This window comes from Mycolicibacterium arcueilense (assembly GCF_058536225.1).
Genome location: NZ_JBZTYL010000030.1, coordinates 55,080 through 109,228 on the forward strand (window position 1 = coordinate 55,080; position 54,149 = coordinate 109,228).

The 54,149-nt window shown below is 63.1% G+C and carries 68 protein-coding genes and 1 pseudogene (2 of these 69 cut by a window edge); 21 read left to right on the plus strand and 48 right to left on the minus strand.

From position 1 onward, the window contains the following. Positions 1-410, plus strand: the 3' portion of a protein-coding gene (locus AC4LGL_RS27695) for a hypothetical protein (protein ID WP_491841534.1). It extends 310 nt beyond the left edge of the window; only the last 410 of its 720 coding nucleotides appear in the window; its start codon lies beyond the left edge, outside the window; it ends in the stop codon at positions 408-410. Positions 411-460: 50 nt separating this feature from the next. Here the strand turns inward: AC4LGL_RS27695 and AC4LGL_RS27700 are convergent, their stop codons facing one another. The 6 genes from AC4LGL_RS27700 to AC4LGL_RS27725 all read right to left on the minus strand — a co-directional run bounded on the left by AC4LGL_RS27700 (position 461) and on the right by AC4LGL_RS27725 (position 6,372). Further along, entirely contained in the window at positions 461-1,063 is a 603-nt protein-coding gene (locus tag AC4LGL_RS27700) for an exonuclease domain-containing protein (RefSeq protein WP_491841535.1), read from the minus strand. Positions 1,064-1,306: 243 nt separating this feature from the next. Then, a complete protein-coding gene (locus AC4LGL_RS27705) occupies positions 1,307-2,707 on the minus strand; it encodes a cytochrome P450 (protein WP_491841536.1) in 1,401 nt (466 codons plus the stop codon). Then, positions 2,707-3,912, minus strand: coding sequence for a DUF6545 domain-containing protein (locus AC4LGL_RS27710; RefSeq protein ID WP_491841537.1), 1,206 nt, complete (start codon positions 3,910-3,912; stop codon positions 2,707-2,709). The genes AC4LGL_RS27705 and AC4LGL_RS27710 overlap by 1 nt, the downstream gene beginning before the upstream one ends. Beyond that, positions 3,909-4,406 carry a hypothetical protein gene (locus tag AC4LGL_RS27715; RefSeq protein ID WP_491841538.1) on the minus strand — a complete coding sequence of 166 codons (498 nt, stop codon included), beginning with the start codon at positions 4,404-4,406 and terminating at the stop codon, positions 3,909-3,911. Before AC4LGL_RS27715 ends, AC4LGL_RS27710 begins: the two co-directional genes overlap by 4 nt. 139 nt (positions 4,407-4,545) lie before the next feature. Next, a complete protein-coding gene (locus tag AC4LGL_RS27720; RefSeq protein WP_491841539.1) occupies positions 4,546-5,310 on the minus strand; it encodes a methyltransferase domain-containing protein in 765 nt (254 codons plus the stop codon). A gap of 297 nt (positions 5,311-5,607) precedes the next feature. Further along, the gene (locus AC4LGL_RS27725) at positions 5,608-6,372 is read right to left on the minus strand and encodes a dienelactone hydrolase family protein (protein ID WP_491841540.1); all 765 of its coding nucleotides are present in this window, start codon (positions 6,370-6,372) and stop codon (positions 5,608-5,610) included. Between the two features lie 288 nt (positions 6,373-6,660). Between AC4LGL_RS27725 and AC4LGL_RS27730 the strand changes: the two genes are divergently transcribed. After that, complete coding sequence (locus AC4LGL_RS27730; RefSeq protein WP_491841541.1) at positions 6,661-7,314, plus strand: TetR/AcrR family transcriptional regulator; 654 nt, start codon at positions 6,661-6,663, stop codon at positions 7,312-7,314. Here the strand turns inward: AC4LGL_RS27730 and AC4LGL_RS27735 are convergent. Next, entirely contained in the window at positions 7,311-8,678 is a 1,368-nt protein-coding gene (locus AC4LGL_RS27735) for a cytochrome P450 (protein WP_491841542.1), read from the minus strand. The two genes, AC4LGL_RS27730 and AC4LGL_RS27735, sit on opposite strands and share 4 nt — an antisense overlap. A 78-nt stretch (positions 8,679-8,756) precedes the next feature. Between AC4LGL_RS27735 and AC4LGL_RS27740 the strand changes: the two genes are divergently transcribed. From AC4LGL_RS27740 to AC4LGL_RS27785, 10 genes are all read left to right on the plus strand, one after another. After that, the gene (locus tag AC4LGL_RS27740; RefSeq protein ID WP_491841543.1) at positions 8,757-10,916 is read left to right on the plus strand and encodes an Rv1355c family protein; all 2,160 of its coding nucleotides are present in this window, start codon (positions 8,757-8,759) and stop codon (positions 10,914-10,916) included. 41 nt (positions 10,917-10,957) lie between these two features. Then, positions 10,958-11,131 (plus strand): hypothetical protein, encoded by a 174-nt coding sequence (locus AC4LGL_RS27745; RefSeq protein ID WP_491841544.1) that lies wholly within the window; start codon positions 10,958-10,960, stop codon positions 11,129-11,131. A gap of 716 nt (positions 11,132-11,847) precedes the next feature. Then, entirely contained in the window at positions 11,848-12,243 is a 396-nt protein-coding gene (locus tag AC4LGL_RS27750) for a hypothetical protein (RefSeq protein ID WP_491841545.1), read from the plus strand. 34 nt (positions 12,244-12,277) lie between these two features. Beyond that, on the plus strand, positions 12,278-12,715 hold the full coding sequence (locus tag AC4LGL_RS27755; protein ID WP_491841546.1) for a hypothetical protein: 438 nt from the start codon (positions 12,278-12,280) through the stop codon (positions 12,713-12,715). Between the two features lie 35 nt (positions 12,716-12,750). Continuing rightward, positions 12,751-13,425, plus strand: coding sequence for a class I SAM-dependent methyltransferase (locus tag AC4LGL_RS27760; RefSeq protein WP_491841547.1), 675 nt, complete (start codon positions 12,751-12,753; stop codon positions 13,423-13,425). A gap of 141 nt (positions 13,426-13,566) precedes the next feature. Further along, complete coding sequence (locus AC4LGL_RS27765; protein WP_491841548.1) at positions 13,567-14,175, plus strand: Imm61 family immunity protein; 609 nt, start codon at positions 13,567-13,569, stop codon at positions 14,173-14,175. A gap of 224 nt (positions 14,176-14,399) precedes the next feature. Then, complete coding sequence (locus AC4LGL_RS27770) at positions 14,400-14,828, plus strand: HD domain-containing protein (RefSeq protein ID WP_491841549.1); 429 nt, start codon at positions 14,400-14,402, stop codon at positions 14,826-14,828. Positions 14,829-14,959: 131 nt separating this feature from the next. Beyond that, complete coding sequence (locus AC4LGL_RS27775; RefSeq protein ID WP_491841550.1) at positions 14,960-15,115, plus strand: hypothetical protein; 156 nt, start codon at positions 14,960-14,962, stop codon at positions 15,113-15,115. A 76-nt stretch (positions 15,116-15,191) separates the two neighbouring features. Beyond that, the gene (locus AC4LGL_RS27780) at positions 15,192-16,178 is read left to right on the plus strand and encodes a hypothetical protein (protein WP_491841551.1); all 987 of its coding nucleotides are present in this window, start codon (positions 15,192-15,194) and stop codon (positions 16,176-16,178) included. Between the two features lie 184 nt (positions 16,179-16,362). Further along, positions 16,363-17,076 carry a hypothetical protein gene (locus AC4LGL_RS27785; protein WP_491841552.1) on the plus strand — a complete coding sequence of 238 codons (714 nt, stop codon included), beginning with the start codon at positions 16,363-16,365 and terminating at the stop codon, positions 17,074-17,076. A gap of 154 nt (positions 17,077-17,230) precedes the next feature. Here AC4LGL_RS27785 and AC4LGL_RS27790 read toward each other — a convergent pair whose 3' ends face one another. From AC4LGL_RS27790 to AC4LGL_RS27915, 26 genes are all read right to left on the minus strand, one after another. Then, a complete protein-coding gene (locus AC4LGL_RS27790; protein WP_491841553.1) occupies positions 17,231-17,371 on the minus strand; it encodes a hypothetical protein in 141 nt (46 codons plus the stop codon). A 10-nt stretch (positions 17,372-17,381) separates the two neighbouring features. Beyond that, on the minus strand, positions 17,382-17,642 hold the full coding sequence (locus AC4LGL_RS27795; protein ID WP_491841554.1) for a hypothetical protein: 261 nt from the start codon (positions 17,640-17,642) through the stop codon (positions 17,382-17,384). Positions 17,643-17,945: 303 nt separating this feature from the next. Then, complete coding sequence (locus AC4LGL_RS27800) at positions 17,946-18,275, minus strand: hypothetical protein (protein ID WP_491841555.1); 330 nt, start codon at positions 18,273-18,275, stop codon at positions 17,946-17,948. 147 nt (positions 18,276-18,422) lie between these two features. Continuing rightward, positions 18,423-18,617 carry a hypothetical protein gene (locus tag AC4LGL_RS27805; RefSeq protein WP_491841556.1) on the minus strand — a complete coding sequence of 65 codons (195 nt, stop codon included), beginning with the start codon at positions 18,615-18,617 and terminating at the stop codon, positions 18,423-18,425. Between the two features lie 170 nt (positions 18,618-18,787). Continuing rightward, the gene (locus AC4LGL_RS27810; RefSeq protein ID WP_491841557.1) at positions 18,788-18,949 is read right to left on the minus strand and encodes a hypothetical protein; all 162 of its coding nucleotides are present in this window, start codon (positions 18,947-18,949) and stop codon (positions 18,788-18,790) included. Between the two features lie 9 nt (positions 18,950-18,958). Continuing rightward, entirely contained in the window at positions 18,959-19,300 is a 342-nt protein-coding gene (locus AC4LGL_RS27815) for a hypothetical protein (protein ID WP_491841558.1), read from the minus strand. 345 nt (positions 19,301-19,645) lie between these two features. Then, entirely contained in the window at positions 19,646-20,221 is a 576-nt protein-coding gene (locus tag AC4LGL_RS27820) for a hypothetical protein (RefSeq protein WP_491841559.1), read from the minus strand. A 210-nt stretch (positions 20,222-20,431) separates the two neighbouring features. Continuing rightward, entirely contained in the window at positions 20,432-20,842 is a 411-nt protein-coding gene (locus tag AC4LGL_RS27825; RefSeq protein ID WP_491841560.1) for a hypothetical protein, read from the minus strand. A 248-nt stretch (positions 20,843-21,090) separates the two neighbouring features. Further along, positions 21,091-21,306 carry a hypothetical protein gene (locus tag AC4LGL_RS27830; protein WP_491841561.1) on the minus strand — a complete coding sequence of 72 codons (216 nt, stop codon included), beginning with the start codon at positions 21,304-21,306 and terminating at the stop codon, positions 21,091-21,093. A gap of 54 nt (positions 21,307-21,360) precedes the next feature. After that, positions 21,361-21,525 carry a hypothetical protein gene (locus tag AC4LGL_RS27835; RefSeq protein WP_491841562.1) on the minus strand — a complete coding sequence of 55 codons (165 nt, stop codon included), beginning with the start codon at positions 21,523-21,525 and terminating at the stop codon, positions 21,361-21,363. 43 nt (positions 21,526-21,568) lie between these two features. After that, a complete protein-coding gene (locus AC4LGL_RS27840) occupies positions 21,569-22,267 on the minus strand; it encodes an HNH endonuclease family protein (protein WP_491841563.1) in 699 nt (232 codons plus the stop codon). An 87-nt stretch (positions 22,268-22,354) separates the two neighbouring features. Further along, on the minus strand, positions 22,355-22,939 hold the full coding sequence (locus AC4LGL_RS27845) for a hypothetical protein (protein WP_491841564.1): 585 nt from the start codon (positions 22,937-22,939) through the stop codon (positions 22,355-22,357). Between the two features lie 89 nt (positions 22,940-23,028). Next, positions 23,029-23,988, minus strand: coding sequence for an alpha/beta fold hydrolase (locus AC4LGL_RS27850; RefSeq protein WP_491841565.1), 960 nt, complete (start codon positions 23,986-23,988; stop codon positions 23,029-23,031). A gap of 21 nt (positions 23,989-24,009) precedes the next feature. Beyond that, positions 24,010-24,219: a hypothetical protein gene (locus tag AC4LGL_RS27855; protein ID WP_491841566.1), complete on the minus strand. Its 210-nt coding sequence runs from the start codon at positions 24,217-24,219 to the stop codon at positions 24,010-24,012. A gap of 274 nt (positions 24,220-24,493) precedes the next feature. Next, positions 24,494-25,447, minus strand: a complete 954-nt coding sequence (locus AC4LGL_RS27860; RefSeq protein ID WP_491841567.1) for an AAA family ATPase — start codon at positions 25,445-25,447, stop codon at positions 24,494-24,496. Next, on the minus strand, positions 25,444-25,728 hold the full coding sequence (locus tag AC4LGL_RS27865) for a hypothetical protein (RefSeq protein ID WP_491841568.1): 285 nt from the start codon (positions 25,726-25,728) through the stop codon (positions 25,444-25,446). Before AC4LGL_RS27865 ends, AC4LGL_RS27860 begins: the two co-directional genes overlap by 4 nt. Next, positions 25,728-26,252, minus strand: a complete 525-nt coding sequence (locus AC4LGL_RS27870) for a hypothetical protein (RefSeq protein WP_491841569.1) — start codon at positions 26,250-26,252, stop codon at positions 25,728-25,730. Before AC4LGL_RS27870 ends, AC4LGL_RS27865 begins: the two co-directional genes overlap by 1 nt. A gap of 201 nt (positions 26,253-26,453) precedes the next feature. Then, complete coding sequence (locus AC4LGL_RS27875) at positions 26,454-26,744, minus strand: hypothetical protein (protein WP_491841570.1); 291 nt, start codon at positions 26,742-26,744, stop codon at positions 26,454-26,456. Between the two features lie 42 nt (positions 26,745-26,786). Next, entirely contained in the window at positions 26,787-27,092 is a 306-nt protein-coding gene (locus AC4LGL_RS27880) for a hypothetical protein (protein WP_491841571.1), read from the minus strand. A gap of 44 nt (positions 27,093-27,136) precedes the next feature. Beyond that, entirely contained in the window at positions 27,137-28,330 is a 1,194-nt protein-coding gene (locus AC4LGL_RS27885) for a PPE domain-containing protein (protein ID WP_491841572.1), read from the minus strand. Beyond that, a complete protein-coding gene (locus AC4LGL_RS27890) occupies positions 28,327-29,373 on the minus strand; it encodes a C40 family peptidase (RefSeq protein WP_491841573.1) in 1,047 nt (348 codons plus the stop codon). Before AC4LGL_RS27890 ends, AC4LGL_RS27885 begins: the two co-directional genes overlap by 4 nt. Before the next feature lie 22 nt (positions 29,374-29,395). Beyond that, entirely contained in the window at positions 29,396-29,737 is a 342-nt protein-coding gene (locus AC4LGL_RS27895) for a hypothetical protein (protein WP_491841574.1), read from the minus strand. A gap of 48 nt (positions 29,738-29,785) precedes the next feature. After that, positions 29,786-30,673 carry a hypothetical protein gene (locus AC4LGL_RS27900; protein ID WP_491841575.1) on the minus strand — a complete coding sequence of 296 codons (888 nt, stop codon included), beginning with the start codon at positions 30,671-30,673 and terminating at the stop codon, positions 29,786-29,788. A 12-nt stretch (positions 30,674-30,685) separates the two neighbouring features. After that, a complete protein-coding gene (locus AC4LGL_RS27905) occupies positions 30,686-30,994 on the minus strand; it encodes a hypothetical protein (protein ID WP_491841576.1) in 309 nt (102 codons plus the stop codon). Positions 30,995-31,080: 86 nt separating this feature from the next. Beyond that, positions 31,081-33,468, minus strand: a complete 2,388-nt coding sequence (locus AC4LGL_RS27910; RefSeq protein ID WP_491841577.1) for a hypothetical protein — start codon at positions 33,466-33,468, stop codon at positions 31,081-31,083. Positions 33,469-33,495: 27 nt separating this feature from the next. Continuing rightward, positions 33,496-34,383 carry a chymotrypsin family serine protease gene (locus AC4LGL_RS27915; protein WP_491841578.1) on the minus strand — a complete coding sequence of 296 codons (888 nt, stop codon included), beginning with the start codon at positions 34,381-34,383 and terminating at the stop codon, positions 33,496-33,498. A gap of 314 nt (positions 34,384-34,697) precedes the next feature. Here AC4LGL_RS27915 and AC4LGL_RS27920 point away from each other — a divergent pair, with 314 nt between their 5' ends. From AC4LGL_RS27920 to AC4LGL_RS27940, 5 genes are all read left to right on the plus strand, one after another. Further along, complete coding sequence (locus tag AC4LGL_RS27920) at positions 34,698-35,042, plus strand: hypothetical protein (protein ID WP_491841579.1); 345 nt, start codon at positions 34,698-34,700, stop codon at positions 35,040-35,042. Positions 35,043-35,804: 762 nt separating this feature from the next. After that, positions 35,805-37,832, plus strand: coding sequence for an HIT family protein (locus tag AC4LGL_RS27925; protein ID WP_491841580.1), 2,028 nt, complete (start codon positions 35,805-35,807; stop codon positions 37,830-37,832). A 226-nt stretch (positions 37,833-38,058) separates the two neighbouring features. After that, entirely contained in the window at positions 38,059-38,577 is a 519-nt protein-coding gene (locus tag AC4LGL_RS27930) for a helix-turn-helix domain-containing protein (protein WP_491841581.1), read from the plus strand. Beyond that, positions 38,577-39,155: a DUF6036 family nucleotidyltransferase gene (locus AC4LGL_RS27935; RefSeq protein ID WP_491841582.1), complete on the plus strand. Its 579-nt coding sequence runs from the start codon at positions 38,577-38,579 to the stop codon at positions 39,153-39,155. The genes AC4LGL_RS27930 and AC4LGL_RS27935 overlap by 1 nt, the downstream gene beginning before the upstream one ends. Further along, entirely contained in the window at positions 39,155-39,793 is a 639-nt protein-coding gene (locus AC4LGL_RS27940) for a hypothetical protein (protein ID WP_491841583.1), read from the plus strand. Before AC4LGL_RS27935 ends, AC4LGL_RS27940 begins: the two co-directional genes overlap by 1 nt. 58 nt (positions 39,794-39,851) lie before the next feature. Here the strand turns inward: AC4LGL_RS27940 and AC4LGL_RS27945 are convergent, their stop codons facing one another. From AC4LGL_RS27945 to AC4LGL_RS27990, 10 genes are all read right to left on the minus strand, one after another. Next, positions 39,852-40,298, minus strand: a complete 447-nt coding sequence (locus AC4LGL_RS27945; protein WP_491841584.1) for a hypothetical protein — start codon at positions 40,296-40,298, stop codon at positions 39,852-39,854. A gap of 16 nt (positions 40,299-40,314) precedes the next feature. Continuing rightward, positions 40,315-40,797, minus strand: coding sequence for a histone-like nucleoid-structuring protein Lsr2 (locus AC4LGL_RS27950; RefSeq protein ID WP_491841585.1), 483 nt, complete (start codon positions 40,795-40,797; stop codon positions 40,315-40,317). 131 nt (positions 40,798-40,928) lie between these two features. After that, positions 40,929-41,321: a DUF7446 family protein gene (locus tag AC4LGL_RS27955; RefSeq protein WP_491841586.1), complete on the minus strand. Its 393-nt coding sequence runs from the start codon at positions 41,319-41,321 to the stop codon at positions 40,929-40,931. Next, positions 41,261-41,905, minus strand: coding sequence for a DUF6308 family protein (locus AC4LGL_RS27960; protein WP_491841587.1), 645 nt, complete (start codon positions 41,903-41,905; stop codon positions 41,261-41,263). Before AC4LGL_RS27960 ends, AC4LGL_RS27955 begins: the two co-directional genes overlap by 61 nt. Before the next feature lie 141 nt (positions 41,906-42,046). Then, positions 42,047-42,337 (minus strand): hypothetical protein, encoded by a 291-nt coding sequence (locus AC4LGL_RS27965; protein ID WP_491841588.1) that lies wholly within the window; start codon positions 42,335-42,337, stop codon positions 42,047-42,049. Positions 42,338-42,348: 11 nt separating this feature from the next. Beyond that, positions 42,349-42,849, minus strand: coding sequence for a hypothetical protein (locus AC4LGL_RS27970; protein WP_491841589.1), 501 nt, complete (start codon positions 42,847-42,849; stop codon positions 42,349-42,351). Positions 42,850-42,983: 134 nt separating this feature from the next. Beyond that, on the minus strand, positions 42,984-43,853 hold the full coding sequence (locus AC4LGL_RS27975) for a pentapeptide repeat-containing protein (RefSeq protein WP_491841590.1): 870 nt from the start codon (positions 43,851-43,853) through the stop codon (positions 42,984-42,986). Positions 43,854-43,901: 48 nt separating this feature from the next. After that, positions 43,902-44,333, minus strand: a complete 432-nt coding sequence (locus tag AC4LGL_RS27980; RefSeq protein WP_491841591.1) for a MerR family transcriptional regulator — start codon at positions 44,331-44,333, stop codon at positions 43,902-43,904. Positions 44,334-44,445: 112 nt separating this feature from the next. Continuing rightward, on the minus strand, positions 44,446-45,000 hold the full coding sequence (locus tag AC4LGL_RS27985; RefSeq protein ID WP_491841592.1) for a KwaA family protein: 555 nt from the start codon (positions 44,998-45,000) through the stop codon (positions 44,446-44,448). Between the two features lie 66 nt (positions 45,001-45,066). Beyond that, complete coding sequence (locus tag AC4LGL_RS27990; RefSeq protein ID WP_491841593.1) at positions 45,067-46,644, minus strand: hypothetical protein; 1,578 nt, start codon at positions 46,642-46,644, stop codon at positions 45,067-45,069. Positions 46,645-46,840: 196 nt separating this feature from the next. Here AC4LGL_RS27990 and AC4LGL_RS27995 point away from each other — a divergent pair, with 196 nt between their 5' ends. Beyond that, positions 46,841-47,587 carry a hypothetical protein gene (locus AC4LGL_RS27995; RefSeq protein ID WP_491841594.1) on the plus strand — a complete coding sequence of 249 codons (747 nt, stop codon included), beginning with the start codon at positions 46,841-46,843 and terminating at the stop codon, positions 47,585-47,587. Positions 47,588-49,204: 1,617 nt separating this feature from the next. Here the strand turns inward: AC4LGL_RS27995 and AC4LGL_RS28000 are convergent. Both AC4LGL_RS28000 and AC4LGL_RS28005 read right to left on the minus strand, forming a co-directional pair. Then, a pseudogene (locus tag AC4LGL_RS28000) lies at positions 49,205-49,375 on the minus strand (translation initiation factor IF-2 N-terminal domain-containing protein); the annotation flags it as partial. A gap of 66 nt (positions 49,376-49,441) precedes the next feature. Further along, complete coding sequence (locus AC4LGL_RS28005) at positions 49,442-49,672, minus strand: hypothetical protein (protein ID WP_491841595.1); 231 nt, start codon at positions 49,670-49,672, stop codon at positions 49,442-49,444. Between the two features lie 481 nt (positions 49,673-50,153). Between AC4LGL_RS28005 and AC4LGL_RS28010 the strand changes: the two genes are divergently transcribed. Then, a complete protein-coding gene (locus AC4LGL_RS28010; RefSeq protein ID WP_491841596.1) occupies positions 50,154-51,077 on the plus strand; it encodes a hypothetical protein in 924 nt (307 codons plus the stop codon). Here the strand turns inward: AC4LGL_RS28010 and AC4LGL_RS28015 are convergent. Further along, on the minus strand, positions 51,061-51,636 hold the full coding sequence (locus tag AC4LGL_RS28015; RefSeq protein ID WP_491841597.1) for an ASCH domain-containing protein: 576 nt from the start codon (positions 51,634-51,636) through the stop codon (positions 51,061-51,063). The genes AC4LGL_RS28010 and AC4LGL_RS28015 overlap by 17 nt on opposite strands. A 149-nt stretch (positions 51,637-51,785) precedes the next feature. Here AC4LGL_RS28015 and AC4LGL_RS28020 point away from each other — a divergent pair, with 149 nt between their 5' ends. Together AC4LGL_RS28020 and AC4LGL_RS28025 are read left to right on the plus strand one after the other, a co-directional pair. After that, positions 51,786-52,514, plus strand: a complete 729-nt coding sequence (locus AC4LGL_RS28020) for a DUF6884 domain-containing protein (RefSeq protein WP_491841598.1) — start codon at positions 51,786-51,788, stop codon at positions 52,512-52,514. Continuing rightward, positions 52,511-52,894 carry a Fis family transcriptional regulator gene (locus AC4LGL_RS28025; protein ID WP_491841599.1) on the plus strand — a complete coding sequence of 128 codons (384 nt, stop codon included), beginning with the start codon at positions 52,511-52,513 and terminating at the stop codon, positions 52,892-52,894. Before AC4LGL_RS28020 ends, AC4LGL_RS28025 begins: the two co-directional genes overlap by 4 nt. 11 nt (positions 52,895-52,905) lie before the next feature. Here the strand turns inward: AC4LGL_RS28025 and AC4LGL_RS28030 are convergent, their stop codons facing one another. Continuing rightward, positions 52,906-54,006, minus strand: coding sequence for a hypothetical protein (locus AC4LGL_RS28030; RefSeq protein ID WP_491841600.1), 1,101 nt, complete (start codon positions 54,004-54,006; stop codon positions 52,906-52,908). Between the two features lie 13 nt (positions 54,007-54,019). Beyond that, a protein-coding gene (locus AC4LGL_RS28035) for a hypothetical protein (protein ID WP_491841601.1) crosses the window boundary here: on the minus strand, positions 54,020-54,149 show its 3' portion. 50 nt of this gene lie beyond the right edge of the window; only the last 130 of its 180 coding nucleotides appear in the window; the start codon falls outside the window, past its right edge — the gene reads right to left on this strand; its stop codon occupies positions 54,020-54,022.

Here is a 54,149-nt window from a genome sequence, read left to right on the forward strand (position 1 = left end):
ATCATCGGCTCCAACAACTCGCCGTCGTCATCCCCAAGGCTGTCTCTGACACCACCGGCCGCTACCAACGCCGCATCATCCCCGTATCAGCACACGCTGCCACCCACCTGACCTGGCGCGCAGTCGGGGATCCCGAGGCGATTCACGAGCTGCTCGAAGATTTGACGTCTATCGGCAAGCACACCGCCGTGGGCGAAGGCCTGGTCCGCCGATGGGAAGTCACAGAAACTCCCGAAGTCGAAACCTGGTCGGCCGGCCACGAACACGAGCCGGGAATTCTCGGACGAACTACCCCACCGCGCTGCCTGACAAACGTCACAACCAGCACGGGCCCACATGGCACCGGTGCGCTGCGGCCACCCTACTTTCATCCGGCCAGCCGCGCCGCCGCCTACCAACCAGCGCGCTGAAACCGAATCCGTGAACATCCCCGTCCTTCAGTTATCAGCTGGACGGTGATTCAAGCAGCTTGCGGCTCAGCGAAAACGGGGACACGAAAAGCTTGCGGGTCACGCACTGGGAGGTCAACACATTGTTCTCCGGCGATTACCAGAAGCTGTGTGAACACTTGGCTGAGCACCTGCGCATCGTCGAACGCATCGTGAGGCCGGGCTTGAGCAACGCCACAGTGGCGGGCAAGTTCGCCGAGTTTGAGGCTTGCAGTCCCAAGCTCAAGGCGCCCAGCAAGATCCAATGTGCACAAGGCGTGATCGACGGGTAGATCAACACCGACGCGTCGAGATTCGGCCTCCAGGAACCAGTAGTCAAACCCCGCGTTGTGAGCGACCAACGTACGACCGCACAGCAGCCGCGCCAAATCATCGGCGATGTCACTGAAACATGGTTTGCCCGACAACATTTCGGCTGTCAATCCGTGAATGTGGGTAGGGCCAGGATCGACACCTGCGTCGAGCAAGCTCACCACCGAATCGGTCACTTCGCCGCTGTCGGTGACCGCGAGCGCGGCCACACTAATCACTCTGCAGGTTCGCGGGTCAGTCCCCGACGTCTCCACGTCAACCACCGCCCAGCTCGCTCGACCTCTTCCGTCTGCACTCGCCATACAGGAATACTGGCACACTGCACCGACACATCTCAGCCCCGAAAGCCGCCTCCGCCTGGCAAAAACAAAAGAGCCGGCCAATTGGCTCGCGGGTAACGGCCCGCATGTTGAGTCCTGGCCGACTCTCTCGTGGATCACCGTCCCCGATGACCGCCTCTAACATGCCCAGCTTAGCAGGCGCATTATCGCAGGACGCCACTAAAGATCTTCTTGGCGCCACAATGCCGGCACGTCCCGCCACGCTCAACGGCGGCGGTGCATCCTCAGGCGAAGGCCTTCGGGTTTGAGGGTCATCATTTCGCTGACCTGAAGTTGGTAGCCGGGTTCAGGCTCCAGGTCGAACTGGTGCAGGACAGCCGCCAGGGTCAGCATCATTTCGTGTAGTGCGAACTGCCGCCCGATACACGCTCGTGGCCCTGTCCCGAACGGTTTGTAGATGCGAGTCCCGAGTTTGCGGATCTCCTCTGGCAGGAATCGGTCTGGGCGGAATTGGTCGGCGTCCTCGCCCCACGCTGTCGGATCTCGGTGAGCTGCCAGGAGTACCACGAAAACCCAGTCGCCGCCGTGGAAGTGGAACTCTCCGTTGCCAATTGTTGTGTCGTGGCGAGCCTGCCGGAAGTAACCGGGAGCGACCGGCCACAGGCGCAGTGTTTCGTCGACGACTCGGCGCAGATAGCGCAGGCGAGCGATCTCGTCGTAGCCGAAATCGGGCAGGGCCCCGCGCGGCCAATGGCCGTCGATCTCGGTACGTGCGGCCGCGGCGACATCGGGATTGGTTGCCAAGTAGTGCAGGGCGAAAGCGATGGCATTGGCCGAGGTTTCGCTGCCTGCTACCAGCAGGGTCAGGACTTGGTTGGCGATGTTGTCGTCGTCCAGCATCTCGCCGGTGTAAGGGTCTGAGGTGGTCAGTAGCGCGTCGAGCATGCCGGCGCCGGAGCGCTCCGCGCCGCTGCGCCGGCGGTCTTCGACGATGGATGCCACCTGCTCGCGCAGCCAGGCCTTGTCGCGCTTGTGCTGGTCGCGTCGGTGGCCGCCGAACAGCTTCTCGTAGAAGGGGATGGCGTCGGTGCGGCGGTTGGCGTAGGTGAGTTCGCGGATGACGGCGGCGATGAAGGGATCGTCGTTGTCGGAGCTGAGTTTGTTGAAGCTGTGTCCGATTCCGGCGCGGCCGATCAGTTCGGCGGTGAGCCGGTTGGTGACCGCGGGGATCTCGATCCAGCGGCCGGCGCGGTCGTTCCAGACATCGATGAGTTCGCCGACGGTGGCTGCCATCTCGCGGTGGTAGGACTGCATGGCGGTCTTGGTGAATGCCGGCATCAGGATGTTGTGGGCCTTGGCCCAATTGGGTTCGTGACTGTGTGCGGTGAATAGTCCGTCGCCGGCCGCGGCACGCAGTTTGAGCATCGAGTAGCCGACTTGTTTTTCCCAGTGCTGTTCGTCGTTGATGTCGTTGACGAGGTCGGTGCGCGAGACGATGATGCCGCGGACGTTGAATACCTTCTGTTCGATGATGCCGCCGTGCTTAACCAGTTCGCGGGCCAAGCCTTGGCAGACCTTGTTGTGATCCACGGTGAGAAGGTCACCCACGATGGGCAGCCGCCATCGTGTGTGCGGGAATCCGCTGGGCGAACTGGCATGGGCCATTAGGGGGCCACCTTCATCGTGCGACCGCAGTCGGTGAACGTTCGGGCCGCTGGCCACCAGGTGGCCAGCCCGAGCAGGTCGGCGGCTTCCTCTTGCAAGCTGGTGCAGCGATAGGTCGTGATTTCAGCGTGGTCGTCGTCGGCGACTGGGGCGCCTGCCAGCTTAGCTTGGGCTGCTCGCGCCAAGCTCAGCGCGCGTAGCGCTTCGGGGTGCCGTGCTGGGGGCACACCATGCTGGTTCAAGAACCGCGCGGCCTCGGCGTGATCGATCGGCCGAACCCACGGTCGCAGCTGCAGCATCGCGTCGCGCAGCTGTACCACGCTCTGATGCACGTCCAGCGGCTTCTTGCCTCGATACGGCGACGGTGCGTCCAGCTGGAACTCGATTCCAGGAACGATGCGAGTCATATCTGTCAACATAGGTTGCAGTTGACGCCACGTTCGGCTCATGGAATCCAGACCCGTGCGCACATGCACAGCCAGCAGACAAGGCACCGCTGCCAAGATGTTGGCGAACACCGAGATCGCGAAGAAGATCACCGAGTGCACTGCCAAGCGGTAGTCGACGCTGTGTAGCCAGCCCAGTTCCTCGAACAGCGCCAGTACCGCGGCGCCGGGGTTGGATACCGCGATCAGCAGCCCGATCACGATGCCGCCGATGGGCACGAGGCGTTCTTTGAACGCGGCGTCGCGACGGATGGTTTCCTTGATGCACATCCACATCAGTGGTGCCGTCAGCGCGACGATGGGGATCTCGTAGAACGACCAGGCGATGACGGCGGGCCAGCCGCCGTGCACCTCCAGGTGCTCGCCGGCGTCGCGTGCCGGTGTGGCGGCGACCAGGAATACCACGCAACAGATCACCGCGGTGATCCGGTGGTTGCGGTGGCGGCGGACTGCTTCGTCTTTGGTCAGGTCTCCGCGCCACACGGTGGTGAAGCCACGAAACTCGGCGCCGACGAAGATCATGAGTGCCAGCGAAATCTGTTGCATCGTGGTCAGATCCCAGCCCAGGACCCGATTGAGATGCGTCTCGATGGCGCGGTCGCGCAGCAGGTTCGAGGCCAACGCGAATCCGAGGGTGTAGTTGAGGTACTTGTCGTATTGCGTGCTGTTGGTGCTGTAAAACGCGAACCTGGTGATGGTCACCACCGCCATGAACAGCAGCAGCGGCCATGCTGCCCAGTCAGGAAGTCCCGTAATCATCGGCGGCTAAAGAAAACGCGGCGAATCATCGAACGCTGGTGCGCCTTCTCCACGGTGGCAATCATCAGCAACGAGGCGAACATTTCGGCTTCGCGTTCCTGTTCATTGCCATAGTCTTGACGGCCGAGGACTGCGTGTACCGACTCTGGAGCGATATCGGGAAGCGCATGGTGCCAAGCCGATTCAAGCGCGTCGCGAGTTTCGCGGTGAACGCCGATGCGGTGCCCCAAGATCATGTGGCCGATTTCGTGGCAGACGATCTGGTTGATGTGGTAGTCCGAGGTGCCCCGCTCGTGCAGGATCAAATCGTCATCTTCGCGTGCTAGCCACAGGCCGTACAGACTGTCGGCCACAAACGCTGTTTCGATGGGGATCAGGGTGATGGGCCGACCTCGCATCTCCGCCACGCTCTGCACGAAGGCGTCCCGATCCCACGGAATCGGTATTGGGAGTGCGTGCACCAAATCGAACAAGTCCTGGCTAGACAACATCATGGAGTACTCCCCACCGGCCTGCCAACTGCCGCGTCGTCTGCACGGTCGACTGACCCATTCGATGCCGGATACTCCACGGCTGGTTCCACGAATGCTCTCGGGCCGCGATCGGTGATCGATGCATAGTGCCTTCCTTCAATCACAGACTCTTGATGTGGGCGGACACAATGAACAGGGACAAGGCGCCGAAAAACGGCCCCGCCATGAGGTCATCGATCCAGTTCTGGGTTCGTTCGGCGGGCAGGAGACCGTCAGTCACGGCGTGTTCGCAGACGTCACGGAAGCCGAGAATCTTGTCCGCTTCGATTGCGTCAGTCCAGAACGCCGTAATGGGATAGATCGCGTCGACGCTGAACCCTGCCTCGTCGAGCAACCTGGGCAAGGCCCTCCCGATCGTGGCATTGCGAATGACCTGCGCGACGAAATGGCGGGTGTAGGAGTCGCTCAAGGCGACGTCGGCGTGATCGATGACCAGGGTTGCCCAGTCCGGCTCGACGCAGACGACCATGCCGTCGGTGCGCAGAGTCCGAGCTGCTTCGGCAAGAACGGTGGCCGGCGAATCCACGTGTTGAAGCACACGGTCGATGTGGACGCGGTCCACACTGTCAGTGTCAATGGCGAGTTGGTGGATGTCGGACTCAATGAATGACACCGTTGGCAAGTGGCTGGTGGTCTTCACCGCATGGGTCAGCAGCTGCTGGTCCTCGTCGACGCCGATCACTTTGCCTGTGCGGCCGGCGGCTTCGGCGTATGCGGGAAGATCCACCCCGGCGCCGCATCCGAGGTCGACTACGACGGTTCCTTCCTCGATCTTGAGCAAGGATTTGGCGAAGGCCTTGTAGCCTTTGCCAGTTGCCGAGTTGGCGATGTTTCGGAGGTAGTCGCTGGGGGGCGCTACGTCCAACCATGGTCGATACGTGGGTTCACCCGTCATAGTGGCCACGGCGTGCCTTTCGTCAAAGAGGTCGAAGCGGTCTTCGATGCAGCACAAGATGATTCGCTGGAGACAAAGCGGGTTGCTCGCGAGCTCAGTTCACGACTGCGGGAAGAATCGGACGGGTCATTCGAAGAGTTCGTGCACCGTCCGCTGTGGATACTCAAGAGTTCTGAGCTGTGCCATTCGCAGCCAGGGGAATGGGGCCGGGGGTAGCCATCAGTACTTGTTGGTCGCCAACGAGCGGGAAGCCGCCGCGCTACCTGCTCAGTTGGTTGGCGCATCATTGATACCGTCCTGATCGGAAAGCCCAGATGGACCCGTCGTTTGGGTCAGATACTTTTCGAAGAAGGTGAAAGTACGCCTCCAGGCGTCTTCGGCTTCGGGCGCCGAATACGCGAAGCCAGCAAGGGTTTCGACGATCGTGAATGGGGCCGGGATGCCCGTCTTGTTCATGAAGCTGTGGCCGACGTTCGGGTATTCCTTGATGTCGTGATCGACAGACCCTTTGGCTAGTGCGGACTCCAGCGCGCTGGCCGAGCCCTGTTTGACGATGCGGTCCTTGGCGCCGTAGCTGGCGACGACAGGACATGAGCGCGCCAGCGCCTCAACGTTTTTGGGAGCCAGCCCATATTGGGCCGCGGCTACGTCGAAGAGCCCTCGTGGAGACAACTGCAGGACGAAGCCCGCGCCCATACAGAATCCCATCAGCCCGATTCGGCCAGTGCACCGCGCGTCGCTGATCAGGTAGTTGTGCGCGGCGGTGATGTCGTCGTAGGCATCGCCGGTGTCCGCGAAGTGGGAACGAATGGTGGTGATCATGCACCTGGGTTTGAAGCCTCGCCCGTACAGGGCGGGAGCCAGTGTGAGATACCCTTCGCCGGCGAGGCGATCGCTGATTCGCCGCAGATCGGCCGTCATCCCCCGAACGTCTTGGATGACCACTACCCCAGGCCAGGGACCATCACCTGCTGGCTTCGCCAGATATCCCGGCAAAGCACCTGCGGGCGTCGGATAAGTGATGTTCGGCAATGTGTCACCCCGTCTGCTCGGTGCACGCCTCGGGTATCGACTTCCGCATCGACCAATTGATGGTCGATGCGGGTCCACGGTTTCGTTCTCAGTCCGCCGTCGGCCGCGCGTACAGAATATTCACGTATGGGACTACAAGACCGCTGTATTGGACCACATCGACGTATGGTGCGGCAAGCGCCTTGTATTGCCAGGACTATAGGGAAGTCCACTACCTGCACCCCGACCAGGGCTTGTTGCCGCTATCCAACTGTATTGCCGCACTGGCGTGCTGTATTGTCGAGCGCTATGGAAGGCTCGGTGTTCCTCCTCCAGCAGCCGACCCCCGTCGAGTTGTCCAACGCAGAGCGGATACGCGACGCGTCGCTACAGCGCTTCGCTGCTCACGGCATCAGCGCAACCACCATGCGCGCGATTGCTGACGCCGCCGGGGTGTCCGTCGGCCTGGTGCAACACCACTTCGGCAACAAAGCCGGCCTGATCACCGCCGTTGACGACCACGTCCTGCGCGTGTTCGCCGAAGCCCTCGAATCCAACCCGCTACCGGTACCAGCCGAGCCGGCTGACGATTTCAAATCGCTTGGTGGCCGCTTCTCCAAGCTCATCCATGACCATCCGGACATCGTCGACTACGTAGGACGCGCCCTCAGTGAAGGCAACAACATAGGTGTCGTGATCTTCGACGGGCTGCTCAAGATCAGCGCCAGACAGCGCGACACCTTCGCCGCAGCGGGGCTCACCAGACCCGACATCGACCCGGACTGGGCCGCGCTCAACCCGCTGATACTGCGCCTGGGCGCGATCATGCTGCGCTCTCACATCGCCCGCCACATCGACGGTGCATTCACCACACCCGCCGAGCTACGTCGGTGGGACGCATCTGTTACCGCGCTGATCCGCCACGGCCAGTTCACATCCGACCCCGCAGAGCACAACAGCTAGCGACGCACGACCCGGGCCGGGATCGGCCCGCCCGGCACCATCGTGAACGGCACAGCCAACGGGAAATCATCCTCCAACGAGGTCAGCTCCACGCGACGAACAATCGAGCCCAACGCCAACGTCGCCTCCAGCATGGCGAAGTGATCACCGATGCACGACCGGGGCCCGCCACCGAACGGCACGTACTGCCAGCGATGCAGCTTCTTCATATTCTCCGGAGTGAAACGCTCAGGATCGAACCGCAACGGGTCCTCCCATAGCGTCGGGTCACGCTGGACCGACATCCGGCCGAACACCAACATGGTCCCCGCCTCAACCCGATACCCAGCGACCTCGACATCCTCGACCGCCATCCGCGTCCCGGTGGGCCCCGGCGGGCACAGCCTCAGGGCCTCCCGAAGAACCTGCACGGTGTACCCGAGCTGCTCGACGTCGCCCGGCGCCAGTAGCCGATCACCGATCTGGGCGACCTCGCCGGCCACCCGCTCCTGCACGTCCGGATGGCGCCCCAGCTGCCACAACGCATAGGTCAGCGTCGTAGCCGTCGTGTCATGGCCGGCGAACACGAAGATCACGAGCTCATCGCGAATCTCCTCATCAGTCAACGGCTGCCCGGTCTCGGGGTCACGCGCGGCGATCAACGCCTGCACCAGCGGCGCATCCAGTTCCGGATCAGCACGACACGCACGCACAATCTCGCCGGCCAACCCCCGAATCGCCGCCGCGGCCTCCTGAGACCGCCGCCGCGCCGGCGTCGGCAACCACGCCGGTGCACGCAGTGGTTTCAGAGCCCGCCGCACCGCATAACTGGTCGCGACCCGCAACGGCTCGGCCACCACATCCGCCCGCTCATCCAGATCAAGACCCAACACCGAGCGGCCCAACGCACGCATCGTCAGCTGGCGCGCCTCAGCGTCCAGGCTGATCTGCGCGCCGTCGGTCCACGAGGACACCACCATCTCTGTGGCCTCGGCCATATGGGCGCCGAAAGATTCCACCCGCTTCTTCGTGAACACCGGCTGCAGCGTGCGCCGACGCGGTAGCCATTCCTGGTGCGGCAACACGAATAAATTGCCACCAAGCAAACGCCGAAGCTCTCGCCCCACCCCGCTCGTCTTGTCGATCGAGCCGTCACGCACACCCACGATGTCGCGGATACCTTGAGGTGAGGTGGCTAAAACGATCGGCGGCATCAGCCACCGCGGACCAAGACTGAACCGGGTCACCGGCCCGCCGGCGTCCCGCAGAATGTCAGTGCCAGTGTGAAAGTTCCGCAAAGCATCACGCTTTTGCTTGTACGGCAATGGGTTAATCGGAGCCAGCGGAAGATCCGCCACAGTTTGCTTATGCGCAGTATCAGTCACGCGCACACCTCCCAGCGTCGGACATAGTCTACGACTGAGGCCCTCGGCACCCCGGTGCCGAATCAGCGAAGGAACAGCATGCAGACCGCTTACACCGCACGAGTTCTCGACCCAACCAACCCTGACGACAACGCCCTGCTCGACGAGCTCCGCGCTGACCCCGACATCGACTTCCTCGACGACCACGACGCCCAACTGGAAAGCCTGCGCGCACTTCGCCCGCCACCGGCTGACGAGCTGCTGCGCGAGCACCGACGATGGGCCTACTACCCCTGGCGGCGCGCCGTAGTCGCGGTGCTCGGCCCCCGCGGATTCCAGGCACTGCGACTGGACCGCAACCGCAACAACATCACCGCCGCAGAGCAAACCACTCTCAGCACCCTGACGATCGGGGTGGCCGGTCTCAGCGTGGGCCACGTCATCGCCCACACCCTGGCCGCCCAAGGCCTATGCGGCAAACTGCGCCTGGCCGACTTCGACCACCTCGAACTGTCCAACCTCAACCGGGTGCCGGCCACCGTCTTCGACCTCGGGATCAACAAAGCCGTCGTCGCCGCCCGCAGAATCGCCGAGCTCGACCCCTATCTGCCCGTCGAAGTACTCGACACCGGCCTCGACGCCGAAACACTCGACGACTTCGTCAAGGGCCTCGACATCGCCGTCGAAGAGTGCGACTCCCTCGACATCAAAGCCCTACTCCGCGTCGCTGCACGCGACCTGCAGATCCCCGTGCTCATGGCCACCAGCGACCGCGGCATCGTCGACGTCGAACGCTTCGACCAAGAACCCGAGCGCCCCATCCTGCACGGACTGCTCGGACAACTCGACATCGGACTTCTCCCAGGCATGACCAGCCGCGAGAAGATCCCCCACGTCCTGCGCCACCTGGAAGCCGAACGTCTGTCGCCGCGCACAGCTGCCTCCCTCATCGAGATCGACCGCTCCCTGTCCACCTGGCCGCAACTGGCTTCCGACGTCATCATCGGGGCGGCCGCAATCGCCGAAGCTGTCCGCAGAATCGGCCTCGGCGAACAACTCCGATCCGGCCGCAGCCGCATCGACGTCAGCTGGGCCCTGGGCCAGATCCACGAGCCCGACATGGCACATCGCTACGAACACGAACCGATCCCCGACGAGCCGAACACCCCACAAGCCCTCGACGGCGGCCCACTCGAACACCTCGCTACAGCCGCCATGCGCGCCCCCTCCGGCGGCAACACTCAGCCCTGGCAGATCGCTCTCACCGAAGACTCCATCACTGTCGGTATCGACCCCGACCACACCTCGACCATGGACCTCAAGTTCCGCGGCAGCGCCGTCGCCCTGGGCGCAGCACTGCTGAACATCAAGATCGCCGCCGCCGAACACCACGTACTCGGTCCTGTCACCGTCACCGCCGCCGGCAGCGCGCCACTGCAGGCCACCATGCGCATCACCGACGACGGCAACGACCCCGCACTCGCACGGCTCTACCAGCCCATGCTGGCCCGCGAATCGAACCGCCACCACGGAACGCCCAAGCCGCTCGACGACGCCACCACCACACAGCTCACCGACGCGGCCGGACAGCACGGCGCACGCCTGCACCTGCTCACCCAACGAGATGACATCGCCCAAGCAGCCAACATCCTCGCCGCGGCCGACCGCGTACGGTTCCTGACGCCACACCTGCACCAGGAGATGATTTCCGAACTGCGCTGGCCCGGCGACCCGGACCCCGATACAGGCATCGACGTACGCAGCCTCGAATTCGATCCAGGCGAAATGGCGGTCCTCGACGTCCTGCGCCGCCCCGACGTCATGGAGCAACTGGCCGAATGGGACGCCGGATCCGCACTCGGCGACGACATGCGAGACCGCGTCCTGGCCAGCTCGGCTCTGGCCGTCGTCACGGTAACCGGCGACGACCTGCGCGCCTACGCCGCTGGCGGATCGGCAGTCGAAGCCGTATGGATCGCAGCTCAGCAACAAGGATTCGGAGTCCAGCCGGTGTCCCCAGTCTTCCTCTACGCGCACACCGCCACCGAACTCGAGGAGCTCTCCACGCCCTTCGCAACCGAATTGGCCGAACTGCAAAGCGAATTCAACGCTCTAACGCAGCTGCAACCAGACGAATCCATCGCCTTGATCCTGCGGCTGGCTGTCGCGCCGCCGGCATCGCTTCCCAGCCGACGCAGCATCAATAGGGTACGGAGCGCAACGACAACAACCCACCCACTCTCAAGGGGACCTTGGTGACAAACGAACCGCTCGGCGTGCCATCTCCAACGAAACGGTTCTTGGTCCAAGTCATTGTCGACCTGGAAGTGTCCGCCGACGACGAACAAGCTGCCACCACCGCAGCGTCAGCGGCAATCCGCTCAACCACCATCAACGGCGCCCGGCGCCTCGACCACTCGATCCGAGGCGTCGAAGAGTATCGGCGGGCCAGCCTCCCGAGCGACACCACCTAGCCAAGGCGGCGGGCCGACCGCGGCGGCAACGGCGGGTACAGCACTGGCATACGGCAAAAAGTTGAGCCCCGGTCCGAATACGGAACCGGGGCTCAACTCTGGAATTCTCCGCTGTCTCCGGGTGAGGGCGAGCGCGTTCCTTGTCCCACCGCACCTGTGCGAAGTGGCCATCCGCAATGCGGTGGCAGACGCGATCGCCGCACAGTACGGACCGCAGTGGCCGTGGTCCCCTGGATTCCAACACTCACTGCCCTCCCCGCCCCGGGGATACAACTCGCGCGCCGACCTTGCCAACGCCCGACGCAAGACCGCATGAACAATGCTTCATATTTCATGTCACGCGGGGGCGCGCCTCCATGGGCAGCCGGCCAATCGGGCGTGATTGCATCGCACCAGGGCAGAGGCTCCGAATAATGGGTTGGGCGGGCCCTGCGTGAACGCGAGAAGTTGGCAAAGGCGTCTTCATGACCCCTTTAATCCATTGGGAGAGAGGCGACCTGCGCAGGGTTCCGCCCAGAACTCACGCCCGCACACGCCTCGGGACGTGTCGTTTCCGCTGGCCACAGGCTGTTTTGCGCGACACGATCCCCACGCGCATGGGCACGTAGCCGCTCGTAGCGCCGCCTCGCGAACCTGCAGAACATACTGCATTACAGGGCATGCCATATTGTATTAGCAGATGTCATCGTCGCTGATGGCTCCTAGTGTCTACACCTATGGAAGACGGAACGTCTTGCAGTGATGAAGATCAGGTCCGCGCCGCCGCACTCCACGCCGCCCGGCGAATCGCCAGCAACCGCATCACGAACCGTCTCACCGCGGCCGGCATGACATTGCCCGGCGACGCCGAAGACATCACTGCGGTGCTACTCGCTGCAAATCCCGCAGACCCCCAGTGGGGCGCACTGTCTGCCTACCGCCTCGACTGGTCCCTTGATGTGCTCGCCCTCATCTCCAACGCCCTCGTCGAACGGCGCCGCCAGCGCATCCGCACGCCCGACGTCGACGCGGTAGCCGCCGCCCTCAGCGCCGGCGCAACGTGGAAACAGATCGGCGAAGCCGTCGGCTCCGCCCCCGCAGTCGCCCACGGCCGATACCGCCAGCGCCTCTGAGCTCCCCAGCGAAATGACAACGGGAAAGGAAGCAATGCATCCAGGAACACCGTCCTCGGTTCCGGTTCCACTGCTGGTGTACGCGGTCGCAAGCCGCGTCAACACTGAACTCCAGCCGTTGCCAGACAGCACTGTCACGTTGCACCGCAGTTCCGCAGAATCCGAGGTCGCCAAGTTCGGCGAAGGCGAGGTGGCCCTCGTCGAACGCAGGATTCTGCCTTGGGCTCCTGCGCGGGAAGACGACGATCGGTCATCGCCCTACGAGTACACCGTTGGTTACCGCGACAGCGGCCACCACACCCCCTGGGGCCTGTCCTTCTCCACCGACCGCTCGGCCATCGAGACCGAGCTGGCCACCGTCCAAACTGCGATCGCCGAGTCCAACGTCGACGAGTCGTTCGATGTGCTCATGCTCGAACGACCCATCTTTCCCTGGTACTTCGCACGGCCGAGACCCGCGAAGCTGCACTGAGATACAACACCCGACAGCCCGCTACGCTGCAAACCATGTCAGACGTTATGGATTGGGACGCCGCCTACCGCGGCCACATCTTCGCCGGCCCTCCCCCATGGAACATCGGGAAACCCCAACCCGCCATCGCCAACCTCATCGCCACCGGACAAATCCAAGACCCCGTGCTCGATGCAGGATGCGGCGTCGGCGACCTCACCCTCGCACTCGCTGACGCCGGCCACGACGTCACCGGCATCGACATCTCCACCGCCGCCATCAACGACGCCGCAGAACAAGCCGGAGGCCGCGGCCTGAGCGCCCGCTTCATTCAAGGCGATGCGCGCGACCTGGCCGCTCTCGGCCTGGGCGATCCCCAGTTCAACACAGTCATCGACTGCACCCTGTTCCACTCTCTGCCCCTTGACGCACGCGACGACTACCTTCGCGGGATCTACGCCGCGGCAGCCCCGGGCGGGCGCCTCTACCTACTCGTGTTCACCACCGATGCACTGCCGGTCGATTCGCCGTGCCCGGTGCCAAACCTCGTCACCGAAGCCGAAGTTCGCGACGCCGTCGCCAAGCACTGGACCGTCGACGCCATCGAGCCCTCCCACGTCGCGGTCCGGCTTCCCGACATTCCCAACCTGCCCAAGCACGACTTCCGTACCGACGAAGACGGTCTCACCTACCTGCCGGCCCTGCTCCTCACCGCCCACAAGTCGGCATGACCGACACCCAGGCCGCCGGCTACTGAGGCCTGACCAGCGTCCACGCCCGCAACCAACCCCAAACGGCCCGACGCCGGCCGGGCCGTTTCCCAGGGGGACGCACCATCAGCGCTGGTCACAGCGCCGTATCGTGTCCCACCGATGACCACCACGCCACCGCCACTCAGCGACGCCCTGCGCGGCTGGGCGCGCGCCGTCGGCTATCTCTGCACCACCGACGACACCACCGCGACCACACTGCTCGTCCCCGAAACAGAAGCGCCTACCCGCTATCACATCCGTTGGCGCGCCAACGCTCGCGTGGAAGTCGTCGAGGCCAGCGCCGACGAGATGCGTCCACTGCTGTTCGCCGCCAGCACCGCCATACTGGAGACATACCTGTTCGGCCTCTTCGGTGATGACCTTCGCGAGAACGTCGGACTGCCACCGCTCGAACTTCCTTGGGCCGTAGACGACCTCGCCCCCGGGTACACGATCGGCAAGCAGCTCAGTCGCGGCTACCGCGTCCTCACCCGCACCGGAGTGGGGCCGATCGCCGCGGCGCCTGACCCCACCCTGAGCCTGCTCACGCTGGTGCCGCTATCGCAGTTTCTCGGACTGAGCATTGCCGACCTCAGGCAGTCATTCTTGAACGAGGCAGGCAAGCCCCTCGTGTCCGGCCACCGCTACACATCCATACGCACCGCTGGGGAATTCGCCGCGGGGCCACCGGGTGTGGGCAGCCACGAAACCCGCTCCGACATCAAATAACCCGACCGACCGACCGCCGCGCCCGCTCGCTCGCTCGCCCGTAGGCACGTGACATCGCACGAAGGTCAGCGACATCCGGCCAGGTCCGATACATACGACCGCCACAAATTCCGCGGCGCCTTGTCCCTTGCCGATGTCACACTGGAAGCGACGAACCTCAGAACCTTGCCCGCGGCGCGGATACCCGCCCGCCTTTCACCTTCACCGTCGAAAGCACACACATGATGCTCGATGAGCTAGCCGACAAGATCGCCACCGCCGCGCACGCCGGCCAAGTCGACAAGGGCGGCGCCGACTACATCGCGCATCCGCGCCGGGTCGCGCAGCGCGTCACCCCGAACACCCCTGAACACCGTGCTGCCGCGCTCCTGCACGACGTCCTCGAGGACACTCCCGTCACCGATGCAGACCTCCTCGCCCAGGGAATCCCACCCCACGTTGTGGAAGCTGTCAGACTCCTGACACGCAAACCCACCGTCGCGCCGGACGACTACTACGCCGCGATCCGCCGCAACACGATTGCCTACGCCGTGAAGATGGCCGACATCGCTGACAACAGCGACCCTCGACGTCTGGCACAGCTCGATCCGAAGACACGTGCCCGGCTCGAATCGAAGTACGCCACCGCCCGGGCCGCCCTCAGCCACCAGTAGGCATGCCCCAAATCCCCTGAAGCAGTACCGCCCGAAGCGAGATCCGGATCCGTCATCCGGCCCGGCCACACCCGGGGACGTGCCATCCTTGCTGTTCAGACACGATGAACGGGTGACGAGTGGGAACGGCGATGGCTGACGGCTTCTGGGTAGTGAGTATCTCCCGCGCGACGGGCGAGGCGACGTCGCAACTCATTTTCGACAGGGACGAGGCCTACCAGCGCAGCCTCGACATCGAGACAGCCGAGACTGCCACCACGGTGGTTGCACGCAAGAACCCGACATGAGCATCGGCCCGTCCGCCAACCGGCCACCGCTGGGTCCGCAGCGGTTCGGCAGCAGCACCCGGGGAGAGGACCTGGGGTGGCTTCGCTGACGCGATACGGAACTGAGGTGGTTTCGGCGTTCAGCCTTCTCGGCCAGGACGAGAATGACCTGACCGCCGCGCTCGGTTTCACCATGGCGCGATGCAAGGCACTAAGCGATACCGTGCTCGGCCGCGTCTGGCCATCCCACCGTGACGACGCGGACACCGACTTCGCACTGGAAGTGCGGGCTGAGGTCGGTCGCACCGACCTGGAAGTTCGCCTCCCTGCCAGCTCCACATTGGTGATCTTCGAGGCCAAGCGCGACTGGCTGCTTCCGACGACAAAACAACTGGCACAGTATGTTTCACGTGTTCACCGGTATGGCTCCGGGGTGCTTGTCTCACTGTCGCAAGCATCCACCGCGCTCGCGGCAACACAACTGCCGGCACAGATCGATGGCGTCCCCATCGTCCACCTGCCGTGGCGAGAGATCCTGTCCGACATCGCGGCCACGCGACCCCTGTGCCGCGGCCGAGAACGTATCTGGCTTGAAGAGCTGCACACCTACCTGACGGAAGTGATACGCATGCGCACAGTGGCCGACAGCATGGTCTACAGCGTGGTGCTCAGCGAGGACCGACCCGGCGGCGACGGCACCCCAACATTCCGAGAATTCGTGACCGACGAACACTGCTACTTTCACCCCTACGGCACGGGAGGATGGCCCACAGACCCGCCAAACTTCATGGCGTTCCGTTGGGGAGCTGCCGTGCAACGCATCCACCGGATCATGCAGGCCGACGTCGTTCCGACCATCCGCGACCAGTTCCCCTACCTCCCACAGAACGACGCCAACGATCGACCACACGCCGTGTACGAGTTAGGGCCCAGGATCCCACCGTTCGATCCCATCCCCAACGGCACCGGGATCTATCCGTCGTCTCGACTCTGGGTTCTGCTCGACCAACTTCAGACCGCGCCCACCCTCAAGGACGCCCTCGCCGGCACGCGCACTCTCCAGAGCAACGGGCTAGGGAGCTGATCCGACTCCCGTAGCCCGGCCGGGCCCGGCTGCCGGGACTGCCATTAATCCTTGTCAGAACCTGATCCCGCACACCATGGAGATCCGGCACGCCCGAGCATTGAGGGCACACAAATGGCGAACCCCGCGCGCCGGCCGCGCTACGTTGAGACGGAACCGCCCATCGAGCACGGAAGAACCCGCCATGACGACCGCGACCTTGTTCGCACCGAAAGTCCGCTACACCAGCACCGGTGAGAGCCAGTTCGACGCGATGATGACGTGGCGCGCCGAGCTTGAGTTGGCGTACCTGAGCGAGGATGACGCTCCGAAAGTGCTTGCCGGGTATGCGGAATTCCTGATCATCCGTGTCGGTGAGCATCCGATCGCGGATCTGTTGGACTCGCTGTCTCAGGACGCCGAGAACTTCGCCGAGCTGTTCGACGATGACGATGTCGCCTACAGCGTCCAGGAGCAGTTCGACGACTGTCCGTTCAATCGGATCTTGATCATCACCTCGGTGTCCATCGCTTCGCCGCTGCGTGGCCATGACCTCGGCGCGTGGCTGGTGGCCGAGGTCATCGATCGGATGGCCAGCCCACTGGACACCCTCGCGCTGCTCTACCCTCACCCGCTCGACGAGCCGGCCAACGAGGCGGCCGAGGCCGCCGCGGTGCAAGCGTTGTCCCGGCACTGGCAGCGAATCGGCCTACAGCCGATTGGGGACGGCTTCCTGGGACAGGCCACCGCATACCGGTATCTACCGGACGCCCGGGCCCACCTGAAAGGCGTTGCCGAGCTGCGTATCACTGTGCCCGCGGCGCTGATCCACCAGGAAGCCCCCGACGAGCTCCCGCGGCATGTGGTGATCGACCAGTCCGGTCGCCCACAGCAGGGTCTACGTCTGGTCCGGGACTGACCGCGGCTCGATGCGATAGATGCGGCGTTTCTCGTCGTATGCATGCAGCTGCTCATCGCGACTGGTGGCCGGCGGGTTGTGGGTGTCGATCATGTCGCCCCTTCGGGGGCAATCCGTTGCCACGGTGGGTTATTCGGCGCGGGTTCCGGTCGGGTCACGTGGAGGCCGAGTGGTTGGAGACCGTGACGGAGAATGTTCCGTTGCGCGGCGGGCTATCCGGGTCGAGGTCGAACACCTCGCACAGGCAGTCATTGCCGCCCCACATCGGGCAAAACTCGGCCCTGCAGTTGTCCATGTTCGCCTCCTTATTTCGCGTCGACCCACCGGCCGCGCGGGTCGTGTACGTGGGCGCCCGAGGTGACCCACTCGCAGTGCGCCGGACACCGCACGATGGTGCGGTCGATGGTGGTTCCGAGCTCGATGTGCCAGCCTTCTGGCCGGTCGAAGCTATCGGACTGGCCGTCGTTGAACAGGTTCACGGCGACGCTGTTCATGCATAGTGCGATCAGCGGCGCATCGGGATCCTCTGCACCACAATCGAAATGGGCTCGTGCTATTCCGCTCACAACAGCTCCTTAGGTCAGTTGTTCCCGACTTCGCGGGCTCGGCGCTCGCCCTACGTCAGGTGGTTTAGCGCATTTCGAGTGGACCGCTGCACCACTCGCCGATCTCCACGCCGCCCATGCGGCAATCCTTCGGACACCTGTCGTCGCAGTAATGAACGACCTCGTGGCCACCTTGACTGGACCAGGTGGCTACGCCATGCACGGTGCAGTCTGAATCGACATCAGGATCGACGGTGTCACGCCAGTTCGTGAGTTCTTCGGGCTCCTTGGCCCTTGATTCCTTCGTCATCGCAGCGCCCTAGGTCAAAAGGACGCGACGGTCAGCGGGAAAGCACCTGGGGTGTCTGCCGTGATTTCCGCCCAGTTCCATCGTTCAGCATCCTGGTCGGCGAACTTGGCGTAGACGTGCGCGGCGTCGCTAGAAAGCTCATCGAAATCACCCGAGGGGATCTTGTGCTGCAAATAGCGTGTGACCTCGGCGATCATCTCCGCTTCGGGAACGTGGCCATAGGCGTAGAACCGTTCCTGATCCTCGTCTTCCAGTATCGTGAATACCTCGCCGCCGTGGTGAGTGTCGAAATCGCCGGACTCCGCTACTGGCCACGGCGACTGGTCGATGATGATGGTCTTCATGGGTTTTGTTCTCCTGTAGTGGATTTCCGTAGCACTGTCGTTGCGATCTTGTTCCCCAGCGAATTTCCTCATGTCGGTTTGGGGCCCGGTGCCGACACGGTGGCCGACACCGGGCGGAAAGGGCCTTGTCCGGTCATAGGACCGGGGCTAGCCCTTGCTTGTGAACCGCTTCATCGCGGCATCGGTGACTGGCACGCCTTTGCAGGAGTGCAGAAATGGCCACACGTACTTTCCGCACGTGTCGCACTCGGTGCGCCCGTCACCGGGGTCGGTGTGCGGGTGATCCGCCGGCGCGATGGGCTGGTGGGGCGAGGCGGCGCGTTCCTCGGGCGTGACGGTCACTGTCTCAACTCCTCTGCATCCAGATACTCCGTCTGACCACCGAAATCGACGTAAACGCCATCCGGTGGAGCCACTTTGGCGACAGTCCCGAACCGTCCAGAGGGCTTGTGCATCACCTCGGCTCCAATAAGTCGCCCTGTTACGTGACCAAGTCCGGCCATGTTCACTCCTTACGTCGCCCACTCGCCGCGGTCTTGAGAGATGTGCGGCCCGTCGTGGCCATCTGCGCGCCAGCACATTTGGTGACCCAACGTGCCTGGTCGCAGTTCGATGCGAGGCTGTGCGCCCGCGTCGAGCGCGTCCAACTCCACCTCGGGTACGTGAGTCCTCATCACCACTCCTTATGTCGGGTTGAGTGCTGCGTAGATGTCACGCGCCCCGTCCCGCGCCATCGCGCCGCCCTCGTTCCAATCGTCGGCTAACGCCTTGACTGACCGGTAGCTCGCGATCAACCGCAGCACGTAGCTGTCTCCTGGGCGGAATTGCGTCCACCGACTCGGGTTGTAATGCGTGTCGAGCCATACGCCGTAGTCCATGCCGTCTGGTCGGTTCGTACAGCCATATACGGCTGCTTTGCCGCCGCCCGATGACTGCATAGAGAGTTCGCCGCCGCAGACTCGACATGGCGGGACAGCAATGGCCGTATACCGCGCTTCTAGGGCATCTAGCTCATCCTCGGTCACGTCCGCTCCTTTCGCCGCCATCATGCGTTGAGGCCATGCGCCCGAACGCAGTTCCTTATGTCAGTTCACGACCCAATTAAGGCCGCAGCCGCATTTGTGAATGCCGGTCTCGAAGTCATCGCCAGGCGCAGTCCCTTTTCTCATGCTTTGAGAGCACTGAGCAACGGTGCTGGTGGAGTCCGGGTTCGGGCCAATGCGGCTCATGCATGCTCTCGCCATCGTCATCAAACTCCCCCTGTTTTCGGTCGAGCGGGTGCTTGTGATCGACCTGCAGTTCTTCGCTAATTCCGCAGGTCATCCAGTCGAGCGGGCCAGGCGATGTCCTCAACGGATTCGAGCCTCAGGTCAACGCCGCAGTTGGGTTGAGCCGGTCGCTGCGGGATCGAATCCGACGGAGGCGCCCGGTCGAGTGGTTTCCTCGCAGTGCCGTTCGGCGCTGAGATGCTCGTTGTAGGAGAAGGGCATTTCCCACTGCTGGCGGCCGGCGTGCCAGACGACGGTGTCGACGTAGAGGTGATCGATCGAGCTGTAGTGCGGGGGGTGGGGCACGTAGGCGTTGACGAAGACCCGGGCATCGTGGACATGTAGTTGGATCTCGCGGCCTCGACGTGAGCGGCCAGCTTCGGTCAGTGCGCCGGTGCAGAGGGTGGGTGAGGCCACCTCCAGTGTCGGCAGGGCGCCGCGCACCATGGTGGCCCAAGTGTTGACTTCTGGGCGGGGCAAGCAGGACAGCACGGCGATATGGCGCCCGACGCGTGCGGTGTCTGCGTTGAGCTGTGCGACCAGGGCCCGGGTGGCGGCCTCGTCGAAACTGCCGTACTTGGCGGCCTGGGCTCGTGCTCGCCGGCCGGCTGCGCGGCGCTGCAGTACTCCCGGGCTGGTGAGGGCGTGGCACTTCTCGAGGCTGGCAAGTGTGTGCATTGGTATCACCGCTTTCTCTCGTGCAATCTTTGGTCGGTCTACCGCGCTAGGACGGCTGGGTAAGGACTCTCAGTGCTGCTGCGCTGTCTTTAGTCCATGGCCGTGGCAGTGTTTGATCGCTGCCAGTTCGTTTCGTCCCATTCGAACCTCCAGGCGCCGGCGTTCCACGCTCGTGAGATTGCGCGTCGCACAGCGATACCCTCGTCAGCATCACTGGCCTGCCTGACTTATCCGTGGCGCAGGAAGTGAAAATCGACCACGTGTATCGACTTCGTCTATGGGGTTTACGATGCGGACCTGCGACAGCAGCGCAGAGAGGCCGGAAGCGCCCAGAGCCGAGCCGGTTTGACTGTCGTCGCCGCCGGCCGGGGCCGAATGTAGCCATTGCCCGGTCGCGATACCTATGGCGGCGACACCGCCAGCCAGTTTTATGACTGTAACCCGTTTGGAGATCGACCAGGAGCGCCAACCTGTCGCGCCCAGCAGCACACGGACCACGGTCTTGTGCGGATTCGAGTCCGTGCCGGGCAGGTGTAGACCGCGTACCTGGATGTAGGTGCCGTTGTCGAGTTTGATTTCGTCGCCGGGCTGCAGCTCGTCAGCCCGCTTCACCGTTTCCACATCAGCCCCCCTGTCCGTTCGACTCGTCGAGGCCGGCGTGGGTTTTTGCTGCTTGGACCGCAGAGTCGTAATTGCCTGTGCGCAATAAGGTGCCGAGCGAGTTGCTGAACCAGACCGTGAATCGTTGGTCCAGTTTGCCTTTCGTCACCAGGACCGTGCCCTTGGGTCCGTCAACGGCGGTCTGCTCTAATCCTGCTGTGTCCGTGTACTTTCGAACTCCCATAGTCGGGCTTCCTCTCCTAAGTGCTTTAGGTCTGGTTTGCCTGCGCTAGGACGTCGTAGGTGTCGAGTTTCGCTTCATCTTGGGATTTATCGAGTCTGAGGCCCGTGTCGGTGTGAATCGTCAACCACGCGGCGGCCAGACCGTGAGTGACGACATCGATCACCACATGCTGGCTGCTGTCTGGGGCGACGATGACATCGCCCACGCTCAATTGGTTAGCTTGCTTCATCACTGTTTTCACGGGCCGATCCAGATTCGTCGTAGGGTTGAGGTGTTGTGTGGCGCGGTCTGACGTTTAGCTCAGGACTTTCAGTGCTGCCGCGCTGTCTTTAGTCCAGTGCCGTGGAGGCGCATCGCCGTCGAAAGTCATTCCGTCCCATTCGATGGTGAAGATTCCTGGGCGCATTCCGTGATCGACCCAGTCGACCACGGCGCCGATCGCGCCACTTTCGGTTTGCACGACGTTGCCTACCTTGGGCATCGCTACCAACGTCCCTTCTTGTTTATCGGCATGCTGTGATGGCCGCGGCCCGGTCACCAGTGGTGATGGGTAGTTTGTACTTGGCGGCCACAGTCAGGTACCTTTTCGCGTAGCCGCATGGTTGATGGCTGGGCATCCATTCATCCAGTCCTGCATCGGATTTCGAGCGGTTTGCTGTCCTCGAAACAGCGATCAGTTCGGTGAAGTCATTGGCGAAGATCTGCCGCTGTTTTGGTGACCATCTCCAGGCGCCGGCGTTCCACGCTCGTGAGATTGCGTACACGTGGTCGACTTCCACGTCCTTGAGGTCGATGTCGGAGCCGGTGTATGGATCTGGGCTGAGGACTCCGGCGACGGGTTTGCAGTTGCGGGTCCCAGGTTTGTAGGTGATGTTGCGTAGCGATTGTGAAAGCAGCCGAGAGCGGGTGTCGCAGCCGCTGTGATCGAGGGGATCATTCCAAGCGGGGCCGAATACGCAACGCTGTTTGGCACCCGTGTTTTTGTCTGTGCCGCATCCTCTTTCGTATCCGTCTACTTCATCTAGGTGATCGACGATGCTGACCTGAGACAGCAGCCCAGAGAGGTCAGCAGCGCCCAGAGCCGAGCCGATCTGATTGTCGTCGCCGCCGGCCGGGGCCGAATGTAGCGATTGCCCGACCGCGATACCTATGGCAGCAACACCGGCAGCTAGTACTCGCCGCAGGATTCTCGACCGGTTCACTGTTCTACCTCGCTGTAAGTTGCGTTCGGGCTTTGGGGACGGATCGGCGGCCAAACACTCGATCGAGTCGGCCGCCGCGGACACCCTTTAGTGGCTGCAGAATTCATGCAAGACAGCACCCGTCGCGCGGACTACGGCCGCCGCGGAACTTATGTCCTCGTTGGCACCGTGGTGGCTGATCATGGCGCCGAGGTTGGACAGGGCGAACGAGTGCGACGTCAGTGCCGCGCTCATTGTGGCCGGGATGCCTTCGCGGCCAATGTCGCTGAGAACATCTGCGTATCCCACCAGGGTTTGCCCATCGACAGCTTGCGGCCGCTCACCGGACTGAGTCCCCGGTGCGAGGGTGTCTTGGGTGAGTTTGTCGATGGTGAAGACGGAGCCACAGGCCCGTCCGTAAGCGATCGCCGAGCCGAATGGTGATGGTGGACCCGCCTGCTCCATTGGTTGTCCGTTGGCGATGCTCTTCAGTTGCTGTGTGGTCGCGGACTCAGGCGCGGCGGCGTCGCCTCGCGCTCCGGCCACCACACCCGCCCCCAGCACCGCGGTGACAATCAGACTGACTGTTGCAACACGTGTCAGCAGTTCACGTCTGTCGGCGCTCAACCAACGGCTCGCACTTTGTGAGGTCGGATCGCGCTTGGATAAGCCATTTAGGGATTCAGTCGTCATCGGCTGCTCCACGCGGTGCTGTGCAGGTGGGCGCCCGCCGGTGCTGGGTGTGGTGACCATGTGGCTGTTCCTTCCGCAGATTGGTGTGATCAGGCTGGCGTGGCGATTGCGTAGCGCTGGGGCCCGTTTGCCACCAGGGGTGGCGCGTCGGGACCTATTGAGAGGGTGCCCATGATCGCGTCGCTGACGACGTTTGCGGCTTCATGTAGCAGCATGTGGCCGGCTTCGTGGAGGTGTATCCGTTGTGCGCCGGTGATGGCCGCGGCCATGGCGTCGGAGTGGACCGGTGGGGTGAGAAGATCTGTGCCGCCGCTGATCACCGTCGTTGCCGCTGAGATTGTGGGCAACACGTTGTGTTGGTCGTAGGATTTGAGGGAGTGCAGGAACCCGAGCGCTGTTGCTGTCGAGGTCGATCGGAATGCCTCAGCCAGTGATGCCGATACCGTTTTGTCGTGGGTGACGATGTCGCACAGGGGCCGCGCTATGGCGTGCATGACGCGCTCGCTGACCACCTGGGGAAGGTGGTGCACGACATTGATGGCCGTGTCGAGGCCCGGCAGTGCCAGCAGACGGCCCAGACCGTGATCGGTGAGCTGCCCGGCTGAGGTAGCAACAAGGACCAGTCCCTGTGGACGGACTGGCTGGGCGATGCGTGCTCGCGCCAGATAGCTGAGAGCGGCCATACCTCCCATGCTGTGTCCGGCCAGTGTGACGGCGCCGGTCACGTTGAGCGCGGTGAGCACCCCGGCGAGGTCTTCGGCGAGTCGCTCTGGTGTATAGGTGTCCAGGGGGGCTCGTCCCGATCGCCCATGGCCGCGGTGGTCATAGGCGATGACACGCAGGCCTGGGTGGCGACGTAGGTGCCGGGCCGGCCGGTACCAGGATCTGCGAGTCAAACAAAGGCCGTGCAACAAGACCACGGTGTGATCGGCATCCCCGGTCGGGCAGCTATCTGAAACAGACAGTGCTACCCCGTCATTGGTGAGGACAGTCTGCTGGTGGCGCAAGGTGCGAGCGACCGCCGGGACAGGATCGGATCGTTGGAACATGGGAGAAGCCACGTTTGTGCCTCACTTCCGGTTCTCCACTGCAACCTGGGCTGACTGGCCGCCGGCGGGCGATCCGTCCGCGCAACGGGTTTGACCGACCGGCGTTTCCACACAACCTGTACCCGCGCCGGCGATAGCGCCCAGTACGCGGTCGAGGAGATTGTCGAAGTTGCCGCTGTAGGCGGTGATCCCACCGCCGGATAGCACGCTCACGGTGACCGCGGCAGCCACAGTGCGCCGCCATCTGCGTCGCAGACGGCCAACGATGCGGCCGAATATCATTCGGGTACATCGATTCTGAATGTCATAAAGCTAGTATCCCCCGCTATCAGACATCGCGGTCCGCTTATATCATGTTGCCGCGCAAGGGGTTTGCTTCGGCAGAGCAGGTGGACACTGACTCTGATCGGGGGAAATCGAGTAGGGGCTGCTCTGCCGAAGCAACGTCTTTAAGTCTAGATGCCGAAAACGTGTGTGGGTCCGCTAATAGCCACTACGGCCAGCTTTACAGGCGCCCTTTGACCGAGCGGTTGAGCAGATCGTCACCATTGAGCAGCTCATCACGGTCCAGAGCCGAGGATGACCGCCGCTCGTCACCCTCACGCTTGGGCCCGTTCTGCCCGGCTCCACCCATACCCATTCCTGGCGCCATAGGCGGCATGAACCCTCCGTGCATCGCGCCCGGCTGGCCAGCGGCACCGGCCGGCCCGGACGTCGCCACGGGGACGCTTCCTCCACCGACCTGGGCATTGGTGGCCGCGTTGACCAGGGTGGGCTGAGAAACCGACACCGACGCGGGGTTCGACGAGGTGTGGGTCTGCCCCGGTTGTTCATTGTCGATGTAGGTGCCACCGGGATTGAATCCGCTGTCTTGACTTTCGGCACCAGACATCGGGGTGAAGCCTGAAACCGGACGCCCGGCTGCTGGCGGCGGGCCTGCCGGCGCGACTGGTGCGCCCGCGGGCGGAGCTGTTCCGGGTGGACCGGCCAGAGCCCCCAACAATTGCGCCAGCTTTGCACGGGCTTCCGGGGAAAGCTCCTCCTGGGCCGATTTGCGGTCCGAGTCGAGCTGCTCCGTGCTATCGGTGGAGTCGCGCTGGTACTTGTCTTCGGCGGCCTGTTGGCGTGCCAACAGCTCTCCGAGCTTGTTTTCCGCATCGGACAATCGGTGCGGGTTACGCGGATCGTCTTGTGTCGAAGCGGCCAGCAATTCTTGTTGGGCTGCTTCGATTTCCGCGACTGCGGGCGCGTTGGCGGTGTACTCGGCCAGGGCAGACTCGGCGCGTTGCTTTGCCGCCCCGACAGCGTCGACGATCGACTGCAGGTGCCGGGACAGGTCGGTGCTGATCTCCAGTTGTGAACGCCACGCCTGCTCTGCGGCTCCGGAGCCGTCGATACCGAGGGCGTGCAGCGCGTCGGTGATCGCTTCGGCGCTGGGGGCCGGGGTCGGTGTGGTCACTGGGGCCTCACGCTCTCGTACCAGTCGACGAATGCGCCGAAGATGACGGCGTTGACGAGGTTTTGCAGTTCGTCTACGGCTAGCGTCGTGATGGCGTCGCTGACGGCGATGTCGAGGATCTTGCCGTGTTTGACACGGACGATGATGGTTGGTTCGTCCGGGTCGTCCATGTACGCGCCGATGCGGTCGAGGCGCTCATTCTTCTCGGCGAGGGTGGACTGCAGACCGGTCAGCGCGTCGGTGATCGCGCCGATGTTGTTGGTGTTGGTGGTGGGCAGCATCAGTCCAGTGCCGCCTGCAGAACAGTCGAGCATGTGTCGTGCGCGGCCCCGAGATCGTTGAGCGCTGCTGTGACGCTGGCGCGGCCGGCTTCGACGAGTTGGGTCCGGTAGCTGTTGTAGTCGTGCTGGTACCAGTTGTTGGCTTGGGCCAGCTGGGGGGCCTTGGCCCAATCAGCTGTGAACGTCGAAACCGCCGCGTTGATACGGGTTTTGGCGTTGCTGACAGCCGTGGCGAAAATGTCGAGGTGCTCGGCAACGGCGTTGTGCCGTAGCGCCGATTGGTCTGCTAGATGCATGTGGTCGGCGGTTTTGGTGACCACTGCTTGAGCGAACATGCCGGCGTTGGCCGTGTCAGCCTCCATGCGTGCGGCATCCAGGTGAGGTTGCGCGGCCCCGGAGATCTCAGCAGCCACGACGTCGCGGTGGTGTCGGGCACTGCCGGTGATCTGGTCCTCGTTGTACTTATGTGGCCAGCGGTCTTCGATGATGAGGTCGGCGTCCTCGCCGGTGAATCGTTCAATCATCGCGGGCCAAAAGGTTGAGTTCTGCCAGACATGCGCGGACGTGAGCCTGCAGCATCGCACCGGAGGCGGGAACAGATTGCAGTGTGATGAGGGGCATCACCATTTCGCTCCCGCCTCCGTGCACAGTGACCGTTACGGGACCTGATATGGCCCCGTAGCATCCGGCAGAACTGTTGCTCATAGGTCGAATTGCGCTTGCGCTCAGCCGATCGAACTTGCCGATCGAAGGTCACGTGCTGCATTCGAGGCTTTGGCCTCTACGATCGCGGAGATGATGTGACCGATGGTCTGTTGGACCTCTTCGGTCACTCGCCGGTACTCCTGGTTGAGTTCGTTGAACCGTTCGATGAACTGACCTTGATTGGTCTGAACATAATGGTTACCGGTGTTGATTCGATCTTCGGTCTCTTGCTTGATCGTGTTGAGGTTCCCATTCAGGGTGGCAACCGCCGCCTCGATCTGACCGGGCCGATAGCGAACGATATCAGACATGAGATGTTCTTCTTTCTAAGAGTTTTGGATGACCGTCGAGGGTTAGTGGTTGCCGAATCCGGAGAACATCCCCGCCGACTCTTCCTCGGTGTGAAGGTCATCGGCATGTGCGGCACGGATGTCCTCGAACAGCTGCTTGTCCTTGGCCACAATCTGCTCGAGATGCTCGTTGGTGCGCTGTACGGCCAGCTGGCACGCATCCGAGGCCGCACCCGTCATCGCTCCGGATCCCTTGAGGTCCTCGAACTCCCGCACCGCGTTCGTCCACGACTGGTGCATCGCATCAACGTGGCCGTCCATCTGAGAGACCAGGTTGTCGGCGACGCCATGATCGATCGCAACGTCCATTTGTCTTGTGTCCTTTCATTTCCCGCTAACACGGGGCAGTGGTTTTAGTCTAACCCGCCGGAACGCTTGGGTAGCCATTCACTGACAATGGCGTTCGCACGGGCACTGTCGGTGTCAGCGATAGGCGCGACACCGGCTTCAATGGCCGAATCTGCTCGCGTAGTTGCCTCCTCTCTTCCTCTCATTCCAGCGCCGCCAAGACCTCCCATTCCTCCGCCCGGCATTGCCGAACTTGCGCCTGGCACAGCGGTTTTCGCTCCACCAGTGAGAGGTTGGGTATTCGACATCGCCGTCAAGCCACCACCCGTGGCCGCGGCAGGGGTCAACGCCGGACGTAACCCGCCAACCCCGCCGCCCCCGCTGGCGAATGCACCGGACCCGCCTCCCGATCCGCCCAGAGACGCCGCCCCGCCCCCACCGCCAGCCGCGGCGAAAGGACTGTAGGAGCTCAGCATTTCGTTCCCACCGTCCGAGCCCATACCGTTGCCCATGCTGTTGAAGCTCGACATCAACTGCTGCGCCATCTGCTGGGGGCCGGAAAATGCCTGCTGAAACGGCTGCAGTAGCTGCTGGGGCGCTGACATCGCCTGCTGCATCGGCTGCATGAACTGGGACGGGTCCATGGACTGCTGGTTGGCCACCGAACCAGCCGTATTTTGCGCCATGCTCGATACAGCTTGCTGTGCAGCATCCAGTGCCGGTTCGGCCGGATTGACCAGCGGCGGGGGCGGCGGCTTGGGCACCGGCGCTGAAGCGGTAATCACCTGCGCGTCATACACACTCATCAGCGATGCGTTCTGAGTCCAATGCTCCACATACTCGGCGTCGAGGAATGTGATCACCGGAGTGTTGATGCCCATAAAGTTCGTGGCGACCGCGGTTGCCTGGGAGATGCGGTTCTGGATCGCCTTCGCTGAAGGGACCATAGTCCCGCGCGCCGAGGAGTAGGCGGCGGCGACCACCGCAGCAGCAGCCGCCAAACGTCCGCATTCGGCCACCATGGCCTGCAGCCACCCGCTGTACTCGGTGATTTTCGCTTGGCGAGCCGCCACAGTCAGGCCTGGCCACAGCGCATCCATCGCACCGGTGTGGGCCAGCAGCACCCCTTCCTGGATCTCGAAGTTCGCCGCCAGGGCTGTGAAGGCGCCGGCTGCAGCCAGATACGTTTCAGGGCCCAGCCCGGCCTCCATGCGCCCAGCATTGATTTCCGGCGTGTACGTCGGCCAAGGCTCGGTCACGCTGCCTCCGAAAGGTAGCGCCGGAACTCCGTGCCCGGAGCCACCGGCCGCACCCTGACCTTCTCACCGGACTGCGGCGCCTCTGCGACCATTCCGTCACCAAGATAGAGCTGGACGTGAGTGGGCCCACCACCACCGGAGAACGCGGACGGAGGAAACGCCAAATCCATTGCCCGAGGTGACGAAACAGGCGACCCGCCGGCGTATTGCGATTGCGACGTCGACATCCCCAACACATCGTTTCCGGTCACTTGGGAATACCCCCACCGGGTGTACCCCGAGCAGTCCACACCCTGCTTCTTCCAGTCACCATGAGCATCAGCGGCCCCGCCGCCGTCGCGAATGCCTTGGGAGGGACCTGGGGCTCCCCCGTGCCCACCGCCCCACGCGTAGTCCACAACCCCGGAAGTCTGGGACACGAATCCATCGAGACGCGACTTCAGATCTGTCGACGTACCCGGACTATCGGTTATCGACCCCACCGACCCCAACGGCGACATCGACCCGCCCCCGGGAAAACCCGCTCCTGCGGGCATCCCACCACCGCCAAGCATTGACGTCAGCGGCGACAAAAACTGTTGCGGCAACGACTGCGCCGAAGACAGAGCGGACTGCAAAGGTTGCGCAAAGCCTGACGCCGCCTGCATCGGCGCATTCGCCATCCCTGGCACAGGCATATTTGATTTGAACGCATCCAACGGCGATCCACCCCCGACAGCGGCCCCTTTCCCGCCACCGGGGACTCCGTTAGGGCCGCCGCCGCCAGTCCCGGCACCGTTCTCGCCACCAAGTTTGGTAAAAGCATTGGCAGACTTGCCGTCCCCATCAACGATGTCACGAGCGCCGGTTAGCGAATTTGAAACTGTGCCCTTGCCATGCGTCTGCGCATTCGAAGCATGCCCGTTCGACGAATCGACAAAACTGTCCATCCCTGAGCGGCCAGGACCCGTCCCCGGGGGCGCCGGAGTTTCTGCGACCCCACCGAGCCGACCCAGATTCCCGTTGACCACCGGCGAATCAACAGTTGTATCAGGACTAGTCATGCCAGATCGCCCTCATCCACACTCAGGGAGCGGTGCCGTACGAAAAGTTCATCGACGCATCGGCCTCGTCGGATTCCACACCCCGAGCGTGTTTTTCAAGCACGTTGGCCAGCCTCAAAATCTCCGACTTGACCGCCTGCCCCTTGGACTGCGCATCATGGATGCCGCCCTCCAGCGCCGCAGTGGTATCGGCGTAAATCCCCGCCGGAGCACCATCAAGGGTGTTCACCGAGGCTTCCCGCCGATAAGTCTGCAACAAGTCGGCCTGTTCGCCGAGAAACTCAGTCACCTCTGAATCCGCGATATCGCGCAGCTTCTGGACAGTGGCCCGCAATTGCTCTAGATCAACGGAAGTGTCCACCATGGGACTATCCTATCCGCCGCAAACCCCCAACCTGTCGCTTAAAAGCGTTCAGGCAATTTTTGCGCGCTGTTGGTAATGCGCAACAAATTCGGCGATCTCTTTTTCCCACCGGCCCGCCGTCGCCGGCATATACGTAACGTGGCAGTTGCCATCCAGCCGCCAACTCGGCACGCTCAGCACAGCACCACCGTCGAGCTCCACCAGCCCGATCGCAGCGTCCTTCGACTCGACCCGCCGGTCATGCGACCACACCGAAACGCACACTTGCGCGGCGGCCAACGGCTCCTGAGCCAACAAATCGAGCAGCCGTCGACCCCGCTCGGCCCCCACCCCAGCATCAGTCAGAACTCCCGACGCAACCTCAAGCCCATCACGCCCGCCGGCTCCCACCCGCACCCGCGACACCGCCGCCACCGCGGGCAGCCCCACCGTCACTTCCTGCAATCCGCCATACGGCTGCCCAGGAGACAGTGCCTCCCACAACAAGCGCGCCGCCTGCACCACCGGGTCAGCATGCGCACAATCCACGCCCGACAGCGACACACACCCCCGGTACTGCACAGCAGCAGAAACCACCTCATCAGTGACTGCCACCACAAACTTCGCCTGAGGAATCACCACAGATGTTGCCTCAGCCAGGTCACACCACTCCGGAGCAACCTCATCAACAGATGCGGTGCGCCGCACAGCATCGCGATACAACAACAGCGTGCCGAACAATTTCACCGCAGGCGCACTGAACGCCTCCAACACCGGGCGCCGGGACGCCTCCAGCACCAGCTCCCCCGCCCGTTCGACAGCGACACCAGTGCTCAACAAGTCACTACGCAGCTGCTCATCAAGAGCACCGCCACCAGAGACAGCACCCAGCACCGCCGGAAACGGCGGCACCAAACCCACACGGTGCAGGTAGTCCCAATGCGCCGCGGTGAACATCGCCGACCCGGCCTACGCCACAGCGAACGGCGCCGCCGACGCCACGTCAGTGGCCACACCACCGAGCTTGTTCGACTGCGACACCGACAGATAAGCCAACAGATTGGCCCCCGACGCCTGGCACAACGCGTCCAGCTCGGCGACCTGCGCCTGCATCGAGGTGGTCGCCGTCGCCGAAGCCAACTCCATCCCCGGAGGCGCGACCGAATGAGCCGTACCCGCCAGCGCCAAGTTCGACGCCATGTTAGCCAGATTGAAACCCTGCAACGCCGAGAGCAAACCCTCAATTTCGCCGACACCCAGCAGCCCGAAGTCCATCATCACTCCATTCTAAAGCGACCGAATAACCAAACACTCCGCTAGAACAGCAAATTCTACCTGCCGAACACACTCATAAACAGCAAACATCACGCCGCAGCGCTCCGCGCCGAAGGCAACGTCTGATGCCGCAAGTACTGCGCATACCACGACGCCCGATCCAAATCGCCGGCCAACAGAGCCTCACGCGCAGACGAATACAAGAACCCAGCAATACGCTGATCGTATCCACGCGGCGAAGACGGCAGCACCGCCTCACCCGTGTCCGACCATCGCGAAGCGAACATCGACGCCGACTCCAACCGAGCCTGCCCCGCACGCCGTAACCGGATCGTCGGCAACCGCCAATGCCGCTCCGCCACACCCAACAAATACCTGATCTGATCCTCAGTAAACGTCTCAGACTGCAGCGAATACGCCGGGGCAGTCTCACGCGGCGGCGTATACAAATACCGGATCGCCCAGGCGGCATCCATCGACATCGGAGTGAAAGGCACTGCCGGATCAGCGATTTCACGATTCCGAGTGAAAGCACACACGTGCTTGACCATCGACCGGTTCAGCCAAGGATGCCGATCAATCCCCGCAAGGAGCTTCGCAACGGTGTCCGCATTCCCAGCCCACTCAGACCGAAACCTCTCACCAAGATTGAAGTTGTGCAACAGAATCGACGCCCTCGGAATAGTGACATCCGCCGGCATGATCGACAGGTCATCACCCGTCGCGATCGCCACCGCAACAACAACACCATCATCAAGCAGTGCCGTCGCCACCGAAGCAGGCCAACCAATTTCACGCATCTGCGTCACAATCGACGCCGTATTCAGAATCGTGATCCGCTGCTCCACAGGCAACTGCGCAAGCCGATCAGGCGCTGCAGCCGACACCGCCAACATCGCCGGCGGACCCAGCAGATTCAACACACCCGCAGGAACCGACCCCAAGCTCGCCGGAACCGCAGTGATACCCGCCACCACCGGCGGAGCACCCACAGGCACAGCCGCAGGGCCAGGGCCAGGAGCAGGAGCAGGAGCAGGCGACACTGGCGCAGCAGGTGCGGCCGGCCCACCAGTCGGCGGCACCGGAGACGACGAACCCGGCGCGGCCGGCGCCGCACTCACCGGGCCCGGCCCCACCACACCAGGCGTCGACGGAACCACCACAGACCCCGCATTCGGCGAAAACGTCAGGGGCGCACCATAACCAGACCCACCAACATTGGCCGCAGCAGTACTGATCGGCTGCGCCACCGCAGGCACCGCAGCCGCAGGACCACCCGCCAAACCACCGACACCACTAGCCGCCGAACCCAAACCACTGACCACACCACCAGCAGCCGTGCCACCCGCAAGCTCAGTCATCGCCACCGAAGGACCACCAGCCGGACGCGCAGAAGCCACCGGAGCCGCAGGCGAAGGACCAGACGCCACCGAAGGATTACTCACCGGCACCGCACCAACAGCCCCACCACCAGAACCGCCACCCTCATTGCTATTGCTGCCGCCCTGGCCACTCTCCGACGACGACGAGCCACCACCAGAATTCTCCGACGACGCAGCCAGCAGATCCTTCACCGAGTCATCTGACAGAAACGTCGACTCCTTACCACCCATATTCTGAGCCATATCCATTGCCTTGGAGGCCAACTCCTGCCCCGGCAACTGAGACCCCATACCCCCGCCGCCCGCTGGCGACCCACCAGCAGGCGCCGGCATCTGCTGCGGTATACCCCCCATCAACGCCCCAGGATTTATAGGACTGGCGGCATTCGAAAGCTGTTCTGCACCAGGGCTATTAGCACTGCCCTCACCTAGCCCACTTTGGGAACCGAGTGCGTCGGCGCCGAGCCCTCCGTCATTACTCTCTCGTGACACCGCTTGCACCGGAGTCTCGTACTCAGACCGGGCGTCAGCTTTGCCTGCTGCCGCGGCTCCGGTCTCACTGGTTTCCGCGAGGAATTGCTCGTGTAGTGCGCCCAGTGACGTTTCGGCGTCGGTCATGGACTTCTCGAGTTGGTCGTTGAGTGAGGCGATGTCTTCGCGGGCCTTGTTTTTGGCGTCGTCGATCTTCTTCTGGTATTCCTTCTGTCCCTCGGCATTGGCCAGGACTTTGAGGTTCTCCCACACCCCGATCTTGGCCGAAGCCATGCTGCATGCGGTGTTGATGTTGTTCTTGCACGTCAAGATCTGCATACCCAGCGATGCGAAAGTCTCGGCGAGCTTCTGGCAGAACTGCTCGCCGGCATCGTGGCTTTTTGAGAGTTTCGAAAACTCTTCGCGTGTGGCATCGGCGAGCATGCCCTGGAAGTGTTCATCACCCAATCCGGTGATGGCGCTGTTGTATTCCGAGGACATCAGGTTGTGGTGCAGGACCAGCTCACCCATGGACGCAGCTGAGGTAGCGAACTTCTCCTCACTATCCGTGGGAAAGTTGCCCTGGATGAGGTCGTACGGGTCGGGTACTTTCTCGACGGCCATCTGGTTTGTCCTTGTCTCCCAGGGGTTTTACTTCGGGAACGCGAAAAGCGGAGGGTTCGGCACGAAACCTTCTGGCATCTTCGCGCCGATCGCCGAATCTTGGATGTAGCGCTTGTCGATGTAGGCATGGGTGGCGTCGACGACAAACACCCCGTTGTCCAGGCGCAGCGACATAATGCCTACAGTGCCGATCAACCCATCACCTGAGTCAGCGGACCACACCGGCGTTCCGGCAAAAGCGTCACCGATCGAGTCCGCCCACCGTGGGTTTTTCGGCGCAATCCCGACATAGTTTTCGCGGACCCATTTAACGTCGCCGCATTCGGTGGCGAATCCGATCGTCTGCGCGACAGGCCAGCACCATGTCTGCCCGCGGTCCTGGGCGTCCAGAATCCGCTCAGGCCGGTATCCGCCAGCCACCACCGACTGATTGCCGATCAAAGACGTGGCCGGCGCCGGCCACGTCTTCGTATTTGCAGTGAACGCCGCGAGATCAGGGAAGGGCGTCGGGTCGGTCGCGTTGTATACGTACTCCGCTGAATATTGATTGTCGGTAATCCGGCCGATCTCCACCCTGGTCGTCTTCAACTCACCGGACTCGGTCAACTTCGTCACATCGACGAACACCGGCGCGTTCTCCTCGCCACGCGCGCAATGCCCAGCTGTGAGGTAGTACCGGATCCCACCCACACCGACGAGCGGAAACCCGGCAGTGCAGCGTGCGGGCTCCGGCCCTGACCCGATATAGATTGGCACTCCCCCGGCCAACGCATTGACCGGGGCGGCCCTGTCCGTCGACAGCGGCGGACCCTGATAGTCGGCGCCGTTCTCCGGCGCCGTCGACTTCAACGCCTGCGCGTCATCAACGGTCGTCGTACAACCACTCAACGCAAGAGCGGCGGCCGCAGCCGCCACCAATCTCTTCGCGAAGCGCCCGCGAGTCCCCCTGGCTTTTACCATGCCTCTAAGGCTAAGGCACCGCTTAGCCGCATAGTCCGGTAAAACCGCTTAGCTGCCATTCGGGGAAATGTGCCCCGAAACGGGGATTGAACGAGAGAGCGCCTTAGCCAAAAGCGCGAAGCCGCGACCCAACCACCAGCTAACGCGGGCACCCGTAAGCGACGCATCTGTTTGCCACAGATTGCTGGCTACGCATCTGCGAGTCGCGCGACAGGTGACGCACAACCCATCCTCGACATCGGTATGACGGCAGGCGGATGATCAGACGCGTGGATGGCGTCGATCATGACGCGTTGATCGCCAAGCTCGCAGGGGATTTGGCGAGGTTGGTGACGTTCACCAAAGCCGAGCGGATTGAACAAGGACCAGCTGGCAAACACACAGACTGGCTTGACGAAATGCTGCACGAGCGAGAGCCGGTGGCTGAATGGGCCTACGATCTCGATACTTCCAGTGCCGTGCGCCAGCTCTTCGGACTCCACGGCGACGGCCCTTGGACAGCTCGTCAGATCATCAAGATGACCGGCCGGGACCGGAGGTCGGTCCACCGTGTCCTTGCGGATCTGGCTAAGGCCGGGGTCCTGACCGTGCATCACGGCGACGAAACGACCTGACCTTCGCGCTCCGAGTTGGGCCGTTGCTGGCACGCGCCTGTAACTAACACGGTGCGCGGACGTTGGAGGGCCTGGCGATTCGCGAACTTGCTCGCCTGGCCAAACTCACATCCGGCCCTGACGCCGGGACAGTTGTCGTCAGCTCCGGCCGATCGTGTGCGGGCGGTTCTCTGCGTGTCCGACTAGTCTGCACATTTGACGGACACGCTGTGACCTGTGGCCAACCTCCCCCACCGGGCTCAGGGCCGATGCAAACCCGTCACGCCGCCCCCGGCAGCTCCCTGGTTCGTCGGGGGCGGCGTCCCCCTACTGATGCACATTGTCGTGGCCAGTCCCGTGCACGTCGCCGCCACCTCGGCCGGCTCGCGGGCCGCCGATCGCCGATCGCCGATCGCCCGGGCTATCAAACGAATAGTGCTGTGAGTACGACAATTTCGGCGTCAAGCGGGGCGGTGAGTCTGGCCGGTCAAGCCGGTCCTTGGAATGTCACCGGGCCGTGGGCAGCGGCGCGTGGCCGCTGCCCACCCCTCGTCGGCACGTGCGCGCGGGGTCCAGGGTAGCGAATCGTTGACGTCAGTTCTGGGCTAGCCGCGGTGGGCACGATTCGATCGATACTCGTCCCCGCGAGTCAACACACGTTCAGCAGAGGAGATCGGCGCGACGGATATATCGCCCGTTGAGGGCGCCAGGCCAACCTTCCGACACGACGCCGCCGACAGCGATATATATCGCCAATACATAGGATATATTCGTGCGGTGGCGATGAGTCCCTATGCTCTGCAAACGAAGTGGTACGAGCCGTGGCTGACCGTCGATCACGTGGCGGCCATGCTGTCGGTCAAGCCTCAAACGATTCGGCAGTACCTCACAGGCTCCAGTGCTGAGTCGTTTCCACAGCCGCAGCTGAAAGCTGACGGAAGAAACCTCTGGAGCTCGGCGTCGATCTACGACTTCATCCTGGCCAACCGACCTCAGTACATTTCCCGGATCCCGAGGTTGTACCCGCGGATCGTTGACCTGCCACCGGCGCAGTTCCTGGGCTCGGAGATCATGCAGATCGACCACCAATTCCGCGCCGCCCTGCACTACTGGCAGCCCAGCGATGGACATGGCCCGATCATCGTGGCATACACCAGTCCGTCGACAGCTTATGCGCAGGCGCAGTGGCTTTCGGAAAAAGTTGCCACCCAACGCCGCGTATCGAGCGTGATTGTGCCGGAACACGCGATCGCGCGGATCGCCGGCGGAAACACTCCGAAAACCGTGCACACCCCGGCCATCGCGGTGACCGACACCGCGCAGGCCGCACCGCCAGTGGACGAGCGGGTAGACGAAGTACTCAATATGTACACCTGGCGTGAGCTGGCCAACCTACTGCGCCTCGACGTTCCGTACTGGCCACCGGGCCTGAACAACGTCGACGACATCAACGGGTGGCGACCGGGCAGCCCCGTACTGGTGGTCCGCCCGCGCCACGGCGAGCTGACTTCCGGATCCCTGCACGCCGCGCTGACTGCCGGAGCATCGCACAACCCCAGCCAGCCGGATGCCTCCGGACTGTCGAGCACGCTCGACCGCGTATGCCGCGCAATCGATTACAGGTTGGCATGCGACAGCGGACTATTACCCGACACCGGCCGCGCACTGCACCCTTATGCCCCTGACCAATACCCTCATGTCCCCGACCAACTCGGCCTCCGCCGCGCGGCGGTCCCGGATTTGGCTAGCAGCGATCCCGCCCCCGTGACAGACGACGATATTTTCACGTTGCTACATGCGCAGGCCGACCTGGCCTATGCGGACAACGCCCTGCTCATCGGCTGGGTCGTCGGCCTGTGGCCTGTGGCGCTATCGGACATTCAGACCATCAGCCGGGACTCATTGGGGCCGATAGGTCAGCGCTGGCGCAGGCGGCTCATGCGGGTGACCACCGCTCGCCAGCGCAAAGAACTAGGGTTCCTAGCGCTGAGCCGGTACACCAAACCCCCTGTCGAATACCTCGTTGACCCGGAACGCGCACACTGCTGGGTCATCGAGACCGACACGCACATCTACATCACCCAGCGGAAAACCCTGCCCGAAGCCCGTGGGCCGCTACAGAACGTTGAAATCGGAGCACACCACCGGCAAGACCCCGCGATCTTCGTCGAAGACCAGGCCGGCATGCCTTGGCTGCTCCCACACTTCACCCACTCCGGGGTGTTGAGTATCGGTGAAGACTCAGCGGGGCCACGGCGACTCGCGCAACTCCTTACCGATCTGCTCGACGACGCATCTGCCCGGCCGAACGATGATTCCCCGTATGAGTGGGTTGACGGCGTTGAGCCGCCGAATGCGTTGCGGGACTTCCTGATCACCGCGACTGCGCCTGTTGCCCTGACACGGGATGACCTACTGGCATTCGTCAACGAATCCGAGTCTTACCCGAAGGTTGCGGCCGCTGCCTGCGAGACCTGCGGATTCGTTGTACCGACATTGCTGGCTGAATTGCCACACTCCTTCGCAGGCCTTGCCGATCGGACAGGTGGCACCCCGCACATAATCGTCTCCGCACGTACACATTTCAATGGCCTCTGTGACATGTCCGAGCAGGATGTGTCCGCTCTGATGGCCGATGTGCAGGCGACGGCGCGCAAGCTCGTGGAACTGCCCGACATCGAGAACATCAACATCAGCATCCTCGGAGAGGAACGGCACGTGCGAGCCCACCTCGCGCCGACAGGCCCGTGGCGGCCGAATGCATCGCCAGCGTGGCTGCGCGAGCTCGCGGCCTGGCTGCGGCGGACCTAGCGGGCGCTTTGCGAAGAGTTTGGTGGCCGGTAAAAACCCTTCGCTGTCATCAGAGAAGCACGCCGCCGACCAGGGTTTGAACGGGAGGCTCCGCAGCGTTTTCGCTTCGGGGGCCTTTTGTTTTGGACAGCAGTTCGATGTCGCGAGCGTGTCGATCAGGAGCCACCGAGCGGCGATAGGATCGGACTCTCTAGTATCTATAGTATCTGTTGCTATAATTGGCGTTGTGGAGCACCGTTCTGACCTGCTCAAGCAGGTCATGACAAAAACCGGGACGAGTCAATCGCAGCTCGCCAGGTTGAGTGGTGTACACCAGCCGAGCATCAGTCAATTCCTTACGAGGAAAATTGATTTCAGTGACGATCAGCTTGACCGATTGCTGTCCTGCATGGGGTACAGGCTGGAAGTCGCGCGGCGGGCTGTCGACGTCGAGCTCACCCGCTCTGAGCGTCGGTCCTGGATTGTGCATCGGCAGCTGGCGACGCATCTGAGCGCGGCGGCGCTGGACGATTGGCGGCCGACGATCCTCGCCAACATCGAGCGGCTCAGACAGGGTGTGCGCGGTCAGCCGCATCTGGACAATCTGGACCGCTGGCAACGAATCGTCGAGACTGCTGATGTGTCGGCGCTGCGAAGGGCGCTGACGGGTGTGGGCCGTCAGGATGTGGAGATGCGGGAGGTCACACCTATGGGCGGTCTGTTGCCAGATGACGAGCGCCGCCAGGTGCTGGCGAGTGCGGGCTGATGCGCCGCGACCAGTTGGAGCACGCGATCCGGGCTTCATGTCAGATCGCCGGCGTGGAGGCGGTCATCGTGATCGGATCCCAGGCGATTCTGGGCACCTATCCGGAGTATGACCTGCCGGATGCGGCGACGTCGTCGATGGAGGTCGACATACTGCCGATCGGTGATGATGATGCCACGATAGTTGCTCTGGCTGAGGATATCTCGGGTACGGCGGGTGAACTGTCGATGTTCGAGGAGCAGCATGGGTTCAGCCTCGATGGTGTCGACATGACCACAGCTGCGGTTCCGGCCGGCTGGAGGGATCGGCTGGTCAAGGTTCAGAACATCAACACCGCGGCGCCGAGCGGGCATCCGCAGTACATCGGTTGGTGTCTCGACAAAGAGGACTTGTGTGTGGCGAAGCTGGTCGCGCACCGCCCGAAGGATCTCAATTTCGTGGCTGCGCTGCTCGCTGCCGGCCTGGTGGATTCGGTGGTGATCGCCGAGCGACTGCCTACGGTCGGTGCACGTTTCGCTTCGAGTGTCGCGCCGGCGCGCAGTTGGTTGGAGCACCAGATCCAGCAGTCGGGTGGTTGATGCCTGCGAGTCAGTTGCTGCTGGCGTTGTTGGGCGCTCCGCTTGGAGCGATCATCGCGTTGGGTGGGGTGTGGTTCAACACTCGCACCACCGCGGCGCAGGCGGCCGCCGGCCGGGCCGCTGAGCATGCCGATCGGGTGCGTGATGAGATCGCCGAGATTCTTGAGCAACGCCGCGCCGTGATGGACAGTCAGCAGCGGTTGTTCTCCACTGCACTCGTTCTCCGGCATGCAGATGAGACACCTGACGAACGCGACCGGCTTTTCGCCGATCGCGATAGACACGTGATTGCATGTCACCTGTTGGAGCAGAAGGCGATTCGCGCGTCGCTACGTATAGGAAATCCTCGTATAGTGGCGGCACTGCATGAGCTGCGGACGATTGCTGAGCATCCGTTGAAGCCGATGGACATCACCACCGACCGGCCGGAGGACGGCGCACAACACCGCCCTGATAAGGCGTTCGCGGAGTTGAAGAATCGGACTAGGGCGGCGTTCAGTGCCCTAGAAGCCGCGGCCCGGGAGGCCACCGCAATCGACCACACTTTCCGTGCCCGGCCTGCGGTGGAGCGGGGCCGGCGGTGGAGGCTTGGTCGCCGAAAGCGCGCGGCCATCGAGGGCTCCGCCCCGGGTCCGTAGGAGGTTCGTCGGCGATGGGTATCGATGACGATGCCACCAACGTTTTGGGGCGGGTTGTCTATCGGGCCCACTGTCGTAGTTCTTGAAGCCGTTCTGTCGCACCGGCCGCGCCAGCGGTGCGTGACCAGCTCAGTATTTGCTCCGCCTGTTCCAAGGCCATTCGTAGCGCGTCCAGTTCCTGGTGCCATGCGATGAGAGTCACAGGCAGGGTCGGTCGTTTTTCGAGTGCCATGTCCACTTTGGCCGCGGCTGCTTCTGGCTGGTCCGGTATCGGCTCTCCTGCGAGGATGGCGGCTGTCTCTGGCTCCAGTCCGCGGTAGGTGATGGCGGTGCGCTCGGATTGGGCGATGATCCAGTCCAGGACAGCGGCGGCCTGGATGAGTGCGGCCTTGTCGGCGTCTGCGGCGTCGCTGGCGTGCAGCAACGCGGTAAGCCCGGGCCTGAGGATGTTGGCGGTCAGCTCGAATCGCTGAGCGTCGACGATTGGCACCAATTCGTTGGCCATAGGTCGGTCAGGTCGGTCAGTGCGCTGCGTCGTAGGCGTCTATGACCGCAGCGGACATCCGGCCGCGCTTGGAGACTGTATGGCCGTTGGCGGCAGCCCATTCGCGAATGGCCCGGGCACGTTCGGGGCCCGCTGGCTTCGCGGTGGCGGTTTTGCGCGCGGCGGCTTTGCGTGGCGTCGGTTGATTCTTGGTCGACTTTCGGGGTTCAGGGAGCGCTAACGTCTCGATGGCGGCTTTGCGCGATGCGGGTTTCTTGGTCGAGTTTAGAGTTTCGGGGCGAGCTGTTTTCCGTGCGGCTCTGGCGTCGCGCGCTTGGGCTTTCTTGGCGGCGTTGATGTATCGGGCCATGTCCTTGTTGAACTGGGCGCCGTTCTTTTTGGTGAGGACCAGTGTGTAGTCTTGACCGCGAAACGAAAAGTCGACTGTGTCAACGGTTTCGGCGTCAATGGATACCTCGTCGAGATCGTCGACGTATTCGATGGTGACTATCTTGCCCACGCAGCATCCTCCAAGTTGGTGTTGATTTTCGCTGTGGAGCCTATCGCGTGTGTCGCCGGAGTCATTGCTGCGCGTCGTGGGGTTTCGGGCCGTTGGTGGATTTTTCGGTGCTCGTCGATGTCGCTGGTCGATCAGTGGCCGACGATTTCGCCGCCCGGGTGGAGCCCGTATCGCATCCCGTTCGTGGGGTCGGGATTGCCAATTTTGACGACTTGAATCTGATAGGTGCTGCCGTCGGAGTAGTCGACCTGTAGGGCGCCGTCGAATCGTTGGATGACGTATTCGGCTACGGCCTGTACGGCGTTGTCGGTGACGTCTTCGATGTGGCCGGTGAGACCGTCCTGCTTCTCGTTGATATGCCCTGCGACACACGGCCGTCGCTGGCGATGAACTGGACTCCAAGGGCTTTCGATTGTCCTGCCACCGTGTTTACTATGCCCTCCGCTAGTCGTTGTTGGGCGGGCTAAGCAGGTTTGGCGTCCTTGGCTGGAGGTGTCGCCGAGGCGCGTTTGGCGGCCCGCCACAGTGCCACGTCGATGCGTCGGAGCAGGCTGACGTGTGCTGGGGCGACTTCGCAGACCTCGGAGATCGCTTGGCGCCGTGAGTCGTCGGACAGTTCATCGTGCATGGCCAGCCAGAAGAGTTCCTTTGGTGGTTTGAGGTAGTTGTTGACCTCGTTGTCGAGAATGGGAAGCAGCTTGGGTCGTTTGGCTGCGAGCAGTTTTCCTGCCACGACCCAGTCGACGCCGCGCAGTGTGCGCAGCGTTCGGTGCAGCTCGTCGGCGGGGCTACCTACGTTGACGTCGAGTCGGCGGATTTCCCAGAGGTCGCGTTCGCGGGGGATCTGGCGCAGTAGGGAGTTGAATCGCTCAGGGTCGGTCAGCAGTAGCGTTGCGGCGGCCTCGGGTGGCACCGTTACCGACAGTGCCTCCACGGCGAGCACGTCGGTCGCCTCGAATCGGTTGGGGTCCGAGATGGCGGCGAACTCGTCGAACCAGCGGCCGGCGTAGGCGGTTTTCCCGTCGCCGAAGTACCCGGTGAGGTCGCGGCGGACCTGTTCGGCGTTGTCACAGAACCATGCCGTCAAATCGAACGCAAAGCGTGTCATGGTGCGAGATCATGCCGCAGCGATCGTGTGCCGTGGGCGCTTTGCAGGCCGAGTTCCCATTGGGCGTCCAGGGCTGCGGTGAGGCCTGTTCGGCTGCGGGTGTGGCTTCGGCAACTTCCCGGCCAAGCCACCAAGCAGTCGTTACCTCGGCATCGGCGCTACCGGCTCCACGAAGCGGATCCGGTAGCGATGGTCCGGGTTGCAGGTCTCGTGTTGCCAGCAGTCACTCAAGCCCATGGTGAGCTCGCAGGGAGTGTGGTCCAACAGGTCGCTCCAGAGCCTGTCCCGTGTCGACAGGGTGGTTTGCAGCCCGAGATCGGGGCTCCGCAGGTGCATCGTCACGGTGTCGACGGTGGCCATCCGCAAGGTCACCCATCCCCCACTGATCCGGATCTCACGGTCACGCGCGGCAGCGGCCCGCGGATCGCCCAACAGGTCGGCGACTACATGGTCGAGCGGGACCTCGAAGATCGACGTATCGGGGAAGGTGTTGCGTGGGCACGGACAGACCCAGCACCATACGGGCGACCGGCAACATCGACCGCGCCGTGGCTCACAAGGATGTGCGGACAGTCAGGACAGATTTCGTCGTCGTGCGCATCGAGGCCGTCTAGTGCGCCGGTGACTGCCGGCGGGAGACTCCCGAGCTCGTAACCCGGGCACATACAGATTCCGGCGTCGTCGGCGACAAAGGCGCGGCCCGGATCCTCGCCGGCGTAGACCGAGGCCAGGGTCATCGCAGCGGGACTGCTCGCGACGCAGCCGCCGACCGGACTGCTCGAGTAGTGCGCGTGCACTGAGTGCTTGCAGATCCAGCACGTCGCGGTGTCCCAAGTGACGAGCCGTTCAGCGCCCATGCGCTCGCGAAGATCGGCGTAGTGCTGGCGCGCCTGCTGAGCGCTGCGATTGGCTGATCGCAGTGCGGTGAAAGGGTTTTCAGGCATCGACGGTGCTAGATCGCGCACTGCTGTAACTGACTGACTCGCTGTGCCGCGACGCGCACGTCTTCCCAGCGTGACCAGATCAAGATCCGCTCCGATCGTTCCGTTCTTTTGTCTTCGGCCACAGCGCCCGTGTCTCAGAATTGGGCGGACCCCGAGGGGAACTTCGCCCCGGTGAGGATCGCGCCCTGCAACTGCACCCCAGTCACGGCCCTGGCCAGCTCGAAGTCGGCCCCGGCAAGGTTGGCTCCCCGCAGGTCGGTGCGATTCAATAACGCGCCCTTGAAGTTGGCTCCGGCAAGGTTCGCCCCACGCAGGTCGGCACTCTGCTCGTTGGTGCCCACGTTGAGTTCGACCTCATCCAACCTGGCGCCGACTAGATTGGCGCCGCGCAGATCAACACCGCTGAGATCTGCCCCGTATAGATCGGCTCCGACAAATACCGCGCCAGGGGCCACCGCAGAGTTCAGTTGCGCTTGAAAGAGTTTCGCCGCGGTGAAGTCAGCGTGTTGCAGTTCTGCCCCCGTGAAGTTCGCCTTCTCGGCGACCAGACCCGCCATGTGCGCACCGGACAGTTGCGCGCGGGCGAAAACTGTTTCTGTACCGGTAGTGCATCCGACCAGTCGTGCGCCGGCGAGCTGTGATTTCTTGAAACTGGTATTGCCTAGGAATCGGGCGGCGGTGAAATCTGTGCCCGGCAGATCGCATTCATCGAACGCTGCGTTCATCAGTTCCGCCCGGCGCAGGTCCGCGCCACCGTAGGTACCCATTGTCCGTAGAAAACGTGGGAGAAGATCGCTCAGAAGCGGTTGTAGACTCTCCGCGTTCACGAACGCAGATGGTCGTCGCAGGCCGGCGCAGCACATCGCGATCGCCGCCTGCCCTGTTTCATACGACGGCTCCGCTGACAGGGAAATCAACTGGTCAATCGCCTCGCCGCGGATCCCAGAGTCAGTGGAATCCAACCGCACCATCAACTCGCGCATGTCACTAACAGACACCGTCACAACACATCCCCCCCTCGATTGGGTTTTGCGGCCCAGCCAATAATCGAACTATGCGCGGTCACGCTCGATTATCTCGCGCAGTGCACTGTCGTACTCCACGATCTGCCATTGTTCAGAGTCCAACTGTCGCCACGCCGCCGACAATGTCGTGTCCGAACCACGCGGCTCGCGGGCGCGGGCGGCGAGCAGATCGACACCGAGAGGCAACTGGGGGTTTTCCCGCGCCTCGATAATGTCGTTTCCGATCGCTTCGAGTTCGACCTGGATCCGCTGAACCATCTCCCCGGCCCGCAGCAGCGCGGCTCCGCGCTGCTGCTCGATCAGAGTGCGGCACTGCTGCCAGGTCGGCATGTCGTCCGCCGCCAGCAACGCATGTCCGTTGGAGGTCCGGGTCACCGGCAGGAGATCATCACGGATCAACAATTTGAGCGTGTTGATGCTGATCCCACACAGCTTGGCAGCTTCGCTCAGCTTGAACACGTCAGGCCCCTCTCTAAGTCCCTTGTTCCACGCCAGCTACACACGAATGATCTCCAGGCCAGCAACGCCGCAGTCTTCAGCCTCGGCATCAGCAGCATGATGGCGCGGCCGGTCACGGTGCGTTGGCCGGCGGTGGTGAGCTGTCAGCCAGCTCATCGTGAGCGACCTGGACGTGAACGCCGTGGCCGATGTGGACTAGTCGTGCCATCCCGCCGCTGAACGGGTTTTCGCTTCTCGCCAGGATGGTTATGGGATGGTCGGCCGTGGCGGGGCGGTGCGCCTGAGCCTGGTAAGTGCGCAATCCGATCAGGGTCAGCAGCGGATTGGTGGTGAGCAACATCGAAGTGCGCTCCGCGAGGAAACCGAGGAGGAGCAGGAAGGCCAGCGCCGCCCAGCGAGCCGATGGCGGCGAAACAAGCGCGATGGCACACGGCACGACATAGAGACTCAAGATGCTGTCGGTGCTCGTGACGCTTCGCACATCGTTGATCTGCCACAGGCCCGAATTGAGACCGGGCACCGCGCGGTGAAAGAACAGTACGGTGATCGCAACACCGACCGTGGCGACAGCGGCGATCAAGACGTTCACCCAGGTTTGCGGCCAGAGCTGCCGGGTGATCAAGATCAGCAGCGATGGCGAGAGTGTGGCGACCGCCAGAGCTGTCATGATGAGCGGTGATGGGCCGAATTCGCGATCTGTCATCGTCAACCCTCCGTGTTTTCCTCGTCCACGTCACACCTGTTTGGCAACCCAGGCAGCGGTCACGTCGAGCGGCGTTTGTCTCTTGGAGACCAACCCGTACAACGCTTCGAACCGTGCACGGTTGAGGGAGTCCCTCAGACTGGGTGGATCGCTGACCTCGCTACCGGCATGACGCAGCAGAGAGGTCAGGGTTTCGGCGAGGCGCTGCGGCCCGCCGCCGTCATACCCCGTGCGGTAGTAGTCGAAGGACGTGTCCGGCAGCGGCCACACGCCCCCGGCCGTGTCACGGAAAAACGCTGCGTCGTCACCAATCTCAGCCGCCAGGAGCTGGCCTGCCGCGCCAGGGGTGCTCGTCCCGACACCGGCGTACGCGACGTCGTCGTCGCCCTGAATGATCCAGGTGTGCTCATGACCGGGGGCAGGATCGGTGAGCCAGCGCACCGGCCGCACTCCGGTCCGGACGTAGTTGTTGACGAACCAGAATCCCAGCTCGGGACGGCGCTCGGCGGCCACATCCTCCAGCCGGGCCAGCCATTCGCGGGCCATCGGCCCTGCTGTCGCCGGCGTGATCCGGATCGTATAGGTCAGCAGCGGCACGAATGCCCGGCCGTCGACCACCCGCAGCGCGTGTTTGGCCAGGTGCTCGTGGGTGCGGTGATGAAGGACCGCGGCGGCCTCAGCGGCAGTGAGCGCGGGCTCCGGCTCAGTGATGTCCACGGTGCTCACGGCCGCTTGAATTAGACCGGGGGTCAAGCGATTACCGTCGTGGACAGTCTCACCGTTGAGCCGGCGGAGCATGCGAGCGGTCAGCTTGTCCAGCGCCTGGCGAACTTCAACAGAATCTTCAGCGATGGCCAGCGCCGTGATGTGACCCGTGTCCAACTGAGGGGTGTACGGAGTGATCCGCGCTGGCGGTGTGCCCGGCGTCCAACTCAACATCGCGTGGAGGTCTTCGAGCAGTGCCGACCACCACGGAATGTCAACGCGAAGCAGGTTCGCCAAATCGGGCCACCGGTAGCGCGCCGTCTCATGAGACACCGCATCAGACCGATGCACCGGATTACGTTCGGCCACAACAACAGTAGGCGAATCCTGCCAGCCACCATCCGGGACGACACAAGACGTTGTTTCCCCGTTCGGGACTGCAACCGCCTCGATCTGCGACGGCAGATGCTTCTCGTCGAGCAGCTCGCGCGCCACCTTCTCCACGTTGTGAAGTTGCATGGTGTTTTCCCGATCCGGATACGCGATCGCGATCGGCGAACCACCATCGGCCGGCTGCCAGACGTGCACGGCGAAAGTGCCGACCTCGGGCAACCGGACCCGCATCGCGGACAAGAACTGAGCCGGGCCCGGTTCCGGAACACGCGGATACAGGCGTGGAACACGATCACCGGCGCTAGGCCGATGTTCCAGGACGTAGCGGAACACCTGGTCCCCCGAAAAGTAGTTGCGTCCCCGCTCCGAGCTCGGTTGAGGGAACTTCGGGTCGTTGCGCGACACGTAGTGGTAGATGGTGTCGGGCTTGAGGCCGGTCACCGTGGCGACGGCTTCGACATCGAGCCAAACCGTCCGGCCCCACTGCGTGCGGTCAGTCCAAACACTCATTCCGCCTCCAATCCAGAGTCCATATGGACTGTACGCCCATAATCCAGAATGTGCCTGGATTTCACCAGTGTGAGTCGTCGCCGTTCGGCCACCGAGACGTCGAGAGGCGACGCTCCGGCGTCGAAACTCGACACTTCCCGACGCCGATACCCCGTCCATCTTGTGCGACGATTGCAACTTTGCGATGATCGTAAACATGGATCAGCGGGAACGATGCGCCCAGGTAGCCGACCTCGTCGTCCCCGTAGACGACTGGGAACTCGGAAAGCAAAGCGATTGGGGCGGCGACGAACTCATCGCCAAGGCCGATCAAGAACGCGAAGACTACTTACAACAGCTCGCCAATCAGTGCGACGCCGACGGCGAATGGGCCGGGCCATGGGACGGCGACCCCATCCTCATCGCGCTCCATCGCACCGCCGTGCAGATGCAGGAACTCCAGCAACGCGTCTACGAACTCATCGCGTACGCCCGAGAGATACCCCCGCCCGGACGCAAATACACCCTTGAACAACTAGCCGCCGCAGCCCGAATGTCCGTCTCAGGCGTGCGATCCTGCTACACAGTGGGCGACATCTCCTCGGCCGCAGCCAAACTCGTTATCGGCGCCGGCAAGCGCGGAGCTCCAGCAGACCGACGATGGGACGGCGCCCGAGTATCGCACTGGCGATGCCCATCGCAGGCCATGGAAGACGCCCTCGACAAACTGGCCACAGAAGGCACCGCAGCCGCAGGGACACCCGACCAGCTCCGCAATAACAAGCCCGGCCCCTCATACGCAGTAGTGGAAGCCTTCAGCACGACCGAGCGCGCTTATCTGCTGCCCAACAAGACCCTGAATCAACTGTTAAGCGAAGAACTTTCCCGCAGGCCCGGGCTCGGCGGCGCACCCCTGCGTCGACCCCGCCCAACGGCGGCCGACCGCGACCAGCCACCATTCTGACCTGCTGAGCAAGCTCGGTCAGTCGACTCCGCGCATCCTGTGGAACTCGCCGGGATCGCACTCGAGAAGTGCGATGACCTTGTCTCGCATGTCCGTGTACTGATCAGGCCCACTGCGGAAATATAGCCGCCGCGCACCACGGTGCCGGGCCTGGGCCTTGGTGAGTTCGAAGATGCGGGACCAGTGGACGTCGACGCATTCGTGACGAACAACGTAGGGCGCATGTTTCCCAGCCATCGGGCTGATCGCGACAGCATTCTCGTCGGGGCCGGGGGCCGAAGTGATGGACAGGATCAGGTAGCGGTTGTCCACACCATTCGACGTGACCGAACCTTTGTGCCAGAGGCAGCGATGGGCGCCGAAGTGGTCTTGGAGTTCTTCCAGGACAGTGAGGCGTTGCTCGTCGAGATGGTGGCCGTGATAGCGCTTTGTTCGGCGCAGGTCGTCAAGGAATGTGCGTAGGTGCTCGCCCTGGGGTAGGACGCTGAAGGCCAGCCCGTGGATGACGCGTGTTGTCGGGGCGGTGCCGGCGTCGCGGAACTGTTGGAGGTAGTCGAATCGGCCACTGCGCAGGTCGGCCAGCTCTACCTTGGAGTGGTCGAAGAAGCGCTCCAGGGTGACCTCGTCGGAGGCCAGGAGAGCCTCGACCGCGGTGAGCTCACCGGCGAGTCCCTCGATCGCGGTACGCAGTTGCGGCGTGGTTTCGAACAGCTGGTGCTGTGGCGGTGGATGCAACTGGTCGATCATGTCCCACAAGCGATCTGCGCACTGCGGGTCGAAGATGGCCAGGATGATGGCGCGTTGCAGAAAGCCGCGCTTGTTCATGACGCGGTGTCGTTCGTCGGCGGCCGAGTCCGGATCGAACAGGTCACCGAATCCGCTTTCCAGGGCGCGCCTGGCGAGGTTGGGGTGTTGGAGGACCTGGCCGGTGGTGTCGTGGATTTGTTGCAGACGTTGTTTGGCGCTGTCGACGATATGGACGATGTCGGCGAGCTCGTCGCCGGGAGTTGTTGCTGCAGGATCCGTTGGGCGCCGGCGGGATGTGGCATATCGCCACCCGAGGTACCCGTAGCCGCCGGTTCCGGTCGGATCGAACGGTGCAAGGTCGGCGACGAGGCGGTTCCTGGCGCGGCTGGTCTCTTTCGCGGCCACGATGTCAGCGATCGCGTCCAGGCGGATGCCGGCTGGAGCTGGCGGGAGGCTGGCGCGGCGGGTGCGCGGGCGAGGTTCCGGGGGTGTCACGATGTCGCCCGGGGGTTTGTTCTCGGCGTCTCTCGCCGCGGCCGGCGGGCTCTTGCGGGCTGGGGCGGATTGTTCGGGGTTTCGTGAGAGTCGCAGCGCGGTGTATGCCCCGAGGTTGCGGCGCTTGTCCTCGGTGAGGATTTCGTGCAGTGCTGATCGCCTCATTTGGTATAGCTCTTGGTATTTCGTCAAGACCCGGGCGATCGCCGCTTCATAGTTCTTGGCGGCATAGGCTTTGCGATACTCACGGCACAGGTCGGCGATTTGGGAATCCGTGAGCCGGTCGTGTGGCGGTGGTACGACCAAGGTTCGTTCGTCAGCCCGGTTTCGCGTCGGCGCCGGCTCGTCGCTGTTGCGGCGGCGCAGCTCGTCTTGGGGTTGATCGCTCGCAAAACGCTCTCGCAGTCGGCGGGCGACCGGGGCTTCCACTGTCGAGGAGGCGGATTTGACGAAATCGCCCTGCTCTTTGAGATGCCCGAGGACGTCCTTGCTGGTCATGCCCAGCTCTTTCGCGATCTCGTGCACCCGTGCTTTACCGCGCGCCATTGAGCCTCCTCAGCAATGCTGGCGATAGTAAACCCACCCAACGACAGACCGGGCCCCACACCCTTGTCACATCTGGTTGAAGCGGCTCGCAGGACGCAAGTTCATCACAAACCGTTCCTGAAATCTGTTGCCTCTTAGAGTAATTGCCAGCCTTGAGCCTTGAGCGGCTCGGGCCAGGTAGTACGTCTGACCATTGACGGTCTTGAGGTCTGGGCGTAGGGCGGTGGGGTTGGCCAGGAATTCCTCGATCACCACCTTGGGAGTGGGGAGGTTGTAGTGGTTCAGTACGTCGCTCACCCCTTTTGGGGTGGGTGTGTCGGCGTGTCGGAACCGGCACCTACTGACGACTCCGGGGCTGGTGAGCTCCGGACGCAGCTTGGTGCTGGCACTCGTGTCATTGCTGGGTTCTACTGTTCCCATAAGGGGCTTGGTGTTCTGTTCGGGTAGGTGTTTGAGGGGTAATTCGTCAGCCGGCGGGAGGGTGATCGACCTGAAACCCACAGAGTTTTTCGTCGACGTCGCCGTTGCGATCACTGCCATTGTTGTTATCCGCCGCTGACGATCGCTCGGCGACGAGGCCCCACCGAATAGCCAGGCTGCGATCACAGTCCCTGCGCGGCGGGCTCCTTTCGGCAAGTTCCGTCGCTGGGTCAACGCCGAGATCGTCACCATCTTCCTCGTCGCGGTGCTAGCTGGGTTGGCGGGATGGATCGCTTTCCCCCGCACTAGCTCTCCTGCAAAATTTCAAGCGCAAAGCTACGACGCAGGTGTCTCGTCTGTGCCCCAACTGATCGAGGTCAGCGAATACCACGGCGCAGCCCCAGAGGGTTACGAATCCGGTCGGCGTGGCACGTACTACGACGAGTCTCAGTTCGAAGAGACGTACGATAAGGCCACCGATCCTGACAGCGTCACCCTCGACCTGACCATGGGGTACACCGAGCTGTTCGCCCAGCCGACGCCGATCTCCCTCGTTATTCCCCTTCCCCCGGGTGCCGAGAATCAGGTGTGCCAGGCGTGGACGACGAATACTCCTGTGCTGACCGCGATTTTCAATCCGGCCGGGACCAGGACCACCAGGATCGATGCACCTACTTGTGCGATCGAAACCCAGTCGCAGAGGAGGTCCACCTACTACGTCGGAACGGGCAGCTATCAAGATCTGGCCGACCGTGACCAGAAGCGTTTGCGTATCGATGCCACGGCGCCGCCCGGTGCGGGCATTCTCGCCGTCCACCTGCGCTTCAGCGGGACCGACGGTATCGGGTTCGTCCCCTCACCGACACGCGTCGAAACCAACTATCCACGATTCGCGCAGATCACGACGGAGCAGACAGAACCCTTCCGCGACAGGTACGGCGGACCGTCGATCGTCGACGCGCAGGTTATGGTGCGCTACTGGATCACAGATGCAGATCAGGCCACATGGTCCGGAGGCACACCCCAGGCCAACGGGGAGCAAGCAACCTGGGAGTACCCCGCGCGACGGCCGCCCCCCAACGCCGCAGGCACGTTCGATAGGAGCGTCGAGGTCAACACCACTCGAACATTCGTCGCCGGCCTACTGCTCGGCGTTTTCGGCTCGGCGTTCCTGGCCCTGGTCCAGGCAGTGTTCACACACCGCCGAGCACTTCATGCGACGGCCGCGTCTCGTCCAGCCGAGGCAGGCGCATCGCCGTCGACCCCTACTGGTGGTTGTTGACTGCCTTCTGATTTGTCGTTGTGGCGGCTCTGAGGCGTTCTACGATGTCGGCCGGCGGGATCCACAGTCCCAGCGCGCCTCGGCATCGGATTGGTTCTGGCAGTGAGCGCGCGCTTTCCAGGACCAGGTGGGTGATCCGGCGGCGGCGGCCGCCGTGCTCGACGTAGGCCGATTCGCCCCAAGGTTTGCAGCAGTTTCCGATTTCGGGGTGCACGTCGACGAGGTCGGCGACGCCGATGATTTCGCCTCGGGCGGTCCAGATGCGTGAGGTGTGGCTGTATTCGGCGGTGGTGCATCCGGTGCTGGCGTCTTTCCATGCTTGGTCGACGAGTTCGGAGGCTCCGTCGCGGTCGGACCAGCGGTTGCCGGCATGGATTCCGATTGGTCCTCGGTAAGACCACTGCTGAGTCCGATTCTCGACGGTTTTGCCGTGGAAGATCGCCCACGCCCAGGGTTGCTGAATTGTTATGCAGCGTATCGCTGTTGCTTCGTTCTGCGACTGTTCATTGCTCGATGCCCGGAGCATGTGGTTCATGGTTTGGACTGTACGAATGCCCACTGACATCGTGTTTCGTGCATCCGACAACAACCGTTGGTTGTTTTTGTTACCAACTGTTGGTTGTTTTCTTGTCGGTGCGTCTCGTTAGCGTCTGGGTTGACTGCCGCAGTGCAGCCGCTTATTTCAATCCGACCCGTGGAGGAAGCGCGATGGCTATTCATGCACAGAAGACTGTTGAGCAGGTGGCGATGGCTCATGGTTGGCGGCGGTACCCGAGCGACCGTTCGGAGAACGTGTGGGCGCGGGGTGTGTCTCGGTTGCATCTGGGCTACAGCCCGACGGGCCGGGCGCTGGAGGTGGGGTTGTTCTTCCCGGAGGGTTGCGGCACCGGCTACATCGACGATCCGACCCCGGCCCACAGCGCCGGTGGCTGGGATCGATCGCGACTCGACGATGTGCTCGGCTGGCTGGCCACTGAGCCGCGATGGGCTCGGCAGCTGGTGGTGATCCCCTGTGCTGCACGCAAGTTGGACCGTGCGCATCACGCCTGCAAGCTCTACGACAGCGATCACTTTCGCCTGGCGGTGCGCGCGGCTGAGGTGCGTGCTGTCGAGCTGGGCGCCCAGGCGATGATCCTGTCGGCGAAGCACGGGCTGTTGACCTTGGACGACTACATCGACCCGTACGACGTCACGATGGGTCAACCGGGCGCGGTAGATGGGGTATGGGTGGCCAGGCAGCTGCAGATGTTCGGTGTCGAGCACATCGAGGCGATGGTTCCGCAGCGCTACCTGGCGATGCTACGTGAGGGTGTCGAGCTCCTCGGCGCCTCGGGGCGTGACGTCGCGCTGGTGGACCGGTTCGCCGGGGCGCGTGGGATCGGGGATCAGCGTGCGGTGTTGTCGAGGATGGTCCGTGGGTGTAGGCATGCTGCGTGAGTATCGAGCCATCGATTCGGGCGGCGGCCACCCGTGATGCCGAGTCGTTCGCAGCGGGGATGTCGGAGTACTCGCTGAGTCTTGCGGTGGACGTGTGGTTGAAGCGGGTCACCGGGCGCAAAGTGACACCGCTGCAGCGCACCCGATTGATCAACGCGGTGGCGCGGGGCCGGGCTCCGGAGACCAAGGATGTTCAGCTGCTACATGCGGCCTTGCTGCGGCAGGCCGGGTTTGAATATGTCGACGCCGGCGCGGCAGCAGTGGATGCCGGCGCGACCTATCCGGAGGTCGGCGAGGCGTTGGGGATTTCGCAGCAAGCCGCGTACAAGCAGATTGCGCCGTATCGGCGGGCGCGGGTCTTGGCCTGCCAGTCCCCGTAGTGCGCTATTAGTTAGGCCTGGAGGGCGCGCACCGGGGCGTCATCGAGCTCAGCGAGGACGTCGGTTGGGTGGGTGAGCAGTGCGGCGAGAAGTCGGAATTCTCGGTGATATTCGATCGGGTCGTCTCGATGCTTCAGGGCGTGGTGGAAGCGTTCGCGTACTTTGTCGTTGACGTTGTGCAGGTATTCAGCTTCCAGGGTTTCGGTCAGGTTGCTCCAGATCACTGAGTGACGGTTGTCGTAGTCGTCGAGCTGGTCGGCAATGGTTTCGATGCGCTGGCGTTCTGGGTCGTCGGGGTCGGGGTATCGCTTGTCGATCATTGGCCGGAATCGCAGACACATGCGATCGATTCCGGTGATGTCAGGCCGGGACGGTTCGAGCTGGCTGAGCGCCTCGGCGGCTGTGTTGGTCGCGGCTGTAGCGGCGGGTGTTTCGGGGGCGATGTTCTCGAGTGGGAGTGCGATGGAGGTGACGGTGGCGATCACGTCAGGATGGATGGCGATCGACACGGATCCGTGGGCCTCATGAATGTTGACGTAGCGGACCGCCCGGGCGCCGCGCTCGTCGAGCTCGGACAGTGGGATCTCGCCGTAGTAGCTGGGGATTTCGTCGCCGACGAGCGGGTCGAGTTCGTTTGGTGCGAGGTGGATGTGAACGCGGTGTAGCCAGTAGTGGCGGCTGGATTGGTCGTCGGGGTCTTGGCCGCTGAGGCGGCGCAGCATGTTCTCGATCGCTGCTTCGTAGGTGCCGAGGTGCAGTGCAAATGACGTGCGCTGTTCGACTATCCGTTGCTGGTCTGGTTCGTCGAGGTAGTAGAACATCTCGGCGACTTCTTTGGCGACCTTGGCGGCATGGGCTTGGTGGTCGGGCCAGTTTTCGTCGCGGCTGGTGTGGTACCAGATCAGGTTGGCTACGGAATCGTTGTGTAGGGCAACATCGTTGAGATTGCGCAGTACCGGGTTGTGGTCGGCGGTGTTTATCTCGCTGCCACACGCGCATGTCACGTCTTCTTCCAGCGTGGTGGTGTTGATCCTGTCGCGGCAGTCGGGGCAGGTGAACCAGTAGCTGTAGCTGAAGCCGGGCAGGGGCTGCTCGACGAACTCTGGGGACATCGTGGCGCCGCGGCTAGTTGTTCTGGGCGCGGCGCTGCTTGCGGGCCTGCGCCTGCCTGAGGATAGCGAGTACGGCTTGCGCCTCTTCTGTGGTCATCTCGGGCAGCACTTCGTCGAGCGGTACGCCGATCAGCGCTTCCCAG

Bases quoted from the DNA above. Each gene is read 5' to 3' on its own strand.
- AC4LGL_RS27700 (WP_491841535.1), bottom strand. From the start codon at position 1,063: ATGGCGAGTGCAGACGGAAGAGGTCGAGCGAGCTGGGCGGTGGTTGAC.
- AC4LGL_RS27705 (WP_491841536.1), bottom strand. From the start codon at position 2,707: ATGGCCCATGCCAGTTCGCCCAGCGGATTCCCGCACACACGATGGCGG.
- AC4LGL_RS27710 (WP_491841537.1), bottom strand. From the start codon at position 3,912: ATGATTACGGGACTTCCTGACTGGGCAGCATGGCCGCTGCTGCTGTTC.
- AC4LGL_RS27715 (WP_491841538.1), bottom strand. From the start codon at position 4,406: ATGATGTTGTCTAGCCAGGACTTGTTCGATTTGGTGCACGCACTCCCA.
- AC4LGL_RS27730 (WP_491841541.1), top strand. From the start codon at position 6,661: ATGGAAGGCTCGGTGTTCCTCCTCCAGCAGCCGACCCCCGTCGAGTTG.
- AC4LGL_RS27740 (WP_491841543.1), top strand. From the start codon at position 8,757: ATGCAGACCGCTTACACCGCACGAGTTCTCGACCCAACCAACCCTGAC.
- AC4LGL_RS27750 (WP_491841545.1), top strand. From the start codon at position 11,848: ATGGAAGACGGAACGTCTTGCAGTGATGAAGATCAGGTCCGCGCCGCC.
- AC4LGL_RS27755 (WP_491841546.1), top strand. From the start codon at position 12,278: ATGCATCCAGGAACACCGTCCTCGGTTCCGGTTCCACTGCTGGTGTAC.
- AC4LGL_RS27760 (WP_491841547.1), top strand. From the start codon at position 12,751: ATGTCAGACGTTATGGATTGGGACGCCGCCTACCGCGGCCACATCTTC.
- AC4LGL_RS27765 (WP_491841548.1), top strand. From the start codon at position 13,567: ATGACCACCACGCCACCGCCACTCAGCGACGCCCTGCGCGGCTGGGCG.
- AC4LGL_RS27770 (WP_491841549.1), top strand. From the start codon at position 14,400: ATGCTCGATGAGCTAGCCGACAAGATCGCCACCGCCGCGCACGCCGGC.
- AC4LGL_RS27775 (WP_491841550.1), top strand. From the start codon at position 14,960: ATGGCTGACGGCTTCTGGGTAGTGAGTATCTCCCGCGCGACGGGCGAG.
- AC4LGL_RS27785 (WP_491841552.1), top strand. From the start codon at position 16,363: ATGACGACCGCGACCTTGTTCGCACCGAAAGTCCGCTACACCAGCACC.
- AC4LGL_RS27790 (WP_491841553.1), bottom strand. From the start codon at position 17,371: ATGGACAACTGCAGGGCCGAGTTTTGCCCGATGTGGGGCGGCAATGAC.
- AC4LGL_RS27800 (WP_491841555.1), bottom strand. From the start codon at position 18,275: ATGAAGACCATCATCATCGACCAGTCGCCGTGGCCAGTAGCGGAGTCC.
- AC4LGL_RS27810 (WP_491841557.1), bottom strand. From the start codon at position 18,949: ATGAGGACTCACGTACCCGAGGTGGAGTTGGACGCGCTCGACGCGGGC.
- AC4LGL_RS27820 (WP_491841559.1), bottom strand. From the start codon at position 20,221: ATGCACACACTTGCCAGCCTCGAGAAGTGCCACGCCCTCACCAGCCCG.
- AC4LGL_RS27845 (WP_491841564.1), bottom strand. From the start codon at position 22,939: ATGACGACTGAATCCCTAAATGGCTTATCCAAGCGCGATCCGACCTCA.
- AC4LGL_RS27850 (WP_491841565.1), bottom strand. From the start codon at position 23,988: ATGTTCCAACGATCCGATCCTGTCCCGGCGGTCGCTCGCACCTTGCGC.
- AC4LGL_RS27865 (WP_491841568.1), bottom strand. From the start codon at position 25,728: ATGCTGCCCACCACCAACACCAACAACATCGGCGCGATCACCGACGCG.
- AC4LGL_RS27870 (WP_491841569.1), bottom strand. From the start codon at position 26,252: ATGATTGAACGATTCACCGGCGAGGACGCCGACCTCATCATCGAAGAC.
- AC4LGL_RS27875 (WP_491841570.1), bottom strand. From the start codon at position 26,744: ATGTCTGATATCGTTCGCTATCGGCCCGGTCAGATCGAGGCGGCGGTT.
- AC4LGL_RS27880 (WP_491841571.1), bottom strand. From the start codon at position 27,092: ATGGACGTTGCGATCGATCATGGCGTCGCCGACAACCTGGTCTCTCAG.
- AC4LGL_RS27890 (WP_491841573.1), bottom strand. From the start codon at position 29,373: ATGACTAGTCCTGATACAACTGTTGATTCGCCGGTGGTCAACGGGAAT.
- AC4LGL_RS27895 (WP_491841574.1), bottom strand. From the start codon at position 29,737: ATGGTGGACACTTCCGTTGATCTAGAGCAATTGCGGGCCACTGTCCAG.
- AC4LGL_RS27900 (WP_491841575.1), bottom strand. From the start codon at position 30,673: ATGTTCACCGCGGCGCATTGGGACTACCTGCACCGTGTGGGTTTGGTG.
- AC4LGL_RS27905 (WP_491841576.1), bottom strand. From the start codon at position 30,994: ATGATGGACTTCGGGCTGCTGGGTGTCGGCGAAATTGAGGGTTTGCTC.
- AC4LGL_RS27910 (WP_491841577.1), bottom strand. From the start codon at position 33,468: ATGGCCGTCGAGAAAGTACCCGACCCGTACGACCTCATCCAGGGCAAC.
- AC4LGL_RS27925 (WP_491841580.1), top strand. From the start codon at position 35,805: ATGAGTCCCTATGCTCTGCAAACGAAGTGGTACGAGCCGTGGCTGACC.
- AC4LGL_RS27935 (WP_491841582.1), top strand. From the start codon at position 38,577: ATGCGCCGCGACCAGTTGGAGCACGCGATCCGGGCTTCATGTCAGATC.
- AC4LGL_RS27940 (WP_491841583.1), top strand. From the start codon at position 39,155: ATGCCTGCGAGTCAGTTGCTGCTGGCGTTGTTGGGCGCTCCGCTTGGA.
- AC4LGL_RS27945 (WP_491841584.1), bottom strand. From the start codon at position 40,298: ATGGCCAACGAATTGGTGCCAATCGTCGACGCTCAGCGATTCGAGCTG.
- AC4LGL_RS27960 (WP_491841587.1), bottom strand. From the start codon at position 41,905: ATGACACGCTTTGCGTTCGATTTGACGGCATGGTTCTGTGACAACGCC.
- AC4LGL_RS27970 (WP_491841589.1), bottom strand. From the start codon at position 42,849: ATGCCTGAAAACCCTTTCACCGCACTGCGATCAGCCAATCGCAGCGCT.
- AC4LGL_RS27985 (WP_491841592.1), bottom strand. From the start codon at position 45,000: ATGACAGCTCTGGCGGTCGCCACACTCTCGCCATCGCTGCTGATCTTG.
- AC4LGL_RS27990 (WP_491841593.1), bottom strand. From the start codon at position 46,644: ATGAGTGTTTGGACTGACCGCACGCAGTGGGGCCGGACGGTTTGGCTC.
- AC4LGL_RS27995 (WP_491841594.1), top strand. From the start codon at position 46,841: ATGGATCAGCGGGAACGATGCGCCCAGGTAGCCGACCTCGTCGTCCCC.
- AC4LGL_RS28020 (WP_491841598.1), top strand. From the start codon at position 51,786: ATGGCTATTCATGCACAGAAGACTGTTGAGCAGGTGGCGATGGCTCAT.
- AC4LGL_RS28030 (WP_491841600.1), bottom strand. From the start codon at position 54,006: ATGTCCCCAGAGTTCGTCGAGCAGCCCCTGCCCGGCTTCAGCTACAGC.